The 54,784-nt window shown below is 57.3% G+C and carries 62 protein-coding genes and 1 tRNA gene (1 of these 63 cut by a window edge); 36 read left to right on the top strand and 27 right to left on the bottom strand.

The window, feature by feature from the left end; all coding sequences use genetic code 11:
• A protein-coding gene (locus VL547_RS14930; protein ID WP_325579178.1) for a lipase maturation factor family protein crosses the window boundary here: on the top strand, positions 1-588 show its 3' end. The gene continues 819 nt to the left of window position 1, outside the view; only the last 588 of its 1,407 coding nucleotides appear in the window; the start codon falls outside the window, past its left edge; it ends in the stop codon at positions 586-588.
• On the opposite strand, the gene VL547_RS14925 is transcribed toward VL547_RS14930, so the two are convergent.
• From VL547_RS14925 to VL547_RS14915, 3 genes are all read right to left on the bottom strand, one after another.
• Positions 575-1,036, bottom strand: coding sequence for an Hsp20/alpha crystallin family protein (locus VL547_RS14925; protein WP_325579176.1), 462 nt, complete (start codon positions 1,034-1,036; stop codon positions 575-577). The genes VL547_RS14930 and VL547_RS14925 overlap by 14 nt on opposite strands.
• A 77-nt stretch (positions 1,037-1,113) precedes the next feature.
• Entirely contained in the window at positions 1,114-1,911 is a 798-nt protein-coding gene (locus VL547_RS14920; protein WP_325579174.1) for an SDR family NAD(P)-dependent oxidoreductase, read from the bottom strand.
• The gene (locus VL547_RS14915; RefSeq protein WP_325579172.1) at positions 1,908-2,441 is read right to left on the bottom strand and encodes an emopamil-binding family protein; all 534 of its coding nucleotides are present in this window, start codon (positions 2,439-2,441) and stop codon (positions 1,908-1,910) included. The genes VL547_RS14920 and VL547_RS14915 overlap by 4 nt, the downstream gene beginning before the upstream one ends.
• A 547-nt stretch (positions 2,442-2,988) precedes the next feature.
• On the opposite strand from VL547_RS14915, the gene VL547_RS14910 reads away from it, so the two are divergent.
• A complete protein-coding gene (locus VL547_RS14910) occupies positions 2,989-3,384 on the top strand; it encodes a DoxX family protein (protein WP_325579170.1) in 396 nt (131 codons plus the stop codon).
• Here VL547_RS14910 and VL547_RS14905 read toward each other — a convergent pair.
• The 3 genes from VL547_RS14905 to VL547_RS14895 are packed head-to-tail and all read right to left on the bottom strand — an operon-like array spanning position 3,381 to position 6,400.
• Positions 3,381-4,304: a hypothetical protein gene (locus tag VL547_RS14905; RefSeq protein ID WP_325579168.1), complete on the bottom strand. Its 924-nt coding sequence runs from the start codon at positions 4,302-4,304 to the stop codon at positions 3,381-3,383. The genes VL547_RS14910 and VL547_RS14905 overlap by 4 nt on opposite strands.
• Positions 4,305-4,314: 10 nt before the next feature.
• Positions 4,315-4,914 (bottom strand): PepSY-associated TM helix domain-containing protein, encoded by a 600-nt coding sequence (locus VL547_RS14900; protein WP_325579166.1) that lies wholly within the window; start codon positions 4,912-4,914, stop codon positions 4,315-4,317.
• On the bottom strand, positions 4,904-6,400 hold the full coding sequence (locus VL547_RS14895) for a DUF2271 domain-containing protein (RefSeq protein WP_325579164.1): 1,497 nt from the start codon (positions 6,398-6,400) through the stop codon (positions 4,904-4,906). Before VL547_RS14895 ends, VL547_RS14900 begins: the two co-directional genes overlap by 11 nt.
• A gap of 123 nt (positions 6,401-6,523) precedes the next feature.
• Between VL547_RS14895 and VL547_RS14890 the strand changes: the two genes are divergently transcribed.
• From VL547_RS14890 to VL547_RS14880, 3 genes are read left to right on the top strand one after another with little or no spacing between them, the layout of a single operon-like run.
• Positions 6,524-7,141: a TetR/AcrR family transcriptional regulator gene (locus tag VL547_RS14890; RefSeq protein WP_325579162.1), complete on the top strand. Its 618-nt coding sequence runs from the start codon at positions 6,524-6,526 to the stop codon at positions 7,139-7,141.
• 34 nt (positions 7,142-7,175) lie between these two features.
• A complete protein-coding gene (locus tag VL547_RS14885) occupies positions 7,176-7,727 on the top strand; it encodes an isochorismatase family cysteine hydrolase (protein ID WP_325579160.1) in 552 nt (183 codons plus the stop codon).
• 48 nt (positions 7,728-7,775) lie between these two features.
• A complete protein-coding gene (locus VL547_RS14880) occupies positions 7,776-8,543 on the top strand; it encodes a DUF3050 domain-containing protein (RefSeq protein ID WP_325579158.1) in 768 nt (255 codons plus the stop codon).
• Here VL547_RS14880 and VL547_RS14875 read toward each other — a convergent pair.
• Positions 8,508-8,777, bottom strand: a complete 270-nt coding sequence (locus VL547_RS14875; protein WP_325579156.1) for a hypothetical protein — start codon at positions 8,775-8,777, stop codon at positions 8,508-8,510. The genes VL547_RS14880 and VL547_RS14875 overlap by 36 nt on opposite strands.
• A 98-nt stretch (positions 8,778-8,875) precedes the next feature.
• On the opposite strand from VL547_RS14875, the gene VL547_RS14870 reads away from it, so the two are divergent.
• From VL547_RS14870 to VL547_RS14855, 4 genes are all read left to right on the top strand, one after another.
• Positions 8,876-9,610 (top strand): Error-prone repair protein ImuA, encoded by a 735-nt coding sequence (locus VL547_RS14870; RefSeq protein ID WP_325579154.1) that lies wholly within the window; start codon positions 8,876-8,878, stop codon positions 9,608-9,610.
• Positions 9,561-11,102 (top strand): DNA polymerase Y family protein, encoded by a 1,542-nt coding sequence (locus tag VL547_RS14865; protein ID WP_325579152.1) that lies wholly within the window; start codon positions 9,561-9,563, stop codon positions 11,100-11,102. The genes VL547_RS14870 and VL547_RS14865 overlap by 50 nt, the downstream gene beginning before the upstream one ends.
• Positions 11,099-14,140: an error-prone DNA polymerase gene (locus VL547_RS14860; protein ID WP_325579150.1), complete on the top strand. Its 3,042-nt coding sequence runs from the start codon at positions 11,099-11,101 to the stop codon at positions 14,138-14,140. Before VL547_RS14865 ends, VL547_RS14860 begins: the two co-directional genes overlap by 4 nt.
• A gap of 80 nt (positions 14,141-14,220) precedes the next feature.
• Entirely contained in the window at positions 14,221-14,745 is a 525-nt protein-coding gene (locus tag VL547_RS14855) for a hypothetical protein (RefSeq protein WP_325579148.1), read from the top strand.
• Here VL547_RS14855 and VL547_RS14850 read toward each other — a convergent pair.
• Complete coding sequence (locus VL547_RS14850; RefSeq protein ID WP_325579146.1) at positions 14,720-16,012, bottom strand: paraquat-inducible protein A; 1,293 nt, start codon at positions 16,010-16,012, stop codon at positions 14,720-14,722. The two genes, VL547_RS14855 and VL547_RS14850, sit on opposite strands and share 26 nt — an antisense overlap.
• A gap of 104 nt (positions 16,013-16,116) precedes the next feature.
• Between VL547_RS14850 and VL547_RS14845 the strand changes: the two genes are divergently transcribed.
• From VL547_RS14845 to VL547_RS14830, 4 genes are read left to right on the top strand one after another with little or no spacing between them, the layout of a single operon-like run.
• On the top strand, positions 16,117-16,659 hold the full coding sequence (locus VL547_RS14845) for a hypothetical protein (protein WP_325579144.1): 543 nt from the start codon (positions 16,117-16,119) through the stop codon (positions 16,657-16,659).
• A 23-nt stretch (positions 16,660-16,682) separates the two neighbouring features.
• Positions 16,683-17,012 (top strand): hypothetical protein, encoded by a 330-nt coding sequence (locus tag VL547_RS14840; protein ID WP_325579142.1) that lies wholly within the window; start codon positions 16,683-16,685, stop codon positions 17,010-17,012.
• Positions 17,013-17,030: 18 nt separating this feature from the next.
• Positions 17,031-17,468, top strand: coding sequence for a nuclear transport factor 2 family protein (locus tag VL547_RS14835; protein ID WP_325579140.1), 438 nt, complete (start codon positions 17,031-17,033; stop codon positions 17,466-17,468).
• Positions 17,452-18,504 carry a nitronate monooxygenase gene (locus tag VL547_RS14830; RefSeq protein ID WP_325579138.1) on the top strand — a complete coding sequence of 351 codons (1,053 nt, stop codon included), beginning with the start codon at positions 17,452-17,454 and terminating at the stop codon, positions 18,502-18,504. The genes VL547_RS14835 and VL547_RS14830 overlap by 17 nt, the downstream gene beginning before the upstream one ends.
• Here the strand turns inward: VL547_RS14830 and VL547_RS14825 are convergent.
• Positions 18,491-20,788 (bottom strand): mechanosensitive ion channel family protein, encoded by a 2,298-nt coding sequence (locus VL547_RS14825; RefSeq protein WP_325579136.1) that lies wholly within the window; start codon positions 20,786-20,788, stop codon positions 18,491-18,493. The genes VL547_RS14830 and VL547_RS14825 overlap by 14 nt on opposite strands.
• Positions 20,789-20,979: 191 nt before the next feature.
• Here VL547_RS14825 and VL547_RS14820 point away from each other — a divergent pair, with 191 nt between their 5' ends.
• The 7 genes from VL547_RS14820 to VL547_RS14790 all read left to right on the top strand — a co-directional run bounded on the left by VL547_RS14820 (position 20,980) and on the right by VL547_RS14790 (position 25,514).
• Positions 20,980-22,008: an AraC family transcriptional regulator gene (locus tag VL547_RS14820; RefSeq protein ID WP_325579134.1), complete on the top strand. Its 1,029-nt coding sequence runs from the start codon at positions 20,980-20,982 to the stop codon at positions 22,006-22,008.
• A 48-nt stretch (positions 22,009-22,056) separates the two neighbouring features.
• Positions 22,057-23,301, top strand: a complete 1,245-nt coding sequence (locus tag VL547_RS14815; RefSeq protein ID WP_325579132.1) for a serine hydrolase domain-containing protein — start codon at positions 22,057-22,059, stop codon at positions 23,299-23,301.
• Positions 23,298-23,423, top strand: coding sequence for a hypothetical protein (locus VL547_RS14810; RefSeq protein WP_325579130.1), 126 nt, complete (start codon positions 23,298-23,300; stop codon positions 23,421-23,423). The genes VL547_RS14815 and VL547_RS14810 overlap by 4 nt, the downstream gene beginning before the upstream one ends.
• Positions 23,416-23,604 (top strand): hypothetical protein, encoded by a 189-nt coding sequence (locus VL547_RS14805; protein ID WP_325579128.1) that lies wholly within the window; start codon positions 23,416-23,418, stop codon positions 23,602-23,604. The genes VL547_RS14810 and VL547_RS14805 overlap by 8 nt, the downstream gene beginning before the upstream one ends.
• A 36-nt stretch (positions 23,605-23,640) precedes the next feature.
• Positions 23,641-24,717 (top strand): ionic transporter y4hA, encoded by a 1,077-nt coding sequence (locus tag VL547_RS14800; protein ID WP_325579126.1) that lies wholly within the window; start codon positions 23,641-23,643, stop codon positions 24,715-24,717.
• A gap of 74 nt (positions 24,718-24,791) precedes the next feature.
• Positions 24,792-25,124: a VOC family protein gene (locus tag VL547_RS14795; protein WP_325579124.1), complete on the top strand. Its 333-nt coding sequence runs from the start codon at positions 24,792-24,794 to the stop codon at positions 25,122-25,124.
• 3 nt (positions 25,125-25,127) lie between these two features.
• The gene (locus VL547_RS14790) at positions 25,128-25,514 is read left to right on the top strand and encodes a DoxX family protein (protein WP_325579122.1); all 387 of its coding nucleotides are present in this window, start codon (positions 25,128-25,130) and stop codon (positions 25,512-25,514) included.
• Here VL547_RS14790 and VL547_RS14785 read toward each other — a convergent pair.
• From VL547_RS14785 to VL547_RS14770, 4 genes are read right to left on the bottom strand one after another with little or no spacing between them, the layout of a single operon-like run.
• Complete coding sequence (locus VL547_RS14785; protein ID WP_325579120.1) at positions 25,465-26,370, bottom strand: NADP-dependent oxidoreductase; 906 nt, start codon at positions 26,368-26,370, stop codon at positions 25,465-25,467. The genes VL547_RS14790 and VL547_RS14785 overlap by 50 nt on opposite strands.
• Positions 26,371-26,406: 36 nt before the next feature.
• Positions 26,407-28,365 carry an alpha-L-arabinofuranosidase C-terminal domain-containing protein gene (locus VL547_RS14780; RefSeq protein ID WP_325579118.1) on the bottom strand — a complete coding sequence of 653 codons (1,959 nt, stop codon included), beginning with the start codon at positions 28,363-28,365 and terminating at the stop codon, positions 26,407-26,409.
• 9 nt (positions 28,366-28,374) lie between these two features.
• On the bottom strand, positions 28,375-29,631 hold the full coding sequence (locus VL547_RS14775; protein ID WP_325579116.1) for a DUF1501 domain-containing protein: 1,257 nt from the start codon (positions 29,629-29,631) through the stop codon (positions 28,375-28,377).
• Positions 29,632-29,641: 10 nt separating this feature from the next.
• On the bottom strand, positions 29,642-31,399 hold the full coding sequence (locus VL547_RS14770; RefSeq protein ID WP_325579114.1) for a DUF1800 domain-containing protein: 1,758 nt from the start codon (positions 31,397-31,399) through the stop codon (positions 29,642-29,644).
• Positions 31,400-31,439: 40 nt separating this feature from the next.
• Here VL547_RS14770 and VL547_RS14765 point away from each other — a divergent pair, with 40 nt between their 5' ends.
• Positions 31,440-31,799 carry a nuclear transport factor 2 family protein gene (locus VL547_RS14765; protein WP_325579112.1) on the top strand — a complete coding sequence of 120 codons (360 nt, stop codon included), beginning with the start codon at positions 31,440-31,442 and terminating at the stop codon, positions 31,797-31,799.
• Here VL547_RS14765 and VL547_RS14760 read toward each other — a convergent pair.
• The 3 genes from VL547_RS14760 to VL547_RS14750 form a co-directional block, all read right to left on the bottom strand.
• The gene (locus VL547_RS14760; protein WP_325579110.1) at positions 31,751-32,131 is read right to left on the bottom strand and encodes a hypothetical protein; all 381 of its coding nucleotides are present in this window, start codon (positions 32,129-32,131) and stop codon (positions 31,751-31,753) included. The two genes, VL547_RS14765 and VL547_RS14760, sit on opposite strands and share 49 nt — an antisense overlap.
• A gap of 113 nt (positions 32,132-32,244) precedes the next feature.
• Entirely contained in the window at positions 32,245-32,907 is a 663-nt protein-coding gene (locus VL547_RS14755; RefSeq protein ID WP_325579108.1) for a basic secretory protein-like protein, read from the bottom strand.
• A gap of 20 nt (positions 32,908-32,927) precedes the next feature.
• Positions 32,928-34,151, bottom strand: a complete 1,224-nt coding sequence (locus VL547_RS14750; RefSeq protein WP_325579106.1) for a YdcF family protein — start codon at positions 34,149-34,151, stop codon at positions 32,928-32,930.
• Between the two features lie 76 nt (positions 34,152-34,227).
• Here VL547_RS14750 and VL547_RS14745 point away from each other — a divergent pair, with 76 nt between their 5' ends.
• Complete coding sequence (locus VL547_RS14745; protein ID WP_325579104.1) at positions 34,228-35,490, top strand: DUF2130 domain-containing protein; 1,263 nt, start codon at positions 34,228-34,230, stop codon at positions 35,488-35,490.
• Positions 35,491-35,531: 41 nt separating this feature from the next.
• Here VL547_RS14745 and VL547_RS14740 read toward each other — a convergent pair whose 3' ends face one another.
• A complete protein-coding gene (locus tag VL547_RS14740) occupies positions 35,532-36,155 on the bottom strand; it encodes a 4'-phosphopantetheinyl transferase family protein (RefSeq protein ID WP_325579102.1) in 624 nt (207 codons plus the stop codon).
• Between the two features lie 33 nt (positions 36,156-36,188).
• On the opposite strand from VL547_RS14740, the gene dcd reads away from it, so the two are divergent.
• The gene (dcd, locus tag VL547_RS14735) at positions 36,189-36,725 is read left to right on the top strand and encodes a dCTP deaminase (protein WP_325579100.1); all 537 of its coding nucleotides are present in this window, start codon (positions 36,189-36,191) and stop codon (positions 36,723-36,725) included.
• 21 nt (positions 36,726-36,746) lie between these two features.
• Here dcd and VL547_RS14730 read toward each other — a convergent pair whose 3' ends face one another.
• Positions 36,747-37,829 carry a DUF3810 domain-containing protein gene (locus VL547_RS14730; RefSeq protein WP_325579098.1) on the bottom strand — a complete coding sequence of 361 codons (1,083 nt, stop codon included), beginning with the start codon at positions 37,827-37,829 and terminating at the stop codon, positions 36,747-36,749.
• Between the two features lie 212 nt (positions 37,830-38,041).
• Here VL547_RS14730 and VL547_RS14725 point away from each other — a divergent pair, with 212 nt between their 5' ends.
• Genes VL547_RS14725 through plsX form a run of 3 tightly spaced genes read left to right on the top strand, consistent with a single transcriptional unit; the run spans position 38,042 to position 39,758 of the window.
• Entirely contained in the window at positions 38,042-38,590 is a 549-nt protein-coding gene (locus VL547_RS14725; RefSeq protein WP_325579096.1) for a DUF177 domain-containing protein, read from the top strand.
• 1 nt (position 38,591) lies between these two features.
• Positions 38,592-38,786 carry a 50S ribosomal protein L32 gene (gene rpmF / locus VL547_RS14720; protein ID WP_325579094.1) on the top strand — a complete coding sequence of 65 codons (195 nt, stop codon included), beginning with the start codon at positions 38,592-38,594 and terminating at the stop codon, positions 38,784-38,786.
• A gap of 15 nt (positions 38,787-38,801) precedes the next feature.
• On the top strand, positions 38,802-39,758 hold the full coding sequence (gene plsX, locus VL547_RS14715) for a phosphate acyltransferase PlsX (protein ID WP_325579092.1): 957 nt from the start codon (positions 38,802-38,804) through the stop codon (positions 39,756-39,758).
• 63 nt (positions 39,759-39,821) lie between these two features.
• Here the strand turns inward: plsX and VL547_RS14710 are convergent, their stop codons facing one another.
• The 5 genes from VL547_RS14710 to VL547_RS14690 all read right to left on the bottom strand — a co-directional run bounded on the left by VL547_RS14710 (position 39,822) and on the right by VL547_RS14690 (position 43,356).
• The gene (locus tag VL547_RS14710) at positions 39,822-40,580 is read right to left on the bottom strand and encodes a hypothetical protein (RefSeq protein WP_325579090.1); all 759 of its coding nucleotides are present in this window, start codon (positions 40,578-40,580) and stop codon (positions 39,822-39,824) included.
• Positions 40,581-40,652: 72 nt separating this feature from the next.
• The gene (locus VL547_RS14705; protein WP_325579088.1) at positions 40,653-41,486 is read right to left on the bottom strand and encodes a hypothetical protein; all 834 of its coding nucleotides are present in this window, start codon (positions 41,484-41,486) and stop codon (positions 40,653-40,655) included.
• 40 nt (positions 41,487-41,526) lie between these two features.
• Complete coding sequence (locus VL547_RS14700; RefSeq protein ID WP_325579086.1) at positions 41,527-42,354, bottom strand: SAM-dependent chlorinase/fluorinase; 828 nt, start codon at positions 42,352-42,354, stop codon at positions 41,527-41,529.
• Positions 42,355-42,358: 4 nt separating this feature from the next.
• Complete coding sequence (locus VL547_RS14695; protein ID WP_325579084.1) at positions 42,359-43,165, bottom strand: SDR family oxidoreductase; 807 nt, start codon at positions 43,163-43,165, stop codon at positions 42,359-42,361.
• Entirely contained in the window at positions 43,138-43,356 is a 219-nt protein-coding gene (locus VL547_RS14690; protein WP_325579082.1) for a hypothetical protein, read from the bottom strand. Before VL547_RS14690 ends, VL547_RS14695 begins: the two co-directional genes overlap by 28 nt.
• Between VL547_RS14690 and VL547_RS14685 the strand changes: the two genes are divergently transcribed.
• A tRNA-Lys gene (locus VL547_RS14685) sits at positions 43,330-43,402 on the top strand. The genes VL547_RS14690 and VL547_RS14685 overlap by 27 nt on opposite strands.
• Positions 43,403-44,644: 1,242 nt before the next feature.
• On the opposite strand, the gene VL547_RS14680 is transcribed toward VL547_RS14685, so the two are convergent.
• Positions 44,645-45,313: a Crp/Fnr family transcriptional regulator gene (locus tag VL547_RS14680; RefSeq protein ID WP_325579080.1), complete on the bottom strand. Its 669-nt coding sequence runs from the start codon at positions 45,311-45,313 to the stop codon at positions 44,645-44,647.
• A 107-nt stretch (positions 45,314-45,420) separates the two neighbouring features.
• Between VL547_RS14680 and VL547_RS14675 the strand changes: the two genes are divergently transcribed.
• The 9 genes from VL547_RS14675 (at position 45,421) to VL547_RS14635 (ending at position 52,170) form a co-directional block, all read left to right on the top strand.
• Positions 45,421-46,257: a hypothetical protein gene (locus VL547_RS14675; protein ID WP_325579078.1), complete on the top strand. Its 837-nt coding sequence runs from the start codon at positions 45,421-45,423 to the stop codon at positions 46,255-46,257.
• A 58-nt stretch (positions 46,258-46,315) separates the two neighbouring features.
• Positions 46,316-46,639 carry a DMT family transporter gene (locus VL547_RS14670; RefSeq protein ID WP_325579076.1) on the top strand — a complete coding sequence of 108 codons (324 nt, stop codon included), beginning with the start codon at positions 46,316-46,318 and terminating at the stop codon, positions 46,637-46,639.
• Positions 46,640-47,249: 610 nt separating this feature from the next.
• On the top strand, positions 47,250-48,101 hold the full coding sequence (locus VL547_RS14665; RefSeq protein ID WP_325579074.1) for a hypothetical protein: 852 nt from the start codon (positions 47,250-47,252) through the stop codon (positions 48,099-48,101).
• Between the two features lie 152 nt (positions 48,102-48,253).
• Positions 48,254-49,153: a glycoside hydrolase family 5 protein gene (locus VL547_RS14660; RefSeq protein ID WP_325579072.1), complete on the top strand. Its 900-nt coding sequence runs from the start codon at positions 48,254-48,256 to the stop codon at positions 49,151-49,153.
• 76 nt (positions 49,154-49,229) lie between these two features.
• Entirely contained in the window at positions 49,230-49,577 is a 348-nt protein-coding gene (locus VL547_RS14655) for a YciI family protein (RefSeq protein ID WP_325579070.1), read from the top strand.
• A 34-nt stretch (positions 49,578-49,611) separates the two neighbouring features.
• Positions 49,612-50,832 (top strand): RNA polymerase sigma factor, encoded by a 1,221-nt coding sequence (locus VL547_RS14650; RefSeq protein ID WP_325579068.1) that lies wholly within the window; start codon positions 49,612-49,614, stop codon positions 50,830-50,832.
• 66 nt (positions 50,833-50,898) lie between these two features.
• Positions 50,899-51,228 carry a metalloregulator ArsR/SmtB family transcription factor gene (locus tag VL547_RS14645; protein WP_325579066.1) on the top strand — a complete coding sequence of 110 codons (330 nt, stop codon included), beginning with the start codon at positions 50,899-50,901 and terminating at the stop codon, positions 51,226-51,228.
• 1 nt (position 51,229) lies between these two features.
• Positions 51,230-51,688 (top strand): SRPBCC family protein, encoded by a 459-nt coding sequence (locus VL547_RS14640; RefSeq protein ID WP_325579064.1) that lies wholly within the window; start codon positions 51,230-51,232, stop codon positions 51,686-51,688.
• Complete coding sequence (locus VL547_RS14635; RefSeq protein WP_325579062.1) at positions 51,685-52,170, top strand: LIC_13387 family protein; 486 nt, start codon at positions 51,685-51,687, stop codon at positions 52,168-52,170. The genes VL547_RS14640 and VL547_RS14635 overlap by 4 nt, the downstream gene beginning before the upstream one ends.
• Here the strand turns inward: VL547_RS14635 and VL547_RS14630 are convergent.
• The 3 genes from VL547_RS14630 to VL547_RS14620 form a co-directional block, all read right to left on the bottom strand.
• Positions 52,112-52,918, bottom strand: coding sequence for a family 1 encapsulin nanocompartment shell protein (locus tag VL547_RS14630; RefSeq protein WP_325579060.1), 807 nt, complete (start codon positions 52,916-52,918; stop codon positions 52,112-52,114). The two genes, VL547_RS14635 and VL547_RS14630, sit on opposite strands and share 59 nt — an antisense overlap.
• 7 nt (positions 52,919-52,925) lie before the next feature.
• The gene (locus tag VL547_RS14625; RefSeq protein ID WP_325579058.1) at positions 52,926-53,957 is read right to left on the bottom strand and encodes a Dyp-type peroxidase; all 1,032 of its coding nucleotides are present in this window, start codon (positions 53,955-53,957) and stop codon (positions 52,926-52,928) included.
• Positions 53,958-53,995: 38 nt separating this feature from the next.
• Positions 53,996-54,784 (bottom strand): rhomboid family intramembrane serine protease (locus VL547_RS14620; protein WP_325579056.1); only part of this gene is annotated, 789 nt, incomplete at its 5' end.

Below are 54,784 nucleotides of genomic sequence, written 5' to 3'. Positions count from 1 at the left end.
GCCGCCCGCGACGCCGCCCGACCCTCCCGCGCGATGACGATCACCGCCTGGACGGTGACGGGTATCGTTGCCATGCTCAGCATCCTGCCGGTGACGAACCTATTGTCGTCCCACCAGGTCATGAACACGTCCTATGACCCGCTCAACCTGGTGAACACCTACGGCGCCTTTGGCTCCGTCGGACAGGAACGCTACAACATCGTTTTCGAAGGCTCCCTGGACAGCGTTCGCTGGATAGAATACCGCTATAAAGGACTGCCCGTGGATACCGACCGTCGCCCGCTCCAGATCGCGCCGTTCCAGCCACGGCTTGACTGGCAGATGTGGTTTGCGGCGATGTCGACGCCGGACCAATACCTTTGGACGGTAAACCTGGTGTACAAATTGCTGCGCGGTCAGCCGGACATCGTCGGTCTGTTCGCGGACAATCCATTCCCCGGCCGGCCGCCGCGCTATATCCGGGCCGTGCTGTATAAATACGCCTTTGCACGACCCGGGAGCGGTCATTGGTGGCGACGGCAACGCCTGGGTAACTGGATGCCGGTGTTGTCGCTCGCCTACTTCGGTGCGATACCTACAGAACGTTGATCGACCTGGACACGCTCTGTGCGTGCTCCTTCTTGGGCAACGTCAGGTACAGCACGCCGTTGTCGTACCGGGCGGACGCCTTGTCGGCGTCGACGGTATCGTCGATGCTGAAGGACCGGGTGAAAGATTGCTGGCGGTATTCCTTGCGGAGCCAGCGGTTGTTTTCCCCTTCCTCGCTTTTTTCCTCCTTATGGTCGAAGGAGATGGTCAGGGTATTGTTGGAAAAATGCAGCTGGAAGTCCTCTTTTTTCAGCCCGGGCGCCATTACCTCGACTTCGTAGGTCTTGTCTGTCTCCCGGATGTTGACGGGTACGTTGCGGTTGTGCAGGTTACCGACACTCCACATTCCGTCGTCGATCCAGCGGCCGAGGTTCTCCTGGAAGAGCTGGTCGATGGCGCCGCCGAAAGACGAAGGGCGGCCGGGGTTTTTTCTACCGATGTTAGCCATAAGGTTTTTTTATGTACGGCACAAGCGGGATGCCATCCCGTACCGCGATGTTAAACTGGCAGACGGTTTGGCCAAATTTACCGCCCGTAAGTGCGTTTCAGGGCATCCCCCATCATCGTCACCGCCGCTTTGCGGGTCATGAGCCGTTGCATCAGGAACGCCACCCAGCGGTTCCCGCGGCCGCTGACAAACGAGGGCCCGCGCCCTATACGGCGAAGACATTCCTCGGCGACCGCCTCCGGTTGCTGGGCGGCCGGCTCCAGGGCGCTGGCCTTGGCCGGCCGGGTGTCCAGGTAGTTGGGGGTCGCGATGGAGCCCGCACAGCACGCGATCACGTCCACGCCGAGGGGTTTCCATTCGTACCACAGGCCTTCCGCCAGCACCCTGCAAAAGGCCTTGGTGGCGGCGTACGTGGCCAGACCGCCCGAACCCTGGAAACCCGCCAGCGATGACATGATGACGATGCCGCCCCTTTTGCGCCCGATCATTTCACGACCGAAATGGTGCAACAGGACCAGCGGCGCCGTGGCGTTTACGGACACGATGTCGGTATGGGTAGATAAGTTCGTGGACAGGTAGGGACCGATATAGGACAAAGCGGCATTGTACACCAGGAAATCGACGGTGCGGTCGCCGAGCGCGTCGAGGATGACCCATATGGCCTCCGGCGCCGCCAGGTCGCAGGTGATGGGCAGGACCCTGACGCCATAACGGGTTGCGATGGCGGCCGCGGTGGCCTCCAGGACCTCTTTTCGCCGGGCGACCATGACCAGGTCCAACCCCCGGGCGGCCAGGGCGCGCGCATACGCAGCCCCCAGTCCTTCGGACGCCCCTGCGATGAGGGCGGTGGGGCCGTATTTTTCTTTGAAATTCATATCGTGGGGGGCGGCGCCTGCCGGCGCCCTTTGGCGGCAAAGGGGTATACCGAACCGGCCATGCGGAAAAGCACGATGACCGGGAAAATCACCCACGCGGCATTGGACAGGAAAACGCGTCCCAGGTGCGGCGACGCGTGCTCTCCACACACTTCCTCGAACAGGATGATGGACACGTTGGTGAGCATCACCGAGGCCCACATGATGCTGACGAAACGAATCCAGTTCTTCCCCTTCGCATACGCGTAGATCGCCACCACATAAAAGGGGCCGAAGAACAGGGCGTCGATCCAGATCGTCGCCCGCCACCAGGCCGGCCGGGCGATCAGGACGGGATCATAGGTGCGCCCGTACCAGTGCACCAGGTCCACCATCCGCGCGGGCGGCCATGGGGGATAGGTGAAGTGACCGGCGTCGGGGATCACGAGTTGTTCGAGGTCCACTATATAGGTGATAAAAAAGAGGTTGACGCAAAAGAAAACGAGGATGGCTACATCCCAGGGGCGCCTGGACAACGGTAAAGACGGCATGTCATGAATGTACGCCTTTTCGCTTAAGGATCAAGGCGCTCAGCAGGGAAATCCCAATCCGACGGGGAGCACCTCATGTGTCCAATATAAACAAAAAGGCGGCGCCCTTCCGAACACCGCCCCGGGTCCAAAATCCAAAAAAAACCCTCAGCGAAAAAGATAAGACGGCCCTCCAATACCCAAAAGGGTATTAACACCTTTGCTCAAAAATTCAGTACTTTAACGGATGCGAAAATTATCAAGTCGGGTTATCGCCATCGCGCTCCTCCCGGGAGGCTTACGCCCGGATGATGCAGGCCCTCGTGGGCCAGGCGGGCGCGGGGCTTATCTTATCGTTGGTCATGGGTATTTTCTTCCGCTCAAAAATCCGCTCAAAAAAATAACTATGCTGCCAAAAGGAGTACACATCGAAGGCGTGCCCGCGGAACAGCGGGGACAGAAAACGTTAAAGACCTGATTTTGTCGTAATCAGCCCCTTCGAAAGTCGTAAACACACTTCACTAACGACGACGAGGCACAGTAGCTTTGTTTGGCAAAACCAACAATCATGAAAACGACAAACATTCTCTACTGGGTCTTTATGGGTCTCTTTTGCCTGCTGATGGCATTTTCGGGTGTGTCCGGGCTGATAGCCACGCCGGATGGGATGAAGGTGTTCACGACGCTCGGGTATCCTCTCTATTTCGCCGGGCTGTTGAGCGCGGCCAAAATCCTGGGGGTTATCGCGCTGCTGGTGCCGGGGTTTCCCCGGTTGAAGGAGTGGGCGTTTGCGGGCTTTGCGATCGACCTGGTCTCGGCGGCTTATTCGCTCACCGTGGTGTCCCACAACGGTTATTTGATGATCCTTCCGATCGCGCTCTTTGTAGCGACGTATGTATTTTACCGGAGGCGGCAGGCGCGGATTACCGCCGCCTCTCCTTTTAATGCGGTTCCGGCCGCTTAGTCCCCCACCCTGTCGAACACGTTATTCTGGAGCAGGATGGCCTGGATGATCTTGCCTTCGTCATTTTTGACGATCTGCAGGGGATAGGATTGGGCTTCGTTGTAAAAGTAGAGGTTCGTCCAGGGTTGAACGCCCGTTTCCTTTCCGTCCCAAAGCTGTTTGACTACGAGGCTGTCACCACGGGCGATGACCTGGATCTCATTGTCGGGGTCGTCCTTGGAACGGAAACGGCCTTCGTAGGTTTTCAATATAGCCGGCGTGAGCGATGGCTTTTCCGCCTTGTTCCAAATATCCCGTCCGAAGGCGATGGCCTGGGTCACGGCGCCGTTATCGCCCTTGACGAATCGTAGCGAAAACGTGGTCAACTCCGGGCTGAAGAACGACAGCTCCGACTCGGGTGAAAAGGAAATCTCCCGGTCATCCCACCCCTGTCGCAATATCAGCGAGTTGTCCTTTATGAAGAACCGGATAAACCGGCCGGCGTCATTGCTGTACTGGTAGAGGCCCACAAAGGGCTCCAGCTGTCGGGGGGTATGATCCATGACTTTCCGCACCACCGGTTTGTATTCCCGGGCTCTTTTCCAGACCTGGTTTTCGAGCTTCATGACGTTCAAGCCACCGCTGGAGTCCTGTTGGAAAATAACGTGTATGTGTCTTCCTTCCACTTCGTCGCGGCTGACAAAGGAAACTTCCGAAGCCGGCAGTAACGCCAGCCGGAGGTTGTTCCACAGCAACGTCGCTTCCAGAAGACCCTCCCGGGGCGTAAACTGTACGTACATCTGGTCGTTATTGGGCGACTGGAAGTAACCCGATACCGCCTTCCACTGGGCTTCGTTTAGCTGAGCGCGGACCGCGGGCGTGTCCTGTGCGCGGGTTGCCGTCCACGAAAGGAGGAGGGCGATGATCCATATGTTTTTCATGCTTGGGCATTTATTTTATCCAAATCAGGTAGACCAGCAACGCCAGCGCCAGACCCGCGGCGGCGATCCAAAGACCGCTGGCCCTTCTTTTTTTCAAAAAGAGCAACAGCAGCAGGCCGGTCAGCGACACCACCGACAAAAGCACCGCGGCGACGTCGATAAAGACCGACCAGGCGTGACCGGTGTCCCGCCCCTTGTGCAGGTCGTTGATCAGGCCGATAAAGCCGGCGCTCGTCTTTGTCAGCTGGTACTTCCCCGTGGCCCGGTCCACAAACGCATCCGCCGCGAACCCCGGACCTTTAAACGATACCCCGACCTGTTCGTCATCGATACGGAAGTCGCTCAGGGCGGCGCTGATGCCATGCGTTTTCCTCAGGTATTCCACCACCGAGAGCTTGTCGACCTTCAGGGTGTCCGGGTCGCGCACCCAGGCCGGGTTGAGGGCGCCCGAAACCTCCACGGTGCTTACCTTTCCCGTAAACCGTTCGGCATGATTCAGCGTCAGGCCGGTAACGGCGAAGAAAAAAATGAGCGCGAAGCTGACCATCGACAGGTAGATGTGCAGCCAGCGTACGAGCATCGCGGTCTTCCGGTTCCAGCTATTGGCCATTGGTCTTTTTACGGTAGTCGAGGGACGCCGTGGCGATTTCCACGTTGCCCGGGATGCTGATCTCTTTAGGCGTATCGTCACAGGCTATTTCCTGGCGCATCAGCTGATAGGTGCCGTGCTCGCGGGCGGCCTCGATCTTGATGATATACTTGCCGGGCTTTACGACATTTCCCTGGTCGTCCCTGCCATCCCATTTTACGGTGTATTTGCCCGCCGACCGCGTGGCGCTGGTCAGGGAGGCATTGAAGCGCTGGTCCGCGGCGTAGAGCCCATGGTATTTCAGGTACCACGATTTCAATTCGGGGAGATACCGGTCCGCGCCATGCCATAAGCTGATCGTACGGACGGGGGCGTGGTTTTCATCTTCGACCCAAACCGCGACATAGGGCCTTTTGACAAAGGACTCTTTTTGCAGGTTGATCTCCAGGCTGACCAGGACTTCGAAGTCGCCCGGTGCCGCGGCCGGCGCGGTTTTGACCTCCAGCGTCTTCCACCCGGGGCTTTCGACCCGGCGGCCGTCACGGGTAATGATCAGGTAGTCCACCCCGGGGATGGACGCCGCCAGCCGGACGCTTTCGGATACCTTCATGACGTTGAAGGCGGTGGCCAGCGCCCCGGCATCGGTAGCGCCGGGCGCTACGACGGTGGCGCTGAGGATGTCGTCCGCCGGTTGGCCGGTGCGGGGGTCGACGATGTGCGAATACCAGCGGCCGCCGATCATTTCACCCCGGCGATAGTTGCCGCTGGTCGCGACCGCGCGGTCGTGGACCGTCAATACGCCCATGGGCGTGTCGTTTTCGGCGTCCGCGCGGGGATCGCTGATGTCCACGGTTTCATGGACGTCGCCGGCAACGACCAGGTCCCCCCCGATGTTTACGACAATACCGTGCACGTCCGGGTTGGCCAACGCGGCCATCGCGGCGTGACGGATGATATAACTTTTTGCAAAAGAATTGAGCATCAATGGGGTCCGGCTCAGGTGGGTTGCGGTTTGCTTGTCGCGGTCCAGCGTCCAATGGACCTGCCTGACCTCTTCCACCGCGGCCGACAACTCGGCGGCGGTGGGTGGCCTTCCGGCCGCCGCCGCGCGCTTCCAGGCCTGCGTCACTACTTCGGCCGACGCGTCCAGGGCGCCATCGGTTCGCTGACGCCAGCGGTCGAACAGGTCCAGTACCTCGAATAGCTCCCTGGACACCGGAATGGGCTGGTTGTACGTTTGCTCCCAGCGACCGAATTCACTGGCGGGGTCGTACCCGCTAAGGATGTGGCTCAGCCGGGCGATCTCGGCGAGCACGGCGTTTTCGGCCTGGCTGTACGCCTTATCCGTCGAGGCCGTCACCTTCAGCTCCATTGAGGTGCCCAGCACGTTTTCAAAATGGGATACATAGGGATGGGGGACGTTACCGGTCAGCGGGATTGGGGGAGGCGGCGTGTTTCCGCCCAGCCGGACGGTAGTAAGGAGGGCGAGCAATAAAGCGGTTTTCATGCTATACTGATTTGGCGCCTTTAAATCTACCCATATTTTCGTAATCCTTCCATGGTTTTCGACAAAACCCGACTTTTAAACACTTTTTGCCCATATGTCGAAAAGCAATACCTTTGCCCCGGCATGTCCAGCAATCCGGTCATAAGGGAAGACGCCATCCAGCAGCAAATCCTGCTGGCGGCACAGCAGCTGTTTCAAAAATACGGGCTGCAACGGGTCACCGTTGACGACGTGGCCAAGGCCATCGGCAAAGGGCGGAGCTCCTTGTACTATTATTATAAGAGCAAGGAGGAGATTTTTGCGGCGGTGGTGGACATGGAAATAACGGGGATCCTCGAAGAAATCGCGCGGGCGGTCGACCGGGCCACGGGGACGGAAGCGAGAATCGTCGCCTTTTGCTTAACCAAGCTGCACCTGATCCGCAAACGACGGGAGCTCTATGGAGCGCTCGAGGACGGCATGAACGCAGACGAGATGTCCCGGTACGCCCCGCTAAAAAAAGAAGCGCACGCACGGATCATTACACAGGAGGGCGCCTTGCTCAAAAAGATACTCAAAGGGGGAATAGCGCAAGGCGAGCTACGGGCCATCCCGGCGCAGGAGCTGGAATCGCTGGTGTTCGTATTGCTGGGCACCGTCCACGGGCTCAAGCGGGAAATCGTCATCGAAGAAGCATACGGCCGGATCGAACCGGCGGCCAGGACCCTGGCCCGCCTGGTCATCCACGGGTTGAAAGCCTGATACATTATTATACCCAACAAAAAACGACACGAACATGGAACAAAAGACAGCCCTTCTCGTCATGGACATGCAGTCGGCGTTCATCAGCCGGTTTCCTGAAATCGCATCCGTCACCAAAAGCGTTGCCGCTGCCATCGCCCACGCCCGCGCCAAAGACATACCCGTCGTCTACGTGGTCGTCGGTTTCCGAAAGGGCGCGCCGGAGATCAGCGCGAATAACAAAGGCTTCACGGCCGCCAAACCCATGGTCGCCAGCGCGCCGCCGGAGGTATTCATGGCGATCGACGAATCGGTGGCGCCCGCGGAAGGCGAAGTGACCTGCGTCAAACGCCGGGTCAGCGCCTTTACCGGTAGCGACCTCGAGGTCGTCCTGCGTGCTTACGGCATTGGACACATCGTGCTCACGGGGATCGCTACCAGCGGAGTCGTGTTGTCCACCGTCCGGGAAGCCGCCGACAAGGATTACGGCATCACCGTCCTTTCGGACGGCTGCGCCGACTCGGACGCCGATGTGCACAACATCCTTATGACCAAGGTATTCCCCCGCCAGGCAGACGTGCTGACCGTGGCCGAATGGACCGCATAGCAGGTATAAAGCCCCGGCGTATGCTCCGGGGCTTTACCTTTGCGCCGCATGAACCATCATCCGAACGCCGTAGCGCGTCTCCAGGCTTCCCTGGAACCCATCCGAAACAGGCTAACCAGCCATCCATTGTATTCAAAGGTCCGCACGACGGCGGATTTCCGCATATTCATGCAATACCATGTATACGCGGTCTGGGACTTCATGTCCCTGCTAAAGGCGCTGCAAAGGACACTGACCTGTGTGGAGGTGCCCTGGGTACCCGTGTATAACGGCGACGTACGTTACCTGATCAATGAGATCGTGCTGGGGGAGGAAAGCGACGTCGATGAGACGGGCCGGCGCCTCAGTCACTTCGAGCTTTACCTGGGGGCCATGGAACAGGCGGGTGCGGACACCTCGCTTATCCGCGGACTGGTCGGATCATTACGGAATGGTGCGACGCCCGGCGAAGCGATCGCCGCCACGGAAGCTGCCGTGCGGCAATTCCTGGAATTCACCTTCGATACCATACGTCTGGATAAAGCACATGTACTGGCGGCGGTGTTTACTTTTGGAAGGGAGGACCTCATTCCCGACCTGTTCTTACCGATCGTGCGGAGCTTCCCGGAGGACAGCGGTCTCCAAAAATTCAAATACTACCTCGAAAGACACATCGAAGTCGACGGTGGACATCACAGTCACCTGGCGCTGCAAATGTTACAGGAATTATGCGGGGACGAACCCCAAAAATGGATGGAAGCGGAAACAGCGGCGCGCGAAGCCCTCGAATCGAGGATACGTTTATGGGACGCCGTTGTTGACAATTGCTGTAGTTAGCGATTGACAGCCCGGAAAATCAGCCCGGATCGGACCGGAAGGGGGAACTTTTTCCACGGGAGCGGTTTCCCTGGCCAACAGAAGGGCATAGATTTCCGCAGTATGGCGTTTTAGCTCAGCGGCATCCTCACCGGCTTCGACGGCTTGTATGAAGCGGTTGATTTCCGTGAGCAATAACTTTCTCAATTCTGCCAGGGATAGGGCATCGAGGTTAGCCTGGATTTCCGGGGTCATGAAAAGAATAATGCGAGAATTACGCCAACACTTTTTAGCGGAAAAACAACCGATGAATTACTAAATAATTTAGTAATTTCGCTAAACAATTGAGCAATGTGGCAACCAGCGATATCATCCGGCAGCTGCAAAGGGACATCCTTCCCTTGCAGGGGTTCAAGCCTCCTTCCAGGGGGGAAAGGGTGGATATCGGCCTCCCGGCCCTGGAGGCGGCTTTTCCCCAGGCGGTATTCCCCACCGGGGCGGTACACGAGTTTATCAGCTCGACCCGCGAGGATATGGCGGCCGCCCATGGTTTCGTAGCCGGATTGCTGGGCCACCTGATGCGCACGGAGGGAATATGCATCTGGGTCAGTACGGCGCGAACGGTATTCCCTCCTGCTTTGACCAACTTTGGCATATCCCCGGACCGGGTAATCTTTATAGATTGCTCCAGCGAGCACGACCTACTGTGGGCCGTGGAAGAAGCCTTGACCTGCGAAGGACTTGCCTCCGTCGTAGGTGAGGTCCGGGACATCGATTTTACGACTTCCCGTCGTCTTCAGCTGGCCGTGGAGAAAAGCCGGGTTACCGGCTTTCTCCTACGGCACCAGCCGCGCCGGCTGGGCACGGTCGCCTGCGTAACCCGATGGAGGATCGCTCCCCTGGCCAGCCAGTGGGAAGACGACATGCCGGGCGTGGGGTTCCCCCGCTGGCAGGTCGAGCTCCTCAAGATCCGCAACGGCAAACCGGGGACCTGGGTGGTGGAATGGGCGGAGGGCCGGTTCCGCGAAGCGCAGCGGCATGAGGCCCAAAATGAAAGGGAGCCACTACGCATCGTCCAAACCGGATAACATGGCCGCCCGTTTCCTTTCCATATGGTTCCGCCACCTCCGTACGGACAGCTACGTCCTCCGTAACCCCGAACTACGGGACATCCCCATCATACTGACCGTCCTGGACCACGGTCGCGTCGTCATCACCGCCGCCAATGCAAAAGCCGAACAACAAGGCATCTACCCGGGTATGGGCGCGGCCGACGCCCGGGCGATCATCCATGGACTGCACGTGGCGGATGACGAACCGGCCCGTGCGGAAAAACTATTACACGAGCTGGCCCTCTGGTGCATCCGGTATTCCCCGTGCATTGCGGTCGACCCGCCCGACGGCCTCCACCTGGACATCAGCGGTTGCGCCCACCTTTGGGGTGGGGAAACGCCATACCTCAAAACGATCATGACGCGCATGAGGAGCGCGGGATATGATGTACGCGCCGCCATCGCGGACACGGTGGGCGCAGCCTGGGCGCACGCGCGGTACGGGCCACCAACAGCCGTCATCGAAGACAACGCAGAGGCCTTGCTCTCCCTGTCCCCGGCCGCGCTCCGGCTGGAGCCATCCACGCTGGACAAGCTCCACAAGCTGGGTCTGACCAGCATCGGCCAGTTTGCGCGTATGCCCAGACAGGCACTCAGACGGCGGTTTGGGGAAGGGTTGCTCAAAAGACTGGACCAGGCTTTTGGACGGGAACGCGAGACCTTACAACCAGTGGAGCGGCCCGTTCCCTACCAGGAACGCCTCCCCTGTCTGGAACCGATCGTCACCGCCACGGGGATCGGGATCGCACTGGAGCGCTTGCTGGAGGCTTTGTGCTCCCGTCTCCGGACTGAAGGAAAGGGTTTGCGGACCGCCCACCTGACCACCTTCCGGGTGGATGGCAGGACACAGACCATCGGTATCGGCACCACCCGCGCGTCGCACCACACCGCTCACCTCTACCGGCTCTTCGAGGATCATATAGCCAGGATCGAACCCGCCCTGGGTATAGAATTGTTTGTGCTGGAGGCGCCCACGGTGGAAGACGCGGCGCCCCTGCAGGAAAAGATGTGGGAAGGATCGTTTGGACTCCTGGATACAGGTTTAGCCGAAATGCTCGACCGAATCACCGGAAAACTCGGGACACAAAGCATAAAACGCTACCTGCCCGACGAGCACCACTGGCCCGAGCGTTCGATAAAACAAGCCGGATCGCTCCAGGAAAAGGCCACCACGGCCTGGAGGGACGACCGTCCGCGGCCGGTGCACCTGCTCCCCCGGCCCGAACCGGTGGAAGTGACCGCTCCCATCCCGGACTACCCGCCCATGAACTTCCGGTACAAGGGGGCGCTCCACCGGGTCAAACGCGCGGACGGGCCGGAGCGCATCGAGCGGGAATGGTGGATCGAAGAGGGCGAGCACCGGGATTATTTCACCGTCGAAGACACGGAGGGGAAACGCTATTGGCTTTTCCGCTCCGGACATTATGACAAAAACGCCGCCTGGTACATACACGGTTTCTTCGCATGAGCTATATCGAATTACAGGTCACGACGAACTTCAGCTTCCTGAGGGGCGGCTCCCACCCGGAAGAGCTGGTGGAACGGGCGGAAAAACTCGGATACGCCGCCATGGCCGTCACCGACCGGAATACCCTGGCCGGGATCGTCCGGGCCCATGGCGCCGCCAGGGATACGTCCCTGCGGTTCATCCCCGGCTGCCGGCTGGACCTCCTGGACGGACCCAGCCTCCTGGCCTATCCCACCGATAAGGCCGCCTATGGCCGGTTGTCCGCACTCCTTACGGAAGGGAACCTCCGTGCGGAAAAAGGGGATTGCCATATATACAAAACGGACGTCTACCGGTACGCCCGGGGAATCCGGTTTATCGTGCTGCCACCGGAGGAGCTAACGCCCGCCTTCGACATCGCGGACGAGTTCAAAAAGCAATTACAAGAATACAAGGACGCCCTGGGCGATAGCTTATATATGGCAGCCACGCGCCTCTACCGGGGCGACGACGTCAAGCGGCTCCACCGGCTTTCCCGGATGGAAGTCCCCCTGGTCGCCACCGGCGACGTCCACTACCACGAGCCCGAACGACGGCAGCTACAGGACGTCCTGACGTGCGTGCGCGAAAAATGCACCATCCACACGGCGGGTTTCAGGCTACATGGGAACGCGGAGCGCTACCTCAAACCCATCGACGAGATGCTCCGCCTGTTCCGGCCCTATCCGAGGTTGGTGGAAAGGACGCTCGAGATCGGGGAAGACTGTCGTTTTTCCCTGAATCAATTACAGTATGTATACCCCGAGGAGATCACCGGTGGCGACAGGACGCCCCTGGAGGAGCTCGAGCACCTTACGCAGATCGGCGCCAGGGAACGGTATGGGGAGGACGTCCCGGAGCTGGTCGTCAAAAATATCCGGCACGAGATGTCCTTTATCGCGGATATGAACTATGCCCCGTATTTCCTGACCGTGTACGACATCGTGCGTTTTGCCCGCAGCCAGGGCATCCTCTGCCAGGGTCGCGGCTCCGCCGCCAACTCCACGATCTGCTACTGCCTGGGCATTACCGCGGTCAACCCCGCCAAATTCGACCTGCTCTTCGAACGCTTTATCTCCTCGGCGCGGAACGAACCCCCGGACATAGACGTGGACTTCGAGCACGAGCGCAGGGAAGAGGTCATCCAATATATTTATCAGAAATATGGGCGTGACAGGGCGGCGATCGTCGCCACGGTCACGCAGGAGCGCTTCAAAGGCGCCATCCGCGACGTGGGTAAGGCCATGGGGCTGTCCGTGGATACGATCAGCCGGTTGTCCAAAGAGGGTATCGAATACCTGCCGGACGACAAGCACCTCCAAAAGGTGATGCAGCTGACGGAGCAGCTGATGGGCTTCCCACGCCAGCTGGGGCAGCATACCGGGGGCTTTGTCATCACCAATGGTAAGCTATCCGACCTATGTCCTATCCTCAACGCCCGGATGGCGGACCGGACCAATATCGAATGGAACAAGGACGACATCGACATCCTGGGGTTCCTCAAGATCGACGTGCTGGCGCTCGGAATGCTGACGTGTATCCGCAAGGCCTTCGACCTGGCCCAAAAACACCATAATAAATACCTCACGCTTGCGAACATCCCGCAGGACGACCCGGGCGTATACGAGATGATCAGCCACGCCGATACGCTGGGGGTTTTCCAGATCGAAAGCCGGGCGCAGATGGCGATGCTGCCGCGGTTGAGGCCACGGAACTTTTACGACCTCGTCATCGAGGTGGCGATCGTGCGCCCGGGTCCCATTCAAGGAGATATGGTCCATCCTTACCTGCGCAGACGCAATGGCGACGAAAAGGTCGAATATCCCTCGGAAGAGCTGAAGACGATCTTGCACAAGACGCTCGGCGTCCCCCTCTTCCAGGAACAGGCCATGAAGATCGCCATCGTGGCCGCCGGTTTTACACCGGCCGAAGCCGACCAGCTCCGGCGAAGCATGGCCACCTTTAAGGCCCAGGGGCAGGTCACGAAATTCCAGAAAAAGCTGGTGGACGGCATGGTCGCCAACGGCTATACCGAGGAATATGCCCTGCGCGTCTTCCGGCAGCTGGAGGGCTTTGGCAGCTATGGCTTCCCCGAAAGCCACGCCGCCAGCTTTGCGCTCCTGGTGTATGTCTCCGCCTGGCTCAAGTGTTACTACCCCGACGTTTTCGCGGGCGCCTTGCTGAACAGCATGCCCATGGGTTTTTACCAGCCCGCCCAGATCGTCATCGACGCAAGGAAACACGGCGTAACGGTGTTGCCCGTGGACGTCAACCTGTCGGATTGGGACCATACGCTGGAGGGGAAAGGGATACTACGGCTGGGGTTCCGGCAGGTAAGCGGATTGAAGGAGGAGGAGATGCGACAGCTCGTACAGGCCCGTGGGACCGGTTATACCACCGTGGCGGGCTTGCGCGATATCGGGGTGTCACAGACCGGGTTGGAAAAGCTGGCTGACGCCGACGCCTTCTGTTCCTTCGGCCTCGACCGCCGTCAGGCGCTCTGGCAGGTTTCCGCCCTTCACGACCGGCCCATCGCCCTTTTTAGCGGTCAGCCACCGGAAGACTCCCGGGAAAAGGGGATCACTCTCCCGTTAATGACCGACGCGGAGCACGTCGTCCAGGACTATGCCTCCACGTCGTTGTCCCTGAAGGCGCATCCCGTTCGGTTTGTCCGGGAAAAACTCGACCTGCTCCGCGTCCTCTCCTTAAGCGCGCTGACCAACGCCAAAGACAAGGATTGGGTCCGGGTAGCCGGGCTTGTATTGGTCAGGCAACGGCCGGGTACCGCCAGCGGAGTTGTTTTTATGACCATCGAGGACGAAACCGGTTTTGCAAACCTGGTTTTCTGGGAGCGGGTGTTCGAAGAAAACCATAAGGTTATCGTACAATCCAAACTTATCATGGTGGAAGGACGTCTGCAAAAAGAGGGGGAGGTGATACACGTGGTTGTCCAAAAATGTCACAACCTGACGCGCCTGCTCCAGCAAATGGTCTTACCCGCCTCCAGGGACTTCAAGTAAAACCACGTGTAAATACGCTGTTCCGGCTTACGCCATTGTTGGATATTGCCAACTGCATGGACGGCTCTTCTGGTACATACATGGGAAAACACCTTTTGCAATGGCAGGACATCGAAGCCTTGCAGGGAAAGTACGCCCTCAGCCGGTCCTTCGACCCCACCGGGGCGCAGGTCGAGCTCCGGCAGCTGTTCGACCGTTTCAACGCCCGCCGGAGCGTGTTCAACCCGCTCTCCGAAAGCCTTTATTCGCTATCCCAACTACAAGCACCCGCCTTTGGCTCCGGGGAGTACAAAGCGCTCCAGAAAAAAATAAAGGATGAAAACAAGAAGTCCCGGTCCTTCGAGGACTTCGATTTTTTCGGTCCCCGCTTCAAGGCAGCCTTTTTCCTGGTACAAACCGCCCTTTTTTGCGTGGCGATGTTTTTTGCGCTGGGTATGGACTGGCTCTTCCCCACCCCCTATCACGTCCTCCCCTTTCTCCTCTTTGCCTTGCTCTACCGCCTCTGTGTCCTCCCGCTGGAACGCCACCTCTTTATCCGGATGGCGCGACAACTGTTCGAGGCGGGGCTTGCGTACCTGTTCATCCAGCTGATGCAGCGGAACTGACCTTTACGATCCGCTTCAGGATTTCCGACAACACCAACCCGAACAACACAAACCCCACGAAGATGATATAGCCCGGCTGGAGCGCGGTCTGGTTCGTGGCGATGCTGGTGAAGCTGTCGGTATGCAGGTCGAGCTTTGACATCTGGTCGTTCAGTATCCCATTGAACCCGATATAGGCCATAAAGATGGCCACCACCATGACGTCCGCCATACTCCACTTCCCGGAATGGAAGGCAAAATACCTGATGAACCGGCCCTTTGTCCAGCCCCGCTCCCCCAGCAGGTAGACGCCCGCGGACAGCAGCTTTGTCACGGGAAAGAAAATACTGAAGCACAGGATCAGACTGCCGACCAGGATGGAGTCCACCCGGCCCGTGTGGAGCAGGAGCACGACCACGTCCAGGATGCTCTTACTTTGAAAAAAGATCACCTGGTCCCGGAAAGCGATGGTGTCGCCGAGCAGCTGGAAGCTGAGGGATTTTATACGGGCGTCGATTTCGATCATAGTGGAGGTAAGACCCACCAGCAGGAAGACCAGCGCGACGACGATGGAAAGGACGAAGAGGGTTTTATACAGCGTGGCCTTCCGTCTGAGCAGATACCACAGGAACAGCATGAGCGCAAGCCCTCCGAGCATGCCGTAGGCGTACTGGTACATCTGCGTGTGTATGAAGCTCAGCCGTGCATCGGTTACGCGGTCGAACGCATCCGAATCCATCACGCCATACAAATGGTACACCGAATCGACCTTGGTCTCTTCCAGGCTGCGGGCGCTGTCGTATGTCTGCTGCCCCAGGTCCTCCAGCTTGTTTTGGGCCAGCGAGGCCAGTTTTTGTTTGTTCCGGGGTTTTAGGACCTCGGCGATGATCTGGCGCGAAAAAGCCGGTACCTGCTCGTGCAGCCGGCGGTCGTTGACAAAAGTGTGGTAGGCGAATTTGCGGAGTTTCCCCCCCAGGGTGTGCTGCGGGGCGTTGATCATGCTGTCCGCCCTGTCGATCAGCGAATTCAGCACGTTCCGCACCGCCCGGTCCAGGGAGTCGCGTTCGGCCGCGGTCAGGGAAAAGGACTGGATCTCCCCGCCGACCGCGGTCACCATCATGTCCCGCCACTTGTTGATCGACAGCAGCCCAAAACTGATGTTGTTGGCAATGCTGTAATCCTCCTTGACGAGCTTTTGCTCCATCGATAACCGGTGTACCTGGTAACCGCAATACCCTACTGCGCCCAGGACAAGCGAGACGACTATGATTAAGAATGTTTTTTGCATGATCTCCTGGAAAATATGTTGAAAGATCGTGCCAAACGGGAAGGGCCCGGGCATGGAAATTGCACCGGATCCGGCATAGCTTTCCCCTTCAAACACCTGTCGCCATGAATGGAGAACCCCTGTTTTTTATGTGCAAGGAGAACGGCCGGTTTCCCGGCAGTCGTCTCCCGGTCGTCCTTTACAAAGAGGGGTTGTCGTTGCCGTTGTTCCTCAAAACATTATATATCAAACGGGTTTTTGCCTCACACCAATGGGCCCCGGCATCCGTGGGGGGCATACCCACGACCGCCCACTATCATTCCACCGCGCACACGGCCCTGGGCGTAGCCGGGGGGAGCACGACGATACAATTGGGGGGAGACGCCGGTCAAAAAATCCGGCTGTCCAAGGGAGACGTCCTCATCATCCCCGCGGGCGCCGCCTACCACAACCTGGGGACGGAAGACCAGGTACAATGTGTGGTGGCCAGCCCCCATGGCCAGGTCCCCAACCGCTTCTGGGGCGAACCGGGGGAGCGGCCGTCGGCCGACGCCCACATCGCCTCGGTGATCCTCCCGGCGCAGGACCCGCTCTTTGGCCCACTCGACGGGATATCTCCTTTATGGGCCAGTTACGCACAACAAGGGCGGCCGCTCCTCGTACCGTAGGTAGGAATTCAGTAACTTAGGCTATGGTCAATCATTCCTTCCCGTTGGAATTTACGGACGACGACCAGTATTACGACGCCTGGGTCACGCCTTCCGCCGAACTTTCCCCCGGCGGTCTCCCCGTTTTTTACCGTGTCATGCTAAATGGGGATTTCTTTGCCTACTTGTGTTGCGGGGACAACGGCTGGTTCCAGCGGGATGGCGAAGCCGCCTCCGCCGATCTTGTCTCCAGGATCGGTGAGGGAATCGCCGGGTACTACCAGCGCGCCGTCGACGAAGAGGAGCTGGAGCGCCACGACGGGTCCGCCGGGGCCTTCGACGCCACGGAGTTTCCCAGGGACGACGAAGACTAAAGGCCCTACCTTCGACCCATGAACCTATTGCTCGTGGTCATGACCCTGATGCTGGGTCAGCCATCACCCAAAAAATCACCTGTTATGAACCAGGATTCGGCTGCGATCAGCGGCGTACTGGAGAATTATTTCAAGGGCATCTATGAAGGGGATACCGCCCTTTTGTCCGCTCTTTATTACCCGGGCACGCTGCTCTTCGGGGACGTACAGGGCAAGCCTTATTTCAAGGCCCTCCCCGAGTACCTCGATGGCGTGGCGCATCGCCAAAGCCCCAAGGACTCCGGTAAACCCTTCAAGGGGGACATCATTTCGATCGAGGTGATCCAGTCGATCGCGATCGCCAAGGTCCGGGTGAAGATGTACGATTTCAACTATCACGAATTCCTGTCGTTTCACAAGCTCGATGGTCACTGGGTCATTGTCAACAAAATGATCTCCGATGTGGCCGAACACTAGGGTCACGGAACGATTGGGGATACGCTACCCCATCTTCCAGGGACCGTTTGGCGGGAATTTTTCCACGGTGAAGCTCACGGCGATGGTGTCCAACCTGGGCGGGGTAGGCGGCTTTGGCGCGTACACCAATACGCCAGAAGAGATCGCCCAGATCGACGCGGAGCTCAAGGCCGCTACCGACAAGCCTTACAACCTCAACCTCTGGGTATCCGACCTGGACGGTACCGAAGCCCGGCTGACGCCGGAATTGCGTGCGGTTTTCCAACCCTATTTCGATGAGGTGGGTGTCGGGCTGCCGGACAAGACGTTTAGCTTCCATTCACGGTTCGACAACCAAGTGCAGGTGATCCTCGATGTCAGGCCACCGGTGTTCAGCTTTATGTTCGGAATCCCATCTTCATCGATCCTGGAGGAGTGCCGCCGCCGGGGCATCATGACCGTGGGCGCCGCCACCACGTTGGACGAGGCCATCCGGCTGGAGTCCGCCGGTGTGGACGCCATCATCGCCGCAGGTTTTGAAGCGGGCGGTCACCGGCCCTCGTGGCTGGCGCCGGCCGAGCAGTCGCTCACCGGTACGTTTGTGCTCGTCCAGCAAATCCGTGACAAGGTCCGGTTGCCGGTTATCGCCGCGGGTGGTATCGCTACCGGCCGGGGCGTCGCGGCGGCGCTGACGCTTGGCGCGGACGCGGTCCAGGTCGGCACCGCCTTCCTGGCGTGTGAAGAATCGGGCGCGCTCGACGCGCACCGGAACATGCTGTTCTCCGAAAAGGCCCGGCACACCATGCTCACCCGCGCGTTTAGCGGCCGGTTGGGCCGCGGGCTGCGGAACCGGCTGGGCGCGGAGACCAGCCACCTCCCCTTCCCGCTACAGACACAGCTGATCGCACCGCTCCGCCAGGCGGCCATCGCGCGGCAACAGTGGGACCTGGTCCTGTTTTGGGGCGGCCAGATCGCTCCCCTGCTGCGACATCGGAAGGCCGCGGAGCTGATGGAGGCGCTTATTCAGGAGACCAGCGAAGCCTTTACACCGGCTTGATCCCTTTTTCCCTGAACTTCTGATAGAGCAGGTCGAGCACCTCGCTCTTGATGGTTTGCAACTGGGCGACGTTCGACACCCAAACCAATACGGTAATGCTGAGCGTTTTGTCCGTAGAGGTGTTGAGCAGGACGTTCGGTTTGTCCGAAAGAAGGTCGGGATGCCCCGACAACGCTTCTTCCACGCCGCGGACGACCGACTCGAAGGAGGGGCCTGCCTCCACGGTGATCGGCATTTCGAGACGTACCTGGTTGTTTCGGACCGTCCAGTTGATCACCTCTCCGGCCAGCAGGTCGCCATTGGGCATGATGATCTCGTTCCCGGCCTCGGTAACCATGCGCGAAGCGCGTATGCCGATATCCCTCACCATCCCTTTTTTACCGTTCAGCTCGATGTAGTCGCCCAGTTGGAAGGGCCGTTCGAAGATGAGGATGATCCCCGATACAAGGTTGTTGACGATGGTTTGCAGCCCCAGCCCGATACCAACGCCCAGGGCGCCCAGTACGATCGTGATCCGGTCGATCGGCAATCCCGAGGCCGCGATCGCGAGCAGGAAACCCGCGATGATCAGGATCAACCTCACCATGACCAGCTGGGAACCCTTTTTCCCCGGTTGCGGCGTGCCCGGCTCATCCGCGGAGCCATAGAGATAACCGATGTATTTCTGCAGCACGTTGGCGCAATAGACGATCCCGATAAACAACAAAACGTTGCCCAATTTAAAGGAGATCGAACCCAGGTGGACGACGTGGTTCCACACGCGGGCCACCGCGGCGTATACCGCATCGTATACGTTCAGGTTGATGGCGAAGGCCACCAGCCAGGTGATAAAAGCCAGCGCCAGCAGGAAGCGTTCCACTCCCCGCTGCATGCGTTCGAACAGGGGGGCCAGTCCCTTGCGCCGTTCATCCCTTCGGCTTACCGCGGTTTGCAGCGTAAACGCCTCCAGGACGGTGTCGATAAATACCGTGAGCACGATGACCTGTATCAGCCCGAACATACTGGCCGAGCTGAATATCTTCGCCAGGCTCAGCCGCCCGAAAACGTTGCACAGGATCGAAAGCCCGTTCAATCCCAGGCACAACCACCATACTATCCGGACGGTCCGCGGATAGGGGAAGAGGTGTACGATCTTCCGCAAACAAACATAGGCTACGACCATGGAACACGCGTTCAACAGCAGTAACCACAGCCGGGCGTCCCATTTCGCCACCAGCAGCGGCCCGGTGACTCCGTAACACACGTACAGGAAGAGCAGCAATCCCCAATAAAGGAAGTACTTCCGCGGCCAGGTCATCCAGAAGAGGACGCTCACGACGATCATCAGGATGAACTGTCCCAACTGGGTGAACACCGTGGGCGCGTCCAGGTCGAAAAAGGGCAGGATGTTGAGCATGACCGCCAGGCTCGCGAGCACCGGGACCCGGTGGATATAATGAAGGGTTACGTCGCCGGGCAGCTCACCCATTTTCCTGAAATTATTCCATACCCAAAACCCGAACGATAAACCGATCAACAGCGCGTATATATAATATCCCCAGTTCAATTGCAGGAAAAAGCCCATCAGCTCCCTTTCGGTACGCGCCGAACGGGCGGCGAGGTCCCCGGTACTACCCGCATCGCTCCGACCGCGCTCCCACAGATAAGGATATTCTTTTTGAAAAAGCCGGGACGTAATCGTCGTTTTCATCCGGGCGACGTCGTCGAGCAGATCCGTAGTCAGGAAATACGGGGGCGTGATCGCCGATTGGAGGGCATTGATGCTGGCCAGGTTGGCCGCCGTCGTTTTGCGGGCGGTGTCCCATTTCTGCAGGAGCTCCTGCAGCTCGCTCGTGTACATAGCCCGGTAAAGGCTGTCCCGAACCAGGTTCCGGAGGAGGGAGTCCTTTGCAAAAGCCGCGGTTTCCGACGTCATCGAGACAAGATCGGTATTGTATTGAAACAGGGTGGCGCGCCAATCCGAGAGTTTTCCGTTCATATAGTTCAGCATATACTCATAGAGGAGCAGCTGTTTGTATTCCGGAAGGTTGTACCCGGTCATCGCCGACCGGATCACCGCCAGCGTCCCGTTAAAGGTCGACAGCTCCCGCTTGACCCGGTTGGTATCGAAGCTTTTGTTCTGAAAATTGTTGATGTTATTCAACGTCTGGTGCATATTGTCCAGTCGCTGCATGATCGTATCCAGGGAATATTCCACCCGGGTTTTGGGCACGACGAGCTTTTTCTTTTGGGCGGTTGCCACTATGGAGACCGCAAGCAACACAAACAGGTATACCGGCTTCATAGGATGGTATATCCAAAAATAAGGCCGTCGCAAAGAATTGCAACGGCCTAAACCCTATATCCAATGTGCCTTATTAATGAGTTATTACCTGTTCTCATTAGTAAAACGGATAATGGGTTCAAAGACACCATGATTTCGTAACTTTTAACAAGATTTCTGCATTACTTATGATAATCAGCACCTTAAATACTTTGATACTACTGGGCGCTTTCCAGGGGTTTATTATCGGCGCCCTGTTGTGGCGACGGGGAAGGCTGCCTCACCGGTTGTTGGCCTGGCTTATCGGGCTGCCGTCGCTGGCCAGCCTGAACGTATTTCTGAATACACAACACTGGTATGCGGCCCACTACGGGACCTTCGACGCGATGTTCCCGTTCATTATGGCCATGCCCATAGGGCCTTTGTTGTATTTATATATAAAATCGACGCTGGAACCGGGGTTTGTTTTGACCCGTCGTCACCGGCTGTTGTTCCTTCCCGTTTTGGTCGACCTTGTGCCCTACCTGGTCGCCTGGGGTTTTGTCGTGGGTGTTTGGTTCCATTTTTGGCCCAGGCACGGCGGGCGGGTGGGTTTGTTTATCGACACGTACAACGTCTACGCCGATATCCCGCGCTGGCTCAGTCTTGCGGTCTATGTTTACTACAGCGCCCGTTTGTTGCGCGGTAAGCCTGCCGCCTGGCCACGGCAATGCGTGATGGCCTTCGCGGTCTTCCTGGGAATATGGCTGGTATATCTGGTGCCCTACGCCATATTTACCTTCCGCCTGGTGGACGCGCTGAACTGGTATCCCGTATACCTGCCGCTGGTATGCCTGACGTACTGGCTGGGACTGAAGGGTTACCTCGTAGCCTACCCCCGGCAGACGCCTCCCTCCCCCGACGCGGTGGCGCTTTTGACCCGGGTGATGGAAGAGGACAGGCTGTACCTGGACGCCTCGCTGAACCTCGACATGCTGGCCGTCAGGACCGGGCTGGCCCCCAAGACGGTTTCCGCGGTCCTCAACCGGCACCTGCAAAAGAACTTTGCGGAGTTCGTGGGCGAGTATCGGGTCCGCGCGGTCCAGGAAAGAATCACCTCAGGCCGGGACCAACACCTGACCATCGCGGGTATCGCCCAGGAGTGCGGGTTCAATTCGCAGGCTACCTTTCAGCGGCTGTTCAAACAATATACGGGGCAGACGCCTTCAGCATACCGGAAAATTGCTCAAATCCGGAGTTGAGGGGTCCGGGATTTTGGCGGGGAGCCCGGGGGACGGAACTTTACCGATATGAAATCCTGGAGCCCATTCCTCATCGCCTTCTTCGCATGTGGCGCCGCCACGGCACAGGTCGGTCCCCGCCTGGACAGCCTTTTTTCCAGCCGGTACCCGGCGAACGCCCCGGGGGTGGCGGTATTGGTCGCGCAAAAGGGGACGATCCTGTATGAAAAAGCGTTTGGCAGCGCCAGCCTGGAGTTGAAAACGCCCCTGGCGCCATCCATGCTGTTCGACCTGGCTTCGGTCAGCAAACAGTTTACGGCGGTCGCGGTGCTCCAGCTTGTCGAGCAGGGGCGTATCAGGTTGTCCGATTCCATACAGCGATACATCCCGGGATTTCCGCATGCCGTCACCATCGAAAACCTCCTGACCCATACCTCCGGTATACCCGACTATATGCGGCTGCCCACGGACGACCCGTACCGGGAGCGGCGGGACTACACCGTTGCCCAGGTCATCGACACACTCAAAACCAAACCCCTGGAGTTCGAGCCCGGTACCCAATTCAGGTACAGCAACTCGGGTTACTTCCTGCTGGGCTATATCATCGAACGCGTCACCGGGGAGCCCTATCACACCTACCTGGAGAAACATTTGTTCAAGCCGCTGGGGCTTACACATACTTTTTTTAAGCTGCCCAACGAGGTCATCCCCGGGCTCGTCAATGGATACAAGAACGCCTCCGAAAAGGCGGACTTCTGGAGCGCCACGCTACCCTATGCCGCGGGCGGCCTGGTGTCCAATGTCGAGGACCTCTATGCCTGGCAGCGCGGGTTGCCGTCGCTGCTGAAACCGGAAACCCTCCAAAAGGCGTGGACCGGTTCCCGGGGTTACGGGTATGGCTGGTACATAAACGACTCTTCGATCAGCCACGGGGGTGCGATCACGGGTTTTCGTACGAGCGTGGTCTATTACCCACACCGGGACCTCTTTATCGCCGTGTTGTCCAACTGCGAATGCACGAACGCCGATGAGCTGACCGCCGCCGTTTCGGATATAATGCTGGGGAGAGCATATGTCCAGCCGTCTTTTGCATATGCGGGCACCTACACGATGCAGGGGCACGTCATCGTCATCCGCCGCGAAGGCAACCACCTGGTAGCCGACGTCAGGGGACAGGGCGTTTTCCCGCTCTTGTTCAGCACCCCAACGACATTTACGTTACAGGGCGTTACGGACGCGACCGGGGAGTTTGGGGCGGACGGCTTCACCATACATCAACACGGAGATTATTTCTGGAAAAAAACCACGCCATGACACGTATCTTTTTTTTGGGGCTATGCCTCTTTCAAACCGCTACCGCGCAGCTGACGCGGACGCTCGACAGCCTCCTTGAAACTGTGTTCAAGATCGGCTCGATTATTCTTTACGGTGTATAAAGAAGACGGGCAATTGTTCGCCGATCTCTCCAATAAGACCGGTCACCATATGCGGCTCGTCGCCGAAACACCCACGCGCTTTTACCTGCCCGACGTCGTCCGCATCCGCACCACGCTGGAGTTCGTCCCGGGAGGAGTGATCATCACACAAGAGAAGACCTACCACTTTACCAAACGCTAGCAAATAATCCGTATCTTATTCGCCTAAAGCCTGTCAATGAAAGCACCCCTGGGTATCCCCTTGTGGACCATCGTCCTTCCCTTGCTGGCGGCGGCCCTCCTGGGCGCGTCGCCGTTGTTCCATCAGCCCCTGCTGACGTTGATCCCCGGGGCGGTACTGATCGGGACCGTACTTTCCGCCGTACACCACGCGGAGGCGATCGCCCACCGTACCGGGGAGCCCTATGGTACCCTCATCCTGGCGATAGCCGTGACCGTTATCGAGGTCTCTCTCATCCTTTCGCTGATGCTGGCCGGCGGACCCGGATCGGAGACGCTGGCCAGGGACACGGTTTTTGCCGCGGTGATGATCATTTTTACGTTGATCGTCGGGCTTTGCCTGCTGGTGGGCGGCTACCGATTTAAGGAGCAGCGCTTTGGCGTCCTGGGCGCCAACGCCGCGCTGATCGCGCTCACGGCGATCATCGGCCTCACCCTGATCCTGCCGAACTATACGATCACTACGCCCGGGCCCGCCTACAGCCATCCGCAGCTGATCTTTGTCGCCGTCGTATCGCTCATCCTGTATGGCACCTTTGTCTCCGTTCAAACCGTCCGGCACCGGGAGTATTTCCTGACCGACGGGCCGGACGAGGATCACCATGCCCCGCGCGTGGGGAATACCGGTCTCGTCGTAACGTTGCTGTTGCTCCTTGTCGGTTTGACCGCCGTGGTCCTGCTGGCCAAAAAGCTCGCACCGACCATCGAGTCCGGCGTAGTGTCGCTCGGCGCGCCAAAGTCGCTGGTGGGGGTGATCGTGGCCCTCGTCATCCTCCTGCCGGAAGGCCTCGCCGCCGTCAAAGCGGCGCGGAGCGACCGCCTCCAGACCAGCCTCAACCTCGCCCTGGGGTCGGCGCTGGCGAGCATCGGGCTGACCATCCCGGCGGTGGCCGTCGCCTCCCTGGTGACGGGGCTCGACCTGGCGCTGGGGCTACCGCCCAAGGATATGGTGCTGTTGCTGGTGTCTTTGTTTACGCTGGCGTTGTCGCTGGGGACGGGGAGGACGAATATTTTGCAGGGGGTGGTGTTGCTGGTGCTTTTCGCCGTTTACTTGTTTACGAGCATCTTTCCGTGAGCCCGCGGCAACCCAAAAAATAAATTTGCGAAGTCAAATGACTACACATATATTTGTAGCCAAATAGCTTCACAATGAACAACGGAATCAAAATCATCCTCTACCCCGTCAAGGACGTGGTCGAGGCCAAAGCGACCTTCCAACAATTCCTGGGCGTCGAGCCGTATGCGGATCAACCGTATTATGTCGGATTCAAGGTCGGCGGCCAGGATGTCGGGCTGGTCCCCGGCAATCCCGAGAAGGGCATGACGCCCTTTTACGATGTGGCTGACATCAAAGCCAGCTTGCAGGTACTCGTCGACGCCGGCGCGGAAGTCATCCAGGACGTAAAAAATGTCGGCGGCGAAAGACTGATTGCCAGCGTGCGGGACAAAAGCGGTAACCTCATCGGACTCGTTCAAGGATAGGCCATGACAAAGAAAATAATCTATTGGACAGCCACCGTGCTGCTGTGTGCGGGCATGCTGGCCGGCGGACTGGCCCAGCTCTTCAGACAACCGCAAACCGTCGAGGGCATCACGCACCTGGGTTACCCGGTGTATTTTATGGGTATACTGGGTACGTGGAAAATCCTAGGGGTGATCGTGCTGCTGGTCCCCGGTTTTGGGTTGGTGAAAGAATGGGCATACGCCGGCTTCTTCTTTGCCATGACGGGTGCGGTCATATCGCACATCGCCAGCGGGGACGGCTTTGGTCATTTTGCCGCGCCGCTCGTCTTTGTCCTGCTGGCGGCGGTGTCCTGGTACTTCAGACCACTTTCAAGACGATTTTCCCCCGAACGTGCCCCTTCTCACTAGCCTGTTGTGCCTGGGCGGCCTGGTCCAGGTGGAAAACCTGGGCGATGACGGGATGGACCATTCCCTCGTCGATGAGCCGGGCGATCTGTTCGAGCTGTTCGGGATAGGATTGGGCCATGAAACCGATGACCTCGGGGGTTTCGGGTTTGACGGTGGTGACGATCCGGCCCCCGGGCTTCAGCGTTTGCTTCGACCGTTGTTGGACGTCTTCGCCCAGCGTATCCAGGACGAGGTCGACGTCCTTTGCGACATCCTCGAATTTTTGTTGGGTATAGTCGATCACTTCATCTGCGCCTAGATCTTTGACGAAGGTCACGTTATGCGTAGAGGTCGTCGCGACGACCTTTGCCCCGCGCCATTTCGCAAACTGGACCGCGTACACGCCGACGCCCCCTGAGGCGGCATGGATGAGTACGGTCTGACCGGACCGGAGGTGCCCATGGTCGAAGAGTCCCTGCCAGGCGGTCAGTCCGGCCAGGGGAACGGCCGCGGCCTGTACATAGTCCAGGGTGCGGGGACTCCGGCCAACCTGATCGGCCTTTACCGCGACGTATTCCGCGTAGGTCCCATTCCGGGTAGGGTCGGGCCGGCTATACACCCGGTCGCCGAGGTGCAGGTTGCGTACGGCGCTCCCCACTTCCACCACCACCCCCGACACGTCCCAGCCCAGGGTCAGCGGGAAGCCGGTCGGGAATTTCTCTGTGCGCAGCCCCTTGCGGATCTTCCAATCCACGGGGTTTACGCCTGAGGCATATACTTTTATCAGCACCTCGTCGGGGGAGGGCATCGGCCGGGGCGCTTCCTCGAGCTGCAATACTTCCGGGCCCCCGAAGGCATGGATCCTTACGGCTTTCATAATGCGCGTTTTTTTAGGATGCCGCAGGAATCATGCCTATTGCAGCGGCACGCGTACCACGTTCAGCGAATAGGGCCGCATCGCCAGCGTGAGCGTCCGGCCCTTTGGTATAAACGGCATTTCTCCCGGAGCGACCCTTGCGGGTTGATCAAATGAGTTGACCGCGTTCAGGTCGTCGCTTTGGAGGACGGTGAGCGTACCGGGACCGAGGCGTTTTCGCGTATCTACCGTGATGACCCGCGTGGCCTGCGCGCGTGAAGCGTTGACGACCTTGATGATGAGGTCACGCTCATCCAGGCAGGCCGTCGCATACAAACTATCCTGACCCGCCACGGATTGCCCGTCCAGCGTCAGCGGCACAACCGCCTTACCCTTGTTCAGCGAAAACAATTGCTGTACATAGTAGTCCGGCGTCCCGTAAGACTGAAGGCTGTTGACCCAGATCAGGTCGGGCGTCCACTGCCAGGCATCCGCGTTGGCGAAGAGCGGCGCATAGGACGCCATGCTCACGACCGCGGCGTTGCGCTCCAGGCCGGTCATAAAGGCCGCTTCGGAAAGGGCGGTCAGCCAGCAGTTCTGATTGTCGACGCTTACCGTGTGATCGCTTTGCGCCGCGTATTCGCCCGCAAACACGTGGGACGGGCTCCGCGGGTAGTTGTCGTATCTGCGGGCGTTGGCGAAAAACCATTCGGGTTTGCGGTAGTAATGCTCGTCTATCAGGTCCGCGTGCATGGCGCGCAACGTGTCGTTGAGGAAATCGTACCGGTTCCCCTCGGGATCGGTCCCCGAGCTGTTCACCAGCCGTACGTCGGGGTAGCGCGTCTTCAACGCGCGCGTGAACATTTTCAGGCGCTCGATGTATTGCGGCCCCCAGTTTTCGTTCCCGACGCCCATCATGTGCAGGTGGAAGGACGCCGGGTGCCCCATCGACGCCCGCAGCTTCCCCCATGTCGTGGTCGTATCCCCGTTGGCGAATTCCACCAGGTCAAGGGCGTCCTGGATATAGGGAGCGATGTCGTCGATGGGGGCCAGCTCCGCGGAGTTGAACTGGCAGGCCATCCCGCAATTCAGGATGGGCAGGGGCTCCGCGCCTATGTCCTCGGCCAGCTGGAAGTATTCGAAGAAGCCGAGGCCGTGCGTCTGGAAGTAGTCCGGCGTGGGCCGGTGCGCGAATTCGATGTTCCAGCGGTTGATCTCTACCTGACGGTCTTCCACGGGGCCGACCGTTTTTTTCCACTGGTACCGGTTGTCGAGGTTGAAGCCCTCCACGATACAGCCCCCAGGAAACCGGATAAACCCGGGTTTCATATCCGCCAGCCACTGCACCATATCCGAGCGGAGACCGCCCGGCCGGTTTTTCCAGGTATCGCCTGGGAAGAGGGATATCATGTCGAGGTCGATCTGGCCGGCGCCTTCAATGTCGAGCTTCAGGCTTGCCCTTGGTTCGGTTCTGCCGGCGATGAAACTGACGGTATCCTTTTGCCAGCCCATTCCTTCGGGCGACAAACCGGCGCCGCCAAGTGCCTTACCCTGCGGATCGATCAGCGTGACGTGCAGCTTGATGCCGGGCTGCGTCTGCCGGTACATCACCGAAAACGAATACCGCACGTCCTGCTTGATCCCCATCCCGCGGAAGCCTTCGTTCGTCAGCCACAGACCGCCATCGGCGGCGGTGACGCGTATATAGTGCGGGTTCTTCGGGTTGTCGCCTTTTACTACCAGGACCGACCCCTCGGCCAGCCGAGCGCCGCCCGTTTTCCAACCCATCAGGGGCTTGGTGAACTCGAAGGAGCGGTTCTTGACCAGCTCCGCGTAGAGTCCGCCATCCGCGCCGAAATTGATGTCTTCGAAGAAGACACCCCACATCGTGGGTTGTATGGGGGCGATGATATGGTCGGCGTCCACGACCAGGCGTTTTTGCTGGGCATGCGCCGCATTCATGAGCGCTATGTTGGTCAGTGTGAGCAGGCAGGCAATCGCGTTTTTAATTGTCATATTGACAATTTACGCCATTACCCCCGCTTTTGTACCACTCCATCCCGGAAATAAATTTTTGTCGCCGGTGATCTGCAGGTGCCGGTCGGCTACGTCGCTGAATACCGACCGGAAGTCCGTCGTGACCGGCAGGTCCCGGCCGTCCTCCAGGTTCTCCACGCTGAGCGGCCGTACGTCGCCGTGCACGATCCCGCCGGCCGTGTCGTGGCCCAGGATGAAGTTGCAGGAGCCCCGGCCGTGGTCGGTCCCTCCCGTCCCGTTCTGGTGGACGGTCCGGCCGAACTCGGTCATGGTCATGACGGTCACGTCGTCCTGGAACGTCCCCAGGTCGGTCCAGAAGGCCATGATGCTGTCGGAGAGATCGGAGGCGCTCCGCGCAAAAACGCCGTTATTGGTGCCCTGTCCGAAGTGGGTGTCCCAACCGCTGCATTCGGTAAACGCGATTTCCATACCCACATCCATTTTTATCAGCTGCGCGATCTGCTTGAGCGCGTTCCCCAGCGCGGAATTGGGATATTGCGCGCCACCCGCGGGCTTGTAGTTCCGGGTATCGGCCTTTTGCAACAGCTTCATCGCCTCGAAACTTTCCTGGCCCGTGGACTTCAGTAAACCGGGCGCCGTTTGGTCGTACAAGTCCTCGAAGCTTTTGGCGGCGACGTTTGCCGCAGCGGGGTTACCGCGCAGCTGAATGGCGAAGTCCTGGAGGTTGGCGATCGCGATCGCCGGGTTGTCGCCATAAAGCGACCGGGGCATGGCGGACGTCAGGCTGACGGCGGAGAAGGGAGTCATGGCGTCATGCCCGAGGAGCCCCACAGCGCGGTTCAGCCAGCCGCTGGCGGTAGCCTTGTCGAAAGGCGTGCCGGACTCCATATAGTCCTGGGCGTCGAAGTGGGAACGGGTATTGTTGGGAGAGCCTATACCATGTACGACGGCCAGCCGTTTGTCCCGGAAGACCGGCTCGAAGGCCTTGAACGCGGGGTGCAGGCCGAAGCGGCCGTCGAGGTCGATCAGACCGCCGGCGCCCGGGGTCATGAACAGGTTGGGTCTCGCCGCCTGGAGATAGGTATCGGTGAACGGCGTTACCGCCATCAACCCATCCATGGCGCCGCGTTGGAAGATACACACCAGAATCTTCCCCTTTTTGTACAGACGCGTCACCTTTTCGCGCGCGGCAGCCTCCGCGATAAAGGGCGGGATACCGCCCAGGAGACCGATGCCGAAGAGGGCCATGCCCCCGTTTTTCAAAAAAGCTCTTCTCGTGACCATATGTTTGGTTTTACCGTCGTTGATATTCGGGGGAGCCGATGATGACGCCGACCACCTGCTGGAGCATGGCGGGGTTGGGGGCTTCCATGGCCATATCGCCCTGGGCCGCCGCCGCCTGCACTTTTGTCGCCAGTGAGGGGTCGCTCAACATCGGCGAGAGCCGTCTCACCGTCTCGTCGATCTGTCGTTCCGGCATCAGGAGGTGCGCGTAGGTCACGAGCGCCGCCTGCGCGCTTTCCGGCTCGTGGTGATCGTTCAGCGCCACCAGGTCCACGTGCACACCGGGAACGCGCCCGGAGGCGATGGCCAGACCGAAATTCATCCGGTTCAGGAGCGAACCGGTATTGATCCAGTACTGACCCTTGTCCGGGAAACCGGTGGGCGCCACATAGGAATACAGACGCTCGCCCATCCTCGATACCCAGCTATATACCTGGAACGGCTGGTCGATCGTCGCGTGGAGGCTGCGGATCGAGCTGATGGCCAGCTCGAAGGGCGACTTGATCTTTTCGCGCACGGCTTCCGGCGACCAGAATTCGGACGAGGACACCATCGTCAGGAGTACTTCCTTTATGTCGCCGTCCTTGTCCAGGAACGTCTTGGCCATCCGTTTGACGAGGCTCTCGGGCGGCGTGTCGGACACGAAGCGGACCGCCAGCTCCTTACAGATAAAGTGCGCCGTGGAGGGATGGTGGGCCAGCATCGATAGCAACCGGACGCCTTCATCGTAACCCCCGTCGGGGCCAAAGGTCTGGCCCAATACTTTTTTCCCGCCGTTGTCGTGCCGGTTGGGGATGAATACGAAGTCGCCGTCATGGACAAAACCCTTGCGCGCCAGTTGATCCGGCGACATGGCCTCGAGCCGTTGCACCAGCGGGTTCTCTTCCTTGCCCATGGGGAACACCGTCCAGCCGGTAAGGACGCGTGCCGCCTGGGTGACGTCGGTCTGGGTATAGCCTCCGTCCACGCCCAGGGTGTGCAGTTCCATGACTTCCCGTGCGTAGTTTTCGTTGATACCGCCCGTGCGCTTGCGTGGCTTGGTGGTATCCGCGTTCCGGGGCCGGGGCTGGTCCATCGGCGCGGTACTGCTGAAGTTATCGAGATAAAACAACATGGCGGGGGATTTCGCCGTGGCCAGTAAAAGGTCGCTGAATTTCCCCAAAGCATTCGGACGGATCACGTCCCTCTCGTAGCCCGGTATGAACTCGGCGCAATCGCCCTTGGTCACCGACACATTGAAGTGATTGAACCAGAAATCGGTCATCACCTCCTGGAGTTGATTACCGGTATAGGCGGCGCGTAACACTTTCTGGCAATAAAATTGCCGGTATAATTCCTGCAAGGGCTTATATCCCTTTTCCTGCATATAGTCTTTGAGGGCGCCCTGGTAGGACTTCGGGTCGTTCTTTGCCGAGTCGGCATTGATGACCCCATCCTTGATCGCCATCCTGAGCACTTCGCCCTGGCGCGGGAACGTCTGGCGTACCTGGGCGTTGGTCAACCCTATCGCATCATAACCGCTCAACAACCGGTTGAGGGAATCGTCCGGCAATGCCGCCTCCAATTGCTTTGAAAACCAACGCTCCAGGCCCATGTGAACGACTTCGTCGACCTGCCCGGGGGTAGCCCCATAGGTAAACCGGCTGAGCAGGTGCGCCGCCGCCTGTCTCTCGGTGAGACCGGCCTGTTTGTAGGGAAAACGAGGTGTTTTGCGCCCAAACGCGCACAAAATAACCACCAGCACTAGTAATTGTACGGAGCGTTGCATACTTTGTTTTGACCTTTTTTCAACACAAAAGTTTAATACCATGACTACCCAACAAATCGCCGATCGCCTCGTCGCCCTTTGCAAAGAAGGCAAGTGGGAACAGGCCCACAAGGAGTTATACGCCGCCGACTGTGTCAGCATCGAACCCGAGGCTTCCCCGGGTTTCGAAAAGGAAGTCAAAGGCATGGCCGCTATCGACAAAAAAGGTAAGGACTTCGATGCTATGGTGGAGGCTACCCACGGTATCACCACGTCGCAGCCCCTGGTCACCGGCAACACCATCGCCTTTGTGCTCGACATGGACATGACCATGAAGGGACGCCCCCGGAGCAAAATGGCCGAGCTTTGCGTCTATACGGTCAAGGATGGCAAGATCGCGGCGGAGCAATTCTTTATGTAAGCCGTCGCCTCCTGCGCGATATACATCCGCCAGAGGATGATCAGCATCACGGAGCTCCCCACGCCCAGCAGGAATATCAGGGACAGCTGGAGCCGGGCGTGTCGTGGGCTACGCGTCGTTTTGCCCCTGTACAACAGGTATGCCCATACCAGGAATGAGCTATAATAGGCGGTGGCCAGGCTATAGTACACGTAGAAGTATACCGGCCCCATGTTGCCGCTGTTTTGTTCATAGTCCTTATTAAAATGGAGCAGGCACGCCAGCCCGAATATCCCAAGCAGGAAGAAATAGGCCACCAGGACCCCGGAGAACATTTTGACGTATTTCGGCATAGCAAAAGTTAGCCTAAGTTACGGAAAAAGTGCGCGCCGGCGATGGCACAGGCCGGTTGTTTGGGCGCGCCATGCCGTTGGCCGGCGCGCCCCATTATAGTTCATTATTCGCTTTACAGCGCCGGGTTAGCCGCATAATCCGCCCAGAGCTCGTCCACGCTCTTGCCGGTCAATTGTTTCCAGGTGTTGTCGGTATATGTCCTGGTACGCATGGCGTTATCCAGGGCCTTCACCACGCCGGCGTGCCCGTGTCCTTCCAGCCACGCCAGGAAACGCGCGGTGACGCGATACGCCTGTGTATAGCTTTGGGTGGGTTTGTAATCCGGCAGCTTCCAGCCCGCGCCCGCGTTGTCCACGCCCATATCATAGCGAACGTAGTCCGCGATCCCTTCGGTGATCCAACCCGGCCCGCTGTGGTGCGGATAGGCCTGCACGATGTGCATCACCTCGTGCGTCACGACGTCTATATCCCCGGGGTGCTTCCTGAACCACTCGGGATTAAAGCTGGTCACGTTGTTGCCGGTGGCGGCCACGCCCTTGTAGCTGGTGTCGATGACAAAAGTGACCTTCCGGGCGGTGTTCAGATTATAGGCGGCCGCCTCTTTCGGGTACACCGTAAAAAAAGTGCTGATCAGGCGTTCCTTGACGGCCGGATCGAAACCGTCGTCCTGGTTGATAAAGATCAGCGTGTAACCGTTTTGGGTGAGCGAGTCCCGTGTTTCTGCTTTTGCCGCGGCTGTGAGCAGGCATGCCATTACCATCAATTTGTACTTCATGTTTCTTGGTTGTTTCTTATTTATGGGTCTAATGGATCGATTCCATCCATTTGCAGGGAATTGACCTCGATTTTGTACGAAAGGCTGAAAGGGTCTTCCTGTTTGACGTCCGTAAACGGGACGTATCCCATCTCGAATTTGCAGCGGCCCGCAAAAAAGGGCGCGAGGATATACGCCGCCTGTCCGGCGGTGGATACGCAAAGGACGCGCTTGTCCGACGGGAAACCCTGGCGGAGCATGATCCGGTTGGCGTTCCGGATGTTGGTCGTGGTATGACGGGCGTGTGGCTCCAGGATCACGGCTTCGTCGGGGATACCGAGCGTATGCACCAGGTAGTCTTTCATTTCCACCGCTTCGCAATACGGCGTTTGGAACGGGTGGACAAATCCGCCGGAAACGATGATAAAGGGCGCTTTGCCGGCGCGATAGGCCTCCTCACCCAGCTGGCAGCGGTATTTCCCCACGGGGCTCATCGCCCAGTCGTTCTCGGGTCCCTCGCCCGGAAGCACGATGGCGGAGTAGGGAAAGCGCGCCCAATCGGTTTTGCCGGCCTTCGCGTAGGCCTCACGGTTGGTCGAATCCAACGGCTCGAACCGGCCCGCTTCGTCCCGGTTGTTGATAAAGAGTATGTCCAGCGCCAGCTCCAAACCCGGCTGGAAAAAAACCGTCACCCGGTCCATATGATGCCAAAGAATCATCAGCGTTTCGCCCAACGCTTCGGTCGTCACCTGGCTCGAAGGCGCAAAGGTGGCGGAGTCAATGCCCGCGTAGCGAAAACCCTTGTTGGTCGTATAATTCATGATGACGCGGTTTAGCCAGCGCGCAGCGTCTTCCCAGGCGGTGCGCAGCAGCGCAGTATCCGGCAGGCCCGCATAGCGTATCCAATAGCCGGAGCGCCGCATCTCACGGGCCAGATCCTTCAGGTCCAGTCTTTGTAATGCGCTGTCTACCTTTCCGATTTCCTCCGGCGTCCAGGTGAATTTTTGCACCGCCACCTGCGGCGTTGTGGTATGCTTGCCTGTCGCCTGACTCACCAGGTTTTGGCGCTCTGTCAGCAGTTCCTGCAACGCCGGGTCTTTTTGCAGCGTTTGCCGCACGGCGGGCTGCTCCATGAGCGTGAACAGGTAAAAATCCTTGTCTTGTATCCAGGAGCCGCTGCTGGTGGGTTTATACTGCCGGTCCCATTGGGCAACGGATGGGAGGGTCGTCATCGCCAGCAGAAAGCTGACCAGGAATATGCGCATTAATCCGATTTGATGGGTGCTAAAGATGGTTTGGCGCTAAGATCGCAAAACTGGCTTACTTTGCAAAAAAAGTGGAATGGCTACAGACATCAAATGCCCGAATTGTGGTCACCGGTTTCCGATGGAAGAGGCTGTATCAGAAGAATTCAAGAACGATCTGCGCGAGCAGATGACGAAATATAAGAAGCAGCGGGACGACGAGTTCGCGCGGAAGGAAGTGGAGCTCCAAAAACAGGCCCGTGATAAGGAGGCAGGACTGGCCCGGGAGGCGCGTGAACGCGAAGCCCTGCTGGCCCGGCAAGCGCAGGAGGAACGCGAGCAGCTCCGCCGCACCATTTCCTCGGATTTCGAAAATCAGTTGCGGCTGTTACAGGAGGCCAACCGCGACGGCGAAGAAAAGTTAAAGGAAGCCCGCCGGAAGGAGCTCGAATTCCTCCAAAAGGTCCAGGACCTCCATACCAAGGAACAGGAGCTCGACCTCACGCTCCAGCGCCGCCTGACCGAAGAACGCGCCACCTTAAGCGAAAAGATACGCAAAGAAGAAGCCGAGCGCGCGACCAACGACTACCAGTTGCGCACACGGGAGCTCGAAAAACAACTCGACGATCAAAAGAAGCTCGTCGAAGAAATGCGCCGCAAGGCCGAACAGGGCTCCATGCAGCTCCAGGGCGAGGTCCAGGAGCTGGCCCTCGAGGAAATGCTGCGCTCGGCCTTCCCCTTCGACCTCGTCGAAGAAGTGGGCAAGGGCATTCGCGGCGCCGATTGTATCCAAACCATCCGCAACAGCTTTGGCCAGGTCTGCGGCAAGATCATCTACGAGAGCAAGCGCACTAAGGAATTCTCCCGCGACTGGCCCGAAAAGCTCAAGGCAGACATGCGCCACCTCGGCGCTGACCTTGCCGTCCTCGTCACTCAAACCATGCCCCGCGACATGGAACGTTTTGGCGAGCGCGACGGCATCTGGATCTGCACCTTTTCCGAGGTCCGCGCGCTGGCCCACGTCCTCCGCGACGGCGTCGTCCGCATCTACGCTGCCGGCCGCTCCTCCGAAAACCAGGGGGAAAAGATGATCATGCTGTACCGCTACCTCACCTCCAACGAATTCGCCGAGCAATGGAAGGCCGTCCGCGAGGGCTTCATGGCCATGAAGCTATCCATCCAACGCGAACGCGACGCGATGGAGAAGCTGTGGAAGGCGCGGGAAAAGCAACTCGAAAAGGTACTGCTCAACACTGCCCATATCAAGGGGTCCATCGAGGGGATCGCGGGGTCGGATTCCGTGGACTTGCGCCTCACGGACGACGAGGAGTCCGACGAGTCGGACCTGCTCCTGAATTAACGCTGTTGCCGCGCCGCCCGTGGACAGCCGCTGCCGCGCGTTCATGGCTCGGTAATCAGGTGGACCAGCGCCATGTCCTCCCATGTCTTGTATTGCATAGGGAGCGGGCGCGGCGGTGTCTCCTTGGTGAAACAGCACGTGAGCGCGCCTTCGGCGTGGAGCGCGAAGGGCTCCAGGGGCATGTCGCGGATGAAGTCCATTTCGCCGATGCCATACCATTTGTAGACGGCTTCCTTGGCGCCCCAGCATACGATGGCCTGGCGGAGGGGCGCGGCGGGGTCGAGGAAGGATTGTTCCTCGGGGCTGAGGAATTTATGGAGGATGCGTTCGACGCGGGGGGTGAAGGCTTCGATGTCGATGCCCACGCGGTAGCGGCGGCTCACGAGCGCGGCGGCATAGTTGCCGCAGTGCGAAATGGAAAAATGGAAGGAGGCACCGGGAATATAGGGTTTACGGGTATCGGCGATGAGGATGTCCTTGTAGGGAAAGTCCGGGAAGAGATAACGGAGGAGAAAACGGCCGGCCAGGTGCTGGAGGCGTTTGTGGGGGTGAGAGATTTCCCGCTGGAGGGGGACTTTTTCCAGGAAGAAGTCGGCGGGCTCCGTAATGTGCCAAACCCCCAGGCGTGTATATTCGTTTATTTCTTGTTGGAAAAAAAGTCCCATCTTCGCACACCAAATATTCAGCAATTTACGCTAATGATACTGTCCGACAAGCGCATCCTGGAAGAAATGGAGAAAGGCACGATCAAGATCGAACCTTTCCTGCCCGACTGTCTCGGCAGCAATTCGTATGACGTACACCTCGGCAAGCACCTGGCCAAATATATCGACAATACGCTCGACGCCCGCCGGCACAATACCATTGCGCACTTCGACATACCGGAGGAAGGCATCGTGCTGCATCCGAATGAATTCTATCTCGGTGTGACGCAGGAATATACCGAGACGCACGCGCACGTGCCTTTCCTGGAAGGGAAGTCCTCGACCGGGCGCCTCGGCATCGACATCCACGCGACCGCGGGCAAGGGCGACGTCGGTTTTTGCGGGCACTGGACGCTGGAGATCTCGGTCAAGCAACCGGTGCGCGTATACGCGGGCATGCCCGTCGGGCAGCTGATCTACTTCCCCGTCGACGGCGAAGTGGCGGTCAAGTATAACCGCAAGGCCGGCGCCAAATACAGCGGGCAGCCGGACCGGCCGGTGGAAAGCATGATGTGGAAGAACAAATTCTAAGGACGGCGCCGCGCGCCGGGGCTACAACCGCCCGTACTTGCTCCAGTAGGCGATGAGCCACCCCGTTACCTCGTTGTAGCTCTCTATCCCGTGCGGCTGTTTGTGCGCCTTCAGGTACCCGTCATACATCTTATTCAGCAACGGTTCTATGGGGTTTCGGTGCTTCCGGTAAAAAACCGCCAGGGTATGGTAGTCGGCGCGCACGAGCGTGTCCAGCGACCGGTAGCGTTGTCTGGCGGCCGCGGAGTCCCGGTAGAACAATTCATGGTCGGCGTAGTTGAAGAGGTCGAAATAGGCCGAATACCGGAACCAGGGGTCGCCCGAATGGACAGCGGCCAGGTAGCCGACGAAGTTGGCCTCGCTTTCGCTGGCATAACCCAGCTGGTGGGCCATCTCGTGGCAGCTGGTATAGGGCAGGGTAAAGGCGGGCACCGTACAGTTGACCTGCGCCTCCCCGGTAAACGGGTTATAGTATCCCAGGAAACCCAGGTAGTTCCCCCATTCCCCATACAGCGAGGGCTTCACCGAAGCATGCCGGTAATATATACAGCTCAGCGCGGTGTCCCTCCGGAGGTCCCCGTAGGCCTCCCGCGCGCCCTGTAGTATGTCGGATGGCGCCGGCAGCGGTTGCACGCACGCCAACCGTTCCCGGTTGACACGGACCAGCAGTGAATCGACCAGGTTCTCCAGCGTCGCCTTGTCGTAGGGCCGCGGCTGCAAACCCAGCTGGTACGCTATCCCCAGCCGGTTATAGTTGAGCGCCCAGGCCAGGTTGAAGATCAATACGATCAGGAGGAAGCCTTCCACCAGGCGCCTCCCCCACCCCAGCCACTGGCGCCAGTCCCACCGGCGGCGCGTCAGCCGGAGGATCGCGGCGATCAAACCGGTCAGGAGGAAAACACCGGCGGCAAAATACAGGACGTCCCCCGCGCTAAAAGGTATCCACCCGAACAGTATCCGGAGCAAGGCCGCCAGGTGCGGGTATGCGCCGGTGCTATAAGCCCATTCCACCGCCCCGGGGTACACGCCAAACCAGGCCACGAGCAGGGATAACACCACCAGGATCAAAAGCCTTTTATATTTTGCGACAGCCAATCTTGCCATAGGATTAAAAGTAAGATGATCGCGGCATTTCCCGAGAGGCTGTCGGGGTCTATTCATTCCCAATATGTTAGAAATTAGGGTACCCCACCCCCGCGCGCCCGTGGACTCCTACGCCAATAATCCGTAACTTTGGACACAGCCGCATTTCCAGAAGAAAAATTCGGCGATTCCCCCGTTTTTCTCTACCTTTGCAAACCTTTTAAAAACTTCCGATGACTAGTCGCCGGGCTTTTGAAATCGCTTTCGTTGGTTTGAAACCGGGCTTGCATGAGTACCGGTATGAGATCGACGACACGTTTTTCGAGGAATTCGGGAAGGTGGACTTTAAAGGCGTAAAGGCGGAAGTTAAGTTGACCCTGGACAAAAAGGCGTCCTTTTTGATCCTTAAGTTCGAGGTCGGCGGGAAGGTGGATGTATCGTGCGACCGTTGCGGGAACGACTTACCGCTGGACCTCTGGGATGAATTCAACATCCTGGTCAAGATGGTGGACAATCCGGACGAGATGAACGACACGGAATCCGACCCCGATGTTTTTTATATATCCAGGACCGAAAGCCATATCGACGTCAAGGGCTGGATATACGAGTTCATCTCCCTGAGCGTGCCCATGCAACGCATGTGCGCCGAGAACGAGATTGGCGGCCCGTACTGTAACAAGGAGGTGCTGGCCCGGTTGGCGGGAATGAATCCTTCGGGGGACGAAAACAAAAAAACGAGCAATTCCCTGTGGAAGGGATTAGATAAATTTAAAAACAAGTAAGATGCCCAATCCTAAACGCAGACACTCGCAACAACGCAGCGCCAAGAGAAGGACCCACTATACGGCTGAAACCGTTACCCTGAGCAAGGACGCCACCACCGGTGAACTGCATCCCCGCCACCGCGCCCACACCAGCGAAGGCAAGTTGTACTACAAAGGCAAACTGGTCGCAGAAAAGGCTCCCCTCAAGGCATAACTTTTACCGCTGCTGATGCGCATTGGAATCGACATGATGGGCGGCGACTACGCTCCACAGGAAGCTGTGAAGGGCGTTGCGCAGTATCTTCAGTCTTCTACGGCTATGCCCGTGACGCTGATCGGGGACGAGCAGCAGGTTAAGTACCTTTTGGCCGCAGAGCCGTTTATCGATACGCCGGATGTCGTGCGCATCGTCGATGCCCCCGAGGTCATCGGGATGCAGGAGCACGCCACCCGGGCGCTCAAGGAAAAAACGAACTCTTCGATCGCCAAGGGCTTCAAGCTGTTGGCGTCCGGAGAGATCGACGCATTTATCAGCGCCGGCAACACCGGCGCTATGATGGTCGGCACTTTTTACAGCATCAAGTCCATCGAGGGCGTGCTGCGGCCGACGATCTCCACCATCATCCCCAAGCTGGACGGTAGCTTCTCCCTCCTCCTGGACGTCGGCCTGAACGCCGACTGTAAGGCCGAAAACCTCCTCCAGTTCGCCATCCTCGGCAGCCTCTACGCCCGCCACATCCTCCAGATCGAGGACCCGAAGGTCGGGCTGGTCAACATCGGTGAAGAGGAAGGCAAGGGCAATCTCCTGGCCCAGGCGGCCTATCCCCTGCTCAAGGCCTCCGACCAGATACACTTCCTCGGAAACATCGAAGGCAGGGACATCCTCCAGGGCGGCGCGGACGTCATGGTCTGCGAGGGTTTCACGGGCAACGTCATCCTGAAGATGGCCGAATCGCTCTACGACGTCGCCTCCCACCGTAACCTCGGCCAGGACGAATACTTCCGTCGCTTCCACTACGAAAATTACGGGGGCACCCCCATCCTGGGCGTATCCAAGCCGGTGATTATCGGTCACGGTATATCGGAGGCGCCCGCTTTCCGGAATATGATCATTCTTGCCCAAAAGATGCTGGAAAGCGATCTTCTGGGCAAGATGAAGGCAACGTTCGAAGCGTTGGGCGCTTAGCTCGTTGAGCGCTTAGGTCTGCGCGCGCCACTACGGCGCGGGCGGTCCCGGTTTTGCGCAGCGTTATTTGATGTCGTAGGAAATAAGCTGCTCGTCGTAACTGAAGCCGTACAGCGACGCGTTGATATTCACCTCGATCAGCCCCACCCCACGCGCAAAATAATAGTCTCCCACGATAGCCAGGTTGATGGAGGACGGGATCCCCGCCTGGGCTGCCAGTGCGGAAATATTACCCGGTAACGCACTAACGGTCTCGTGCGTTACATTCGTAAAAGTCTTGCCGTTTACGGTCCAGGAGCCGCCGGTGGTTTTGATGGCGATCGTGTAGTACGTCGTGTCCTGCAGGTACGAGTCGATTTCGGTTTGCGTCCAGGTCGTGCCCGCCAGGGTGTCTTTCAGGTACAGGATCGGCTCCTCGGCCACCAGGGATCCAACCCCTGACAGGCTGATCGCGGGAATGATACCGATGCCATAATAATTGCTATCGGTCTTGTTGAAATAAACATTTCCCAGGCCGCCTTGTCCGCCGACGAGGACGGAATAGTTCATATTGTTTATGACCGTGTCGGTGGAAGCCAGCGTCGCGCTGATGCTCCAGCTGGTATCGATGGAAGGGATGGAATATCCCAACTGGACTTCCGCCGCTTGCAGCAGCAGGGAGCTGGAAGGGTTCAGGGTCTCGGTTACCTTGTAGCTCCAGGAGCTGCCGGCGTCCATGGGTTGATAGCTTGCGAGGGACTGGCTGGCGCCGGGCGTGGATGATTTTTTGCAGCCGGCCAGGAATATGCCGGTCGCACATAAGACAACGTAAAAGGCTTTCATCCGCAGATAATTGATTTTTAACGGACGGATGGAACCTCGGGGACTCGGTTTCATGATTGAAGGTTATATGGTTTATCGAATATTGGAATGCAACAGGATCGCGGTCACGGATATCCCAAAAAAATACGCGCTCAGGTCTTCTTCGATCAAACCGACGTTCTTCGCATAATAATACTCCGTGGTCGTGGTCAGGTTCACTCCACTGAGAAGAACGGCATAGCTCGTTAGCGCGCTGGGTAAAGAGGTAGACTCGATTTGTATAACGTTAGGATAGTTGATGCCATTTACGGCGCGGGTAACCCCGGCCGCCTTCACGGAAAACGCGTAGACCGTGGTGTCCAGCGATCCGTACGCGTCCCGCACGATCGTGGTATCCTTCCAGGACGTCCCCACCGGCTGGTCTTTAAGATATGTTAAAGTATCGTCGTTGAGGGAAAAACCGCCAAACGAGCCCCCCGGCCAGACCAGCTCCCATACCTCGTCTACACCAACGTAGGCCGACCCGCTCTGCGCTATCTTGGGATTGAAGATCCCCCCGCCATAGTCGTTGGAATAGTCCTTATACGTCAGGGTCCCCACCTTGTTCGTCAAACCCAGGGCGGCTATGTGATAAACGATGGTAGTGTCGACGTCGAAGGCGCCGAAAAGGGATGCATCCTGGGGATACAATTGACCGATGGTGGACTGGGAGAAATTGAAGACTTGTCTTACCTGGTAGGTCCAGGTCGATCCGCTGGAGTCGGGCTGATAGTTATTGGTAACGGCGCCAGTATAGGTGGAGTCTGCGGGCGGGGTCGTCGTAGTGGTGTCTTTCGACGGGTTGCCATCCTTGATGAGTCCGTTCTCCCTGGTACAGGAAGCGAGCGTCAACAGCAGCACAATCGCACTATAAAGCGTCGTTTTCATGGATCGAGAAGTCCTATAAATTTAGTTAAAAAACAGGACTTTATTCAAAATAAATCCTAACGGTCTGATAAAACAACCTGTTAGCCAGGTAGGTATTCCCAGGATTACTTTTTTCGGCAAAACCCTGCAAACCCAGCAAACCCGCGGCATTCCCCTTGTTGATGGCGATCTCCAGGTAACCCGCCGCATTGAACAGCGCCAGCTTCTCGCCCTCGCCAGCGTCGGCGTATGTTTCACTGATCTTGTCGATCACCTCGTCCCGTTTGAAAACGATCTTGAAACTCCGTCCCTTCCGCTGTTCCTCGAACTCCTCGCGGCTGATGTTCACTATGACATTTTCGAAGTGGTCGATAAAGATCACTTGCCCTTCCATCCAGTTGTTGCCCAGTTGCGGTCTGAGCGGGTTCTTGACGTGGATCGAGACCCCGGCGTCACCGAGCTCTTCCGGACGCCTCCCCTTTTGGATCCCTTGTATGGCCCTGCCAAAAACCTGGGTGAATAAAAGCGTATTCCTAAGCGCCCCCCGGGGTAACGGTAACGCCACCACGAGCTCCGGGACCTCTTCGAGGATCATCGTGATCAACCCGTTGTCCGCAATGAGGAAATAGTGCCCATGGTGCCGCACCAGCAGCAGGTGCTCCGGTTTCTCGTCGAACAGGTTCACCAGGATGAGGTGAAACGTCCCCGGCGGAAACTGTTTGAACGCTCCCCGGCAGACATAGGCTGCCTGCGGGTAGTTGAAGGGCGACAGCGCGTGCGTCACATCCACCAGCTGAAAACCCTGGTCCATGCCCAGCAGCTGCCCCTTTACGGCGCCCACGAGGTAGTCCTGGTGTCCAATATCGGATGTGAGGGTGATTAGCGCCATCGGCCTATTTAACGAGCTCTCCGTTTTTGTAGAAGAATTTCCGAACCAGCTTGTCGGCCAGGCCGGGGAGCAGCTTGTTCAGCCACACGGTTTCATTGCCCTGGAAGGTCATGACCAGGGAGCGCCTTCGGTTCTTTACGGCCTTGATTATGTGCTTTGCACATTCGTCCGCACTCATCAGCTTGCCTTCCTCCAGCGGCGACTCACCCTGGGGCGCGCCCTTGTCGTTCAGCGCCACGTTCCGGATATTCGATGTCGTAAACCCGGGACAAACCCACATCACGTGTACGCCCGTTTCGAGTAGCTCGGTCCTCAGCGCCTCCAGCCACCCGTTCACCGCGAACTTGCTGGCCGAATACCCGCTCCGCCCCGGCAATCCCCGGTATCCCGCGATGGACGATACGCCCACGATCACACCTTTGCTCCGTATAATGCTGTCCAGCGCAAATTTCGTACAATAGACCGTCCCCCAGAAATTCACATCCATCACCGTCCGCAGGGTCTCCAGGGACGTATCCTGCACCATCGCCCGCATCGAAATCCCCGCATTGTTCACCAGGACGTCGATCCCGCCGAATTCCTGTAGCGCGGCGTTTACGAAGTTCCTGCAATCCTCCTCCTTCCGGACGTCCACCACCTGCGTATATAACGCATGGTTGCTGTGCCTGACCCTTAACTGGTATAGCTTGTCCGCGCTCCGCCCGCAGGTCGCCACCTTGGCCCCCGCGTCCAGGAAACGCTCCACCAGCGCCCGCCCTATCCCATCGCTCCCCCCGGTAACCATCACCCTTTTACCTTGAAAATCATCCATAAGCCAACATTTTTCCCGAACTGCAAAAATAGGCGTTGTCCGCGGGTTCCGCCGTTACAAAAAACGCCACCGCCCCGGAAATACCCTTTAAAAAAATTTGCACTGAGAAGATTTTCAGCTATTTTTGCACTCCCAAAAAGCAGGCCACTGCTTTTGTGGGTGTAGATCTGGTAGCTCAGTTGGTAGAGCAATACACTTTTAATGTATGGGTCCTGGGTTCGAGTCCCAGCCGGATCACTTTAAAGTCCCAGCGGGATCACTAAAGGGAAATTTTAAGGAAAAAGAGCGTCTAACACGGCGCTCTTTTCATTTTTCCCACCACAAACGCCGTCATCAACGCATTTATTCGATCATCCGATTACATCCGGCTTCATCCTTTTTTGGGGGGTGTCTGGGGGGGATCAGAGCATCAGCAAAACGTCCGCATTGTTACTTGATACTTGAACTTATTTCTTCGGGCACAGAATAATATTGTTTATGCTTTACATCATAAAAAAACCCGCCAAATCGACTAACCATAAACACTACCCTTCCGCTGTCCGGAAACTCCGCGGAACACAAATAATATCCTTGCCAATAGGACCATTTATCCGGTTTCTAAACCAACAAACAATACAATCAAAAAGAGTCGCATCGTTTTTTTAATTGTTAAATGCATGAACGTAAGTTTAATTGAACTGGTTTGTTACCGCTGTATCTTCGAGATACGGGTATGTGTATCGTCTATTGAACAGATAACTTCTCCACATCCAAAAATGCAATGGCTGTATGGTAAAGGTCCTATAAAGAAAAGTATCCCTATGGGTACTGTCCTTAAACTCTTTCCAATCGGTCTCCATCAATTTGAGCCCACGTCCCTTTGCGGGAATTTCTTCAAATTGAAATGATGCATCTCTATTGCAATACCAATAGACATTAAATGCCGAAAGGTATGGGATTACGTTTACCAATACAATAACACTTACAATACAGACAACGACAACGCGAATCAACTTGCGGAATATTCCTCTGGTTTTCATTGACGCCATTACAATTAATTTTCTTATCAATTACAAGCGCCTCCCCTTGGATGACCGTAAAACCGCTCCGTTGAATCGCGCCATTTATATAGTTATAACCTTTTATAAAATTTCCCGCCCAATCCTCAACGGTCACATTACCCGAAAAGAATTTTTTTGACGACGAGTTTTGTACGTACGCGAGATCAGGTGTCTTTGTAATGACTTCGCAATGTGTATTCCGTCTTTCCGAATGCACCCAGATTGTCCACATAGGCCCTCGACCAATCGGGGGATTTATGCAGCGCCATCCGAAAATGCTGAAGATCCACGGTGGTGAAGGTTGGAACGTAAAGGATCCGGAGGTTGAGCATACGAGCCATATTCATAACAAACTTTTGAGGTTTTGGTGATTTTGGCTGTAAACTAGCTCCGTCGTTCAAGGTAAAAGTTTAGCTATTGCAACTATTTGAGATTTTAATTACCCCATATTGTGGGCGGAAGGAATAACCCTGCTGAGTTCATGGCGTATTTGGCTGAGTCGGAATTTGGATATATCAAGATAGGAGGCTATTTCAGTACTGTTCAGGTTCTCGAGGATCTCCGGATGTCTTTCTACCAGAAATTTATATCGATCGAGGGCGGCTGTGCCTTTCAGCAGCTCTATTCGCTTTACCTCCATCGCGTAATATTTCTGCAAGAGAATCCGGGCGACCACATTGGTTTCAGGATAGTTTTTATAGGCGTATTCAAGGCTATCGTGGGTAAGATACCAAAACTTGGTTCGGGTGACAGCCTGTATGAAATTTCTGGACGGCTCTTGTTCGAAAAAGCTGGTGGTTGAGGTAAAGACATCCCCGGTAAACCAGAACCAGATATTGCTGTCGCGCTCCCCTTTGGTCGAATAGGATTTAAGGCATCCAGACTCGATAAACCCGATCTTGTTGCAAATTTCCCCTTCGCGAAGGATGTACTCTCTTTTTTCGATCACCTTGTTTCTGATAACAGACCCCAGGTATTTTTTGCAGTCGCCGCTTATCGGGTAGACACTATCAACAAAACCGAAAAAATTGTCCATCACCGGGAAAATTTTGATCATCACAGGCATTTGGGGTTTTGCTGCCGGGCAGCGAAGATTGGTTTTAGGCAAGGATGATCCGTGTAATATAGAGATAAAATCGAATTCCGGGTGTAAGAATACCGTCAGTATCGCCGGTGACTCCTCGGTTGGTTTCCTCCCAACTAGATAACTTTTATATGAGTAAAAAAGGTAAAATATCTATTCTGCTAAGCGTGGTTTTGGTTTCGGCGCTGATAACCGCCATCAGTCCGAAAAATGGACAGGACCCCGCCTTTCACCATTTTGTAGATACCCGGGGATGGCTGGGTATTAAAAATTTCGGAAACGTCTTAAGCAACCTACCTTTTTTGGCGGTCGGGATATGGGGGTTTATCGTGCTGGGAAAAAGGCGACCGGTCGACGGCATATGGGCCATTTATGCAGTAATGTTCTTCGGGATATTCCTTACAGGAATAGGATCTGCCTATTACCATTGGGCGCCGTCGAATGACCGGTTGATCTGGGACCGCATGCCCCAGACAATAGTCTTCATGTCGGCGCTGGTGGCAACCGTAGGAGAATGGATCAATCCAAAAGCCGCGGCGGGGGTACTGGCCCCGCTGGTGATATTGGGGATCGGTAGTGTCCTTTGGTGGAATCATACTGAAGCTCTCGGAGCCGGTGACCTCCGCTTATACTGGTGGGTACAGTTCTTCCCTATGGTAGGCATTCCCTTAATCTTACTCCTTTTCGGACGGTGGGATAACATGCAGGGCTTGGGCAACCTGATTTGGGTAGTGGTTTGGTATGGGGTGGCAAAAGGTCTCGAGGCCCTGGACGCGAAGATTTACGATTGGATTATAGTCATAAGCGGCCACACCTTGAAACACTTTGCCGCAGCCATCAGTGCGGCGTATCTGGTACTACTGTTTAAAACAAGGCACGCAATAGAAAAGCAGTCTCCAGGTTTAGCCAATTCAACAGCCGGTTCCCGCAATGAGCATAAATCTACATCGCTGACGGTTCCTAAATGAACCAGCTGTGCACTACATTTACCCCATGTTTCTTAAAAATCAAAATTAGACACAGCGGATGAAGTTCTTGCTTTTGATTTCTGCCATTTTCGTCAACGTCGTCTCCTACTGTATTTTGAAGTCAGTCTCCGGCAAGCCCTTTAATATGGTGTGGCTCGGGCAATTTTCCCTCGGTATCATTCTGGCCGGGGTAACGACATTCTTGTTCACCTTGGCGCTAAAAGGTCTCGGGCTGACGGTCGCGTACTCCGTTTTCTGTGGCGGGAGTATCGCCTTAATAATGGTCGCTTCCCTGCTCCTCTTTCAGGAAAGCATAAATTGGACGAACTATTTTGGCGTAGCCGTAATAATAATAGGTATCGTTATGGTGACGATTAAATGACCTTATGCGGGTTAAAAGGTAGCTTTAAGCCAATTCACCAGACTCCGATGGATTTCAAAATATTCATTGCGGACAAGGAAGTGATGCCCCGACCCTCTGGTATGATCCGGAAGTAACTTGGGACGAAGATACCCGCATATTTAATTTTGTCCCGACAGAGGCAAAGCTATCTTCCTGGAAAGACTGGTCCCGTATGGCAGTCTTTTCGGTGGTATATAGCAGCCTGAAGTTCCGGCTAAACTGACCCTTCGATAACGGCCTCCGAGCGGGCATTTTCCTTCCGAGGGAATGAATCTACCTTATTCTGAAATCTTTTACAATATTACCAATTTCCGAATTCCCGGTCATCCGGATCATCAAATACTTCCGAAAATTACCATCCGAAAAGAGAACGATGTATGGGTCCATACCGACAGCGGTAAAGCAACCGGCCTAAGCACAGCCGCTGGTGCAGCCATAGACGCAACGAGCTCAAATATTCCGTAAACGCGCATCGCATCGTCGTCTGTCGGACAAATTCGCCATTTGTAGATTAAAGATTTTGGAGTGATGTGCAATGCGTTTGTTTGTTGCGCGATTTTGATTTTTACCGACAGCAAAACCTCCAGTTATGAAACGTTCCACTGTACATCCGCTCTTGATCCTTATTATAGCCTTTGCAGTTTGCGTATCCTGTTCTAAAACCGGACCCGCAGGTCCACAGGGAGCCACTGGCGCAACCGGCCCAGCCGGGGCCGTGGGCCCAGCCGGTGACAACGGCAGCCAGATTTATTCCGGCGCCAGCACACCTGACGCAACGACCGGTAGCACCGGCGACTACTACCTGGATATCGCGACCGATGTTTTGTATGGCCCCAAAACGGCGTCCGGATGGGGTTCGGGCATATCGCTAGTGGGCAACACCGGCGCGGCTGGACAGGCCGGCAGCCAGATCTATTCTGGCAATGGCGGACCTTCCACTTCCCAGGGAGTCAATGGAGATTATTACCTCGACGCGGCGAACTATGTCTTATATGGGCCCAAAACAGCTTCCGGTTGGGGCACAGGCATCATCTTGAAAGGGGCCACAGGAACGGCCAACGTAATCTATTCCGCGTGGGGACTCGCCAACAACCTGAGGGATACCACAATCGATGAATCTAAACTAGTGGTTATGAATTTCCCCGCCGCCTCCTTAAGCCAGGCGTATTTGAGTTCCGCCAGCATTCAGGTGTTCTTTATCTTTAACGGTCAGGAAGAGCCCCTCCCTTACACTTCGTACGCCGGGGGTCTTGAGAATACACTCTCCTTTATCCCCCAGCCGGGCAATATTTTAATCACCCGGTTTACCGCCGATAACTCGGGATCAATCGGAATATCGTCGATCCTACAATTTCGATATGTGATCATTCCCGGTGGCGTGCAGGGAACCAGTATCGTGAATCCTTATGAAGCGGGATCGGTTGTCCCGAGCCATCCTTAAATAAATTTCCAAAAAGCTTCCGCTCAACGGCCTTTGGCTGCCATCCCTCCGTTTGCCGGGGAAGGATGCCGCAAGACCCGGTCTTTGATCGTATTTTATAAAAAGCCTCCGGACTGTATTTCGCCGCGCTTTTTTTATATTCGCCCCACGCGATGAAAACAATTGGCTACCTATCGATCTGCCTGTTGCTCCTGGGGCGACCGGCGCCCCATTCTCCACTACGTGGGCGCGTACGCGTATCGAATGGGACCGTCGTGGCCGATGATGGTTCCCTGTTGCGGATGGTCCATGGTTATGTCCACGATTTCGTTTACCGGTATTACACCGACATCCATTGGTGGCGGGCGATGCACGACACCGGGCATTTCAATGCGGTCCGCGTCATGGCCTTCCTGGGCCATTGGCCCCACAGCGCGCAGACGATGGATACCGCGACGCTGCTGCCCCGTTTGGATACGATGGTGCGGCTGGCGGCGCAAACCGGTCTGTATGTCGTGATCGACAACCATTCCGAATGCTGCGGGAACCAGGACCTGCATACGGACAGCCTTTTCTGGCAATCGGTGGCGCCGCGGTATAGGGACAATACCCAGGTGATATATGAACTGAAGAATGAACCCTGGCAGTACAGCGGTAACGCGGCCTATGAGGAAACCATGTTCAGGCTGGTCCGGAAGCTGGCCCCGCAAACACATATCATTGCCTGGACCATCGAAAACCTGATCGATGTCAAAGATCCGCTGGCATTCATCGGGAAGGCACACGGCATCGACTACCGCAACGCTTCCGTGGGTTTCCATCCTTACGGCACCTATGCCAGGACGGATAGCCTGCTTGCACTCATCAGGACACTAAAGCGCGTTTACCCGGTCGTCCTGACGGAAATCACCCCCGACGCGGGCGCGCCGCCGCTCGATTTTATCAAGACCATGGAGTCGATGGGCATCAGTTGGGGATATCTGGGCGGACAGGGATTTACCGACGCGCGTACCCACCACGCCTACGGTTGGACAAAAGGCCAGGAAATCGACCCCTGGTGGCCGGAGGACTGAGGCGCAAATAGCAAAAAAAATACGCTCTCTTGTCCATTCCCTTCCGGTTCCAACGACAATAGGGTAAATTTAAACCATGAACGAATTCCTGTTGCTTTTCCGAAGGGACTTTCGCACCGAAAACGCCCCCTCCCCCGAGGACCTGCAAAACGCCATGAAAATGTGGCAGAACTGGCTGGGCGGCATCGCCGCCCAAAACAAGCTCGTCGACAGGGGTAACCGGCTGGCCAGCGAAGGTAAAGTGCTCCATGCCGGCGACCGTATTACCGACGGGCCCTACGCCGAAATCAAAGAAAGTCTCGGCGGCTATACCATCATCCGGGCCGACTCCCTCGACGAAGCCGCGGAACTCGCCAAGGGCTGTCCCGTCACCCTGATCGGCGGCAATGTCGAAGTACGCCAGATCGTTCCGCCCAACCTTTAATTTTTTACAGCCCCGCCTTGCGCGGGGCTCAATTATGCCTGAAAAAGAGCTACTACCGCACCTCTTCAAGACCGAATACCGGAAAATCATTTCGGTGCTCTGCCGTCGTTTTGGTTTCGAACACGTCGAGATAGCCGAGGACATCGCCAGCGATACCTTCCTTACCGCCGCCGAAACCTGGGGTCTTAAAGGCATTCCCGCAAAACCGGAGGCTTGGTTGTATACCGTCGCGTCAAATAAAGCCGTGGACTTCCTTCGGAAAAAGGCCCGGCAGGAGCGCCGCCTGTCCGACGCCGCACCCGAAGTCGAGGAGGGCTACCCGGCACTCGACCTTTCCCTGCAAAACATCCGTGACAGCCAGCTTCAGATGATGTTCGCCATCTGCCAGCCGCTCATCCCCCCCGCCGCCCAGGTCGCTCTCGCATTGCGTATCCTTTGCGGTTTTGGCATCGACGAGATCGCCGGCGCCTTTCTGACCAACCGTGACACCATCGTCAAACGGCTCCAGCGCGCCAAGGACAAGCTTCGCCATCACCAGGTCAAAATCGAATTTCCTCCCGACCCCGTCGCACGGCTCTCGTCCGTGTCGTCTACCCTTTACCTGCTTTTCAACGAAGGCTATTATTCCCGGCACAACGACCTCGCCGTCCGTCGCGACCTATGTCTGGAAGCCATGCGGCTTACGCTGCTGCTCACCGAACACCCCGACACCGACCTACCGGACGTCAACGCCCTTCTGGCCCTGATGTGTTTCCACGCCTCCCGCCTCGATGCCCGCATCGGCACACGTGGAGAGGTCATCCGGTACGACGAGCAAGACCCCGGACAATGGAACGCTGAACTCATCGACAAGGGACATTTTTATTTCAACCGCTCCGCAAAAGGAACGGAGGCGGGCCAATACCACCTTGAAGCTGCCATAGCCTACTGGCATACCCACAAAGAAGACACCACACAAAAATGGGACAACATCCTTGGCCTCTATAACCGGCTCCTGCTAGAGCGCTACTCACCGGTCGCCGCGCTTAACCGGGCCTACGCGATGTCAAAGCTCTATGGAAACAAGGCCGGTCTCCTCGAGGCCCAAAAGCTCAAATTGGACGGTTATGGCCCCTATCATCACCTAATCGGTTATCTCTGCATAGGCGACGACGACGACAGGGCCATTCATCATCTTACCCAAGCCCTCCACCTCTCGGGCTCCGAGTCCGACCGCGAAAACATCCGCCGCGACCTTGCCCGTACCGGGCAATAAAAAATTTTGATAAGTCAAATCTTTCCGTAAGTTTGTACTTACCGTAAGCAACCACTTACTATAAGTATGTCCAAAACATCCAGTCACGCCGCCGCCTTTAACGCGCTGGGCGACCCAACGCGCCGCTCCATCTTCGAGAAGCTGGCCAATGGTCCGCTCTCCGTCGTCCATATCGCCGACGGCCTGCCCATCAGCCGGCCGGCCGTCTCGCAGCACCTTAAAGTGTTACGCGAAGCCAAGCTTATTACCATGGAGCAAAGCGGCACCCGGAGCATGTACCGCATCGACCGGGACGGCGTGCGTTCCCTCCGCGACTACCTGGACAAATTCTGGGACCAGGCGCTGCTGAACTTCAAAGAATTGGCGGAACAAGCCGAAAAACAAAAAAAGAAATAACATGGACCCGATCAAAAAAGAGGTCGTCGTCGAAGCCTCACAGGAAACCTCCTTCAAAGTGTTTACCGAGAAAATCGACTTGTGGTGGCCAAAAGAGTACCACGTCGGAAAGACCCCGTTAATAGAAACTATCCTGGAGCCCAAACCCTCCGGCCGCTGGTATAGCACCCATGAAGACGGCAGCGAGGCTATGGTTGGTCACATCCTCGAGTGGCAACCCTTCGACCGCCTTCTCCTGGCCTGGCAGGTCACCGGCAACTTTGTTTACGACCCTCAGCTCATCAGCGAGATCGAGGTCATCTTCATCGCCGAAGGTCCCACGCGCACCCGTATTAAAATGGAACACCGCGACCTCGATAAGCTCCAGGGCGGCGTCAAGGTCATCGAGGAAATGGATAACGGCTGGGGATACATTTTGGGTCGCTATCAAAACCTCGTCAACCAAACCGTCACCGCATGACCGGTAAATTATTGCTCCGCATCTCCTCCGCCCTGCTGTTCGTGCACCTGATAGGCCACTCCTTTGGCAATGCCGGTTGGAAAAAAGCTACCGACCCGGTCAAAATGCAGGTCATCCACCTGATGACTGGACCAAAATTCCCCTTCATGGGCGTCGACCGGTCCATGGGTGAGTATTACGAGGGGTATGGATATATCACCAGCGCCGCCCTGGTCCTCATGATCGTCCTGTTATGGCTGGCCTCCAACCACATGGCCACGCGCAACGTTTTCGCCCGGCAGGCCGGCGTCACCATCGGCACCCTGCTGGTCGTCATCGCCCTGCTAGAGTTCGTTTATTTCTTCCCATTCGCCGCCATCATCAGCCTGTTTGCCGGGCTGCTGGCCATCGGCGCCTGGTTTCTTTCAAAAACACAGCAGGCATCTATTTCTTCGCCGGCGCCAGCGCCACCGCCGCCTCCGTCGTCAGCAACCGGAAGGTAAAACTCTCCTGGAGGTACAGCCTGACGGTGGTTTCAGAATGACTTAGATAGCCGATGGACAGGTCCTGACCTAGATCGAGCTCAAAATCCCCCCCGCGGGTGGTCAGCACGAAGCCACCAGTGATGGCCGGGGCCCAGATGATGTCCCCGTCGATGAGCCGGTGGATATGTTGCAAAACGGGGTATCCTTCGTCGCTGCCGCCGCTAACGGCGGTAAATGGCTCGGAGCCGAGCACGAGCGCGTAGGGGCCGTTGCACCCGGCGAGCTTCAACTGGCTCACCGCCTGCGCGACGATGTCGGGGTAGCCCCGGACATTGGACGGAAGCGTCAATACCGGGTTGCTGTTGCCCTGCCGTATACCTTGTATGCCCGCCGCGTCGTATCCTTCGAAAACGGAGTTGTCTTCCGCGAAGGCTATTTTTCGCGCGGCATCCTTCACCGCCGACCAGTCCGAATCCGTTGCACCGCGTTCGACATCGTCGATCGCCTGGCGTGTGAGCTCAAAGGGGACCCGGAGCTCCACGAGCGCCTTTACCTCACGCCGCACCGCCTGGATACCGTCACCGGGCGCGGGAATCCCTTGGGTATGCCCCGTGCCGACCGCGGAGAAGTCGACACCCTTTGGGCCTTCCACATCCACTACGCGCCGCGCGGCGAGGTGCCGCTGGAGGGTGCGCCGCGCTTCTTCTTCGATTTCCACCCAAGCCGCCTCTGAGACAGGGGCGAGCTCCCGATAAAGGTTATTCATATCCTGGTTATTTTTTTAGTGATCCGATAGACAATGAGCCGTCATCCGAAGAGGCTCGCGGCCCGGCTGCGACTTCAGGAGCGGGGGCTCCCGATGCGGCTTCCGGGGCCGGCGCTCCGTCGGCGATACTCTTCAATAACGTCGCCGAAGGCACAAAAAACAGCGTCCCCGTCTTAGGCGTGCTGAAATCCAGCAACCTGTCGTAATTCCCTACCGGCGAACCGATAAACATATTATCCAGCATCTTTTTTACCGTGCTGAACGTACTCGCATAAGCGATGAAATATGTCCCCATTTCATTGGTCGACATATTGCCAAAAGGCTGGTTGTCCCGTACGATCTTGAGGTCGTCGCCGACATTGGCCAAAGCGCTATGGGAATTGGAAGGCTTTTCTTCATCGGACATTTCGATGTCATCCTCTTTAGACCTCCCGAATACCTTTTCCTGCTCCCCGACCGGCAGCGCCTTGAACGCCTTCAGGTCATGGATATATTTTTGAACGAACAGATAGCTCCCTCCTTTGTAGGCGGGGTCGTCATCCCCAATCAACCCGAAAAAGGCGCGTTTTTCGCCCTGGGGATTTTCGGTGCCGTCGACAAATCCTAAAATGGACCGGCCGTCCTTGTATCGGAACCCGTGCACCTCTTCCACGCTGACCGCGACCGGTTCCAGGAATTGGGCCAGGGCAGCCGCCATATCGTAGCAAATACTGCGGTCGGCCCCGCGGATGTGAAAATGGAGGTCGCCCCGGGTAGCCACCGCGGTGTGCTTCGCACCGACGATGGATTCGAAATTCACCAGCTCCTTTGGAAGGGGTTTCGGAAGACCGAGCCTGAGCCAGGCATCATGGCCAACCCCCAGCACACAAGTAGCCCCGGAGTCGGGAAACCTCGTCGCGCCGGAATTATTAAGGTTGATCACCAGTGCGCAGATCCGCTGAAAGACGGCCCCGACCTCGAGGTCTTTCTTAAAATTCCAGACCAGGAAGATGGTATTTTCACCCACATAATCCAGCACGTTTTGCGGCTCAATGTTCATATCCCTGCGAATCTAAGACTTCTTTTCTATTCTATAACTTACCTCCTCCGCGTTCTCGCCAGGTACCCGCGGGCAAACCGGCGCGTCAGCAACAACCCAAAAAGGAACCCGCCTATGTGCGCCGCATAGGCGACGTCGCCCGCCTTCTGACCGCCCAGCATTCCAAGGCCGTCGATCACCTGGAAAAGGAACCATACCCCCACCGCCACGAACGCCGGGACGGGGACGACAAAAAGGAATATCCACAGATACACCCGTTTCCCCGGGAACAACATCATATAAGCGGCCAGCACCGCCGAAATGGCGCCCGATGCCCCCAGACTGGGAATCAGCAAATCCTGTCCCAGGAAAAACGTCGCCACCACATGACTCAGCCCCGCCAGCATGCCGCACAACAGATAAAAGAAGAGATACTTCAGATGTCCCATCGCGTCTTCTACGTTGTCGCCAAAAATGTATAAAAACAACATGTTCCCGGCGATGTGCGAAATCCCCCCGTGCAAAAACATGGAAGTGAACAGCGTCAGAAAGACCGGGATGGGCGTAACGCCCAACCCCGGCAGCAGCATCTGCTTCCCCGAATAAGGGTCTATAACGGTTTTCGCCGGCGTAACGATGTCGTGCCCCGTCAGGATTTCGCCCGGAACGGTGGCGTAAGAATACGTGAGCGCCAGGTTCTGCCCCCATCTCTGCCAGTAAATAAAAACAAAGATGTTCAGCGCAATCAAAAAGTAGTTTATGATAGGGAAGGTTTTCCTGTCCCGGTTGTCGTCGCCGATGGGTAAGACCATTTTGAGGGGGTTGTGCTCTCTAAGATATCCATTTTT

This window comes from Dinghuibacter sp., assembly GCF_035492835.1.
Classification (GTDB): Bacteria; Bacteroidota; Bacteroidia; order Chitinophagales; family Chitinophagaceae; genus Dinghuibacter.
The sequence above is the reverse complement of the archived record's forward strand: the minus strand, read 5'-3'. Positions and strand labels throughout refer to the sequence as shown.

Excerpts from the sequence above, each read along its gene's own strand:
- VL547_RS14645 (WP_325579066.1), top strand. The coding sequence starts at position 50,899 with ATGTCCAAAACATCCAGTCACGCCGCCGCCTTTAACGCGCTGGGCGAC.
- VL547_RS14920 (WP_325579174.1), bottom strand. The coding sequence starts at position 1,911 with ATGAATTTCAAAGAAAAATACGGCCCCACCGCCCTCATCGCAGGGGCG.
- VL547_RS14770 (WP_325579114.1), bottom strand. The coding sequence starts at position 31,399 with ATGCAACGCTCCGTACAATTACTAGTGCTGGTGGTTATTTTGTGCGCG.
- VL547_RS14800 (WP_325579126.1), top strand. The coding sequence starts at position 23,641 with ATGAAAGCACCCCTGGGTATCCCCTTGTGGACCATCGTCCTTCCCTTG.
- VL547_RS14650 (WP_325579068.1), top strand. The coding sequence starts at position 49,612 with ATGCCTGAAAAAGAGCTACTACCGCACCTCTTCAAGACCGAATACCGG.
- plsX (WP_325579092.1), top strand. The coding sequence starts at position 38,802 with ATGCGCATTGGAATCGACATGATGGGCGGCGACTACGCTCCACAGGAA.
- VL547_RS14655 (WP_325579070.1), top strand. The coding sequence starts at position 49,230 with ATGAACGAATTCCTGTTGCTTTTCCGAAGGGACTTTCGCACCGAAAAC.
- rpmF (WP_325579094.1), top strand. The coding sequence starts at position 38,592 with ATGCCCAATCCTAAACGCAGACACTCGCAACAACGCAGCGCCAAGAGA.
- VL547_RS14895 (WP_325579164.1), bottom strand. The coding sequence starts at position 6,400 with ATGAAAACCGCTTTATTGCTCGCCCTCCTTACTACCGTCCGGCTGGGC.
- VL547_RS14780 (WP_325579118.1), bottom strand. The coding sequence starts at position 28,365 with ATGACAATTAAAAACGCGATTGCCTGCCTGCTCACACTGACCAACATA.
- VL547_RS14785 (WP_325579120.1), bottom strand. The coding sequence starts at position 26,370 with ATGAAAGCCGTAAGGATCCATGCCTTCGGGGGCCCGGAAGTATTGCAG.
- VL547_RS14925 (WP_325579176.1), bottom strand. The coding sequence starts at position 1,036 with ATGGCTAACATCGGTAGAAAAAACCCCGGCCGCCCTTCGTCTTTCGGC.
- VL547_RS14755 (WP_325579108.1), bottom strand. The coding sequence starts at position 32,907 with ATGAAGTACAAATTGATGGTAATGGCATGCCTGCTCACAGCCGCGGCA.
- VL547_RS14850 (WP_325579146.1), bottom strand. The coding sequence starts at position 16,012 with ATGCAAAAAACATTCTTAATCATAGTCGTCTCGCTTGTCCTGGGCGCA.
- VL547_RS14725 (WP_325579096.1), top strand. The coding sequence starts at position 38,042 with ATGACTAGTCGCCGGGCTTTTGAAATCGCTTTCGTTGGTTTGAAACCG.
- VL547_RS14765 (WP_325579112.1), top strand. The coding sequence starts at position 31,440 with ATGACTACCCAACAAATCGCCGATCGCCTCGTCGCCCTTTGCAAAGAA.
- VL547_RS14705 (WP_325579088.1), bottom strand. The coding sequence starts at position 41,486 with ATGAAAACGACGCTTTATAGTGCGATTGTGCTGCTGTTGACGCTCGCT.
- VL547_RS14750 (WP_325579106.1), bottom strand. The coding sequence starts at position 34,151 with ATGCGCATATTCCTGGTCAGCTTTCTGCTGGCGATGACGACCCTCCCA.
- VL547_RS14660 (WP_325579072.1), top strand. The coding sequence starts at position 48,254 with ATGAAAACAATTGGCTACCTATCGATCTGCCTGTTGCTCCTGGGGCGA.
- VL547_RS14915 (WP_325579172.1), bottom strand. The coding sequence starts at position 2,441 with ATGCCGTCTTTACCGTTGTCCAGGCGCCCCTGGGATGTAGCCATCCTC.
- VL547_RS14810 (WP_325579130.1), top strand. The coding sequence starts at position 23,298 with ATGACACGTATCTTTTTTTTGGGGCTATGCCTCTTTCAAACCGCTACC.
- VL547_RS14740 (WP_325579102.1), bottom strand. The coding sequence starts at position 36,155 with ATGGGACTTTTTTTCCAACAAGAAATAAACGAATATACACGCCTGGGG.
- dcd (WP_325579100.1), top strand. The coding sequence starts at position 36,189 with ATGATACTGTCCGACAAGCGCATCCTGGAAGAAATGGAGAAAGGCACG.
- VL547_RS14790 (WP_325579122.1), top strand. The coding sequence starts at position 25,128 with ATGACAAAGAAAATAATCTATTGGACAGCCACCGTGCTGCTGTGTGCG.
- VL547_RS14855 (WP_325579148.1), top strand. The coding sequence starts at position 14,221 with ATGGGAAAACACCTTTTGCAATGGCAGGACATCGAAGCCTTGCAGGGA.
- VL547_RS14670 (WP_325579076.1), top strand. The coding sequence starts at position 46,316 with ATGAAGTTCTTGCTTTTGATTTCTGCCATTTTCGTCAACGTCGTCTCC.
- VL547_RS14730 (WP_325579098.1), bottom strand. The coding sequence starts at position 37,829 with ATGGCAAGATTGGCTGTCGCAAAATATAAAAGGCTTTTGATCCTGGTG.
- VL547_RS14840 (WP_325579142.1), top strand. The coding sequence starts at position 16,683 with ATGGTCAATCATTCCTTCCCGTTGGAATTTACGGACGACGACCAGTAT.
- VL547_RS14860 (WP_325579150.1), top strand. The coding sequence starts at position 11,099 with ATGAGCTATATCGAATTACAGGTCACGACGAACTTCAGCTTCCTGAGG.
- VL547_RS14830 (WP_325579138.1), top strand. The coding sequence starts at position 17,452 with ATGTGGCCGAACACTAGGGTCACGGAACGATTGGGGATACGCTACCCC.
- VL547_RS14845 (WP_325579144.1), top strand. The coding sequence starts at position 16,117 with ATGAATGGAGAACCCCTGTTTTTTATGTGCAAGGAGAACGGCCGGTTT.
- VL547_RS14625 (WP_325579058.1), bottom strand. The coding sequence starts at position 53,957 with ATGAACATTGAGCCGCAAAACGTGCTGGATTATGTGGGTGAAAATACC.
- VL547_RS14910 (WP_325579170.1), top strand. The coding sequence starts at position 2,989 with ATGAAAACGACAAACATTCTCTACTGGGTCTTTATGGGTCTCTTTTGC.
- VL547_RS14695 (WP_325579084.1), bottom strand. The coding sequence starts at position 43,165 with ATGGATGATTTTCAAGGTAAAAGGGTGATGGTTACCGGGGGGAGCGAT.
- VL547_RS14890 (WP_325579162.1), top strand. The coding sequence starts at position 6,524 with ATGTCCAGCAATCCGGTCATAAGGGAAGACGCCATCCAGCAGCAAATC.
- VL547_RS14880 (WP_325579158.1), top strand. The coding sequence starts at position 7,776 with ATGAACCATCATCCGAACGCCGTAGCGCGTCTCCAGGCTTCCCTGGAA.
- VL547_RS14815 (WP_325579132.1), top strand. The coding sequence starts at position 22,057 with ATGAAATCCTGGAGCCCATTCCTCATCGCCTTCTTCGCATGTGGCGCC.
- VL547_RS14905 (WP_325579168.1), bottom strand. The coding sequence starts at position 4,304 with ATGAAAAACATATGGATCATCGCCCTCCTCCTTTCGTGGACGGCAACC.
- VL547_RS14710 (WP_325579090.1), bottom strand. The coding sequence starts at position 40,580 with ATGAAAGCCTTTTACGTTGTCTTATGTGCGACCGGCATATTCCTGGCC.
- VL547_RS14675 (WP_325579078.1), top strand. The coding sequence starts at position 45,421 with ATGAGTAAAAAAGGTAAAATATCTATTCTGCTAAGCGTGGTTTTGGTT.
- VL547_RS14700 (WP_325579086.1), bottom strand. The coding sequence starts at position 42,354 with ATGGCGCTAATCACCCTCACATCCGATATTGGACACCAGGACTACCTC.
- VL547_RS14875 (WP_325579156.1), bottom strand. The coding sequence starts at position 8,777 with ATGACCCCGGAAATCCAGGCTAACCTCGATGCCCTATCCCTGGCAGAA.
- VL547_RS14835 (WP_325579140.1), top strand. The coding sequence starts at position 17,031 with ATGAACCTATTGCTCGTGGTCATGACCCTGATGCTGGGTCAGCCATCA.
- VL547_RS14775 (WP_325579116.1), bottom strand. The coding sequence starts at position 29,631 with ATGGTCACGAGAAGAGCTTTTTTGAAAAACGGGGGCATGGCCCTCTTC.
- VL547_RS14630 (WP_325579060.1), bottom strand. The coding sequence starts at position 52,918 with ATGAATAACCTTTATCGGGAGCTCGCCCCTGTCTCAGAGGCGGCTTGG.
- VL547_RS14865 (WP_325579152.1), top strand. The coding sequence starts at position 9,561 with ATGAGGCCCAAAATGAAAGGGAGCCACTACGCATCGTCCAAACCGGAT.
- VL547_RS14665 (WP_325579074.1), top strand. The coding sequence starts at position 47,250 with ATGAAACGTTCCACTGTACATCCGCTCTTGATCCTTATTATAGCCTTT.
- VL547_RS14640 (WP_325579064.1), top strand. The coding sequence starts at position 51,230 with ATGGACCCGATCAAAAAAGAGGTCGTCGTCGAAGCCTCACAGGAAACC.
- VL547_RS14795 (WP_325579124.1), top strand. The coding sequence starts at position 24,792 with ATGAACAACGGAATCAAAATCATCCTCTACCCCGTCAAGGACGTGGTC.
- VL547_RS14885 (WP_325579160.1), top strand. The coding sequence starts at position 7,176 with ATGGAACAAAAGACAGCCCTTCTCGTCATGGACATGCAGTCGGCGTTC.
- VL547_RS14825 (WP_325579136.1), bottom strand. The coding sequence starts at position 20,788 with ATGAAGCCGGTATACCTGTTTGTGTTGCTTGCGGTCTCCATAGTGGCA.
- VL547_RS14745 (WP_325579104.1), top strand. The coding sequence starts at position 34,228 with ATGGCTACAGACATCAAATGCCCGAATTGTGGTCACCGGTTTCCGATG.
- VL547_RS14900 (WP_325579166.1), bottom strand. The coding sequence starts at position 4,914 with ATGGCCAATAGCTGGAACCGGAAGACCGCGATGCTCGTACGCTGGCTG.
- VL547_RS14760 (WP_325579110.1), bottom strand. The coding sequence starts at position 32,131 with ATGCCGAAATACGTCAAAATGTTCTCCGGGGTCCTGGTGGCCTATTTC.
- VL547_RS14635 (WP_325579062.1), top strand. The coding sequence starts at position 51,685 with ATGACCGGTAAATTATTGCTCCGCATCTCCTCCGCCCTGCTGTTCGTG.